Raw genomic sequence first — 56383 nt, 5'->3', positions numbered from 1 at the left:
CCGTCGCCGAAGTCCCACGCGTAGGTCAGCTGGTCACCGTCGAAGTCGTACGAACCGCTGCCGTCGAAGGAGACCGTGCGGGTTTCGGGGTTCGTCTCGGAAGTGGCGACCGCGACCGGCGCCTTGTTCCCGGTGGTGTAGCTGAGCCGTCGCAGCAGGCCGGTGTAGATGTCCGCGTAGACGATGTCGCCGTTGGCCGCGGCCTGGAACTTGACGGGCCCGCCGATACCGGTGAACTTCGGCGGCGTTTCCTGCGGGCGGACGACCCGGCCCTGCGTGTCGTACTTGGCCGTCCACAGCTTCTGGGTGGCGTAGTCGCCGAAGAAGTACGCGCCCCGGTATTCCTCCGGGTACGACTCTCCGTTGTAGACGATGCCGCCGGTGACGCTGTTGCCGTTGTCGGGGCCCTGGCCGTGCGGGACCACCAGCATCGGCGGGGTGTTCACGGCCGAAGCGCACTGCGGCATCGCGGAGAAACCGTCGGTCGGCTGGTTTCCCTCGAAGCACGGCCAACCGTGGTTCGCGCCCTTCTGGACGAAGTTGACTTCTTCCCAGGTGCCCCAGCCGACGTCGCCGACCACCGGCAGACCGGTGGTCGCGTCGAGGCTGAACCGGAACGGGCTGCGGAAACCGCTGGCGAACACCTTGGAGCGCATCGAGGTCGGGCTCGCGGCGAGGTAGTACGGGTTGTCCGGCACACCGGCGCCGTCGGTGGTGATGTGGAAGATCTTGCCGAAGATCTTGTCGACGTCGTACACGTTGAACGCGAACGGGTCCGCCGCGCCCTGGAAGCGGGCGCTGTCGCCGGTCGAGACCCACACCGTGCCGTCGGGGGCGGCCACGACACCGGTGATGCCGTGGACGTCGGTGTTGCCGGGGCCTTCGATCAGGATCTTCTCGCCGGTCAAACCGGTCGGCTCCGTGGTGCCGGACACCGTCCAGCTCGACGCCCGCAGGAGGAAGCCGCCACCGGCCTGGCTCACCGCGCGCGCTGTGTAGATCTTGCGCGAGGTGGCGAAGTCGGGCGCGATCGCGATACCGGTCAGGCCCAGGTCGCCGGAGGTCCGGACGTCGGTCAGGTTCGCGATCTCCCGGATCTGCCCGGTGGTGGACACCCAGGCGACCTTGCCCGCCTTCCCCGTGGTCAGGATCGAGCCGTCGGGCAGGTAGGCGAAGTCGGTCAGGTCGTACGGAGCCTGCCCGCTCTGCTGGTCGCGCAGGACGAAGCCGGACGGCAACAGCGGCGCCGCGGACGCCGAAGTGGTCGTCAACGGCACCAGCAAGGTCGCCAGCAGCACCGTCACGACGGCGTGACAGAGCGCACGGAATCTCGAAGGCATGCAAGGGCCCCTTTCCCCAGTCGAACGTCTCATCGACGGAGCCCACGTGGGCATTTCACACTTTCGAGTGGCTTGACCGAACTGTGATCACCACCGTCGGTCGATCACCTGGCCCGTGGTCCGGTTCCAGGTGACGTAGCCGCCCTGGAAGCTGTTCTGCCGTCCGATGTGGATGCCGAACTCGTCCGTCGTCGGGTAACGCAGGTACGACCGCTCCCAGCCGAGCGCGGCCCAGCGCTGCCGGATCGCCCCATAGACGGCGTGCGAGTCGGTGGCCATCGTCCAGTAGATCGAGCCGGCCTTCGTGAAGTGGTTGTACCGGCCGACGCCGTCGGGGGTGCTCGTCTCGTCGGTGGCCGGGTACCCCATCGGTCCGCGCTCCCAGTCCAGCGCCTCCCACCGGACGCGGATACGGCCCCAGATCGCGCGCGCGTCCGTCTGCGGGGTGTAGTAGATCGACGCCTTCTTGCTGAAGTGGTTGTAGCGGGCGACGCCGTCCGGGGTGCCCATCTCGTCGGTGGCCGGGTATCCCATCGGCCCGAGCTCCCAGCCGAGCGCCGCCCACTTGACCCGGATCCGCCCGTACACCGCGTGCGCGCCGGTCGACGGGGTCCAGTAGATCGACGACCGCATCGGGCCAGGCCGGTGCGGGAAGTGGTTGTACCGGCCGACGCCGTCCGGCGTGGCGGTCTCGTCGGTCGCGGGCGGCCCGAACATCCGGTGCCCGCCCAGCGCGAGGTACCTCGCCAGGATCTGGCCCTCCATCTGCTTCACACCGGTCTCGGCGCTCCAGTAGAGCCTGCCGTTCGTGTACGGCCGGTAGCGCACGGGCCCGTCGGTGACCTCCGGCCCGATGGGCACGCCGAGCCGTTGCCGCAGCGCGGGTTCCGCCTGGTAGCGCCGGTCGATCGGGGTGAGGTAGTTCGCGGTCAGGGTCAGGTCGCCCGCTGGGGCGGTGACGGTCACCGTGCGCGTGGTCCGCCCGTCGGACCAGTTCGCGAATGTCGAAACGCCGTCCGCGGCGACCTCCTCCGCCACGACCTCGAACGTCGCGCCCTCGGTCACCATCGCGGTGTTGACCCCGCCCTCCGCCGGGATGCTCAGCGCCGCGGGGACGGTGGAGGTCAGGGTCAACCGGTGCTCGCGTGGCATCGCGACGTAGGTCCTGCTCGCCGTCACCCCGGCGCGGTCGGTCACCGTCGCGGTGATCTCGACGCGGGAGTCCTGGTGATCGGTGAAGGGCACGGTGAAAACCGGCCCGCCGCCCGGCGAACCGGGATGCGCGTGGCAGGTCGCCTCCTCCGGGCAATGGCGGATCAGCGTGGTCCACGCGACCGGCAGCGCACCGTCCTCGGCGTCGGTGGCCATCACCTCGGCGACGACCGGTTCCCCGACGGCGAACGTCCGCGAACCGGGATCCGTCATCGCGAGTTCCGGCGAATGGTTGCCCGGCACCACGACGACGTCGGCGCTCGCGGACGCGCCGAGCCGATCGGTGACGGTGAGGCGCGCTGTCGCCCGTTCGACCTCGGCGCCGTAGGAATGGGTCACGCGGACACCGGTCCGGCTCGTGCCGTCGCCGAAATCCCAGTGGTACGTCAGCGGATCGCCGTCGAAATCGTAGGAACCGGCGCCGTCGAAGGTCACCGTCCTCGTCGACGGCTCGGCACTCGACGCCGCCACCGCGACCGGATCCGCGTTCGTCCCCGGATAGCTGAGCCGACGCAGGTTCCCGGTGTGGATGTCGGCGAAGACGATGTCGCCGTTGGCCGCGGCCGCGAACTTGACCGGCCCGCCGACGCCGGTGAACTTCGGCGGCCGCTCGGGCGCGCGGACGAGCCTGCCCTGGCTGTCGTACGTCATCGTCCAGATCTTCTGCGTGACGTAATCCCCGAAGAAGAACGCGCCTCGGTATTCGTCCGGATAGGACGATCCACTGTAGACGATCCCCGCGGTGACGCTGTTCCCTTCGTCGGCACCGGAACCGTGGTGGTACGCGGTGACCGGCGGCGTGTTGACCACTCCCGCGCAACCCGCGAGGCCGGAATACCCCGGTGTCGGGGCGTTTCCTTCCCAGCAGGGCCAGGCGTGGTTCGCCCCCGGCCGCACGACGTCCACCTCTTCCCAGGTGTTCCAGCCGACGTCACCGACGACCGGCAGGCCGAGCCGCGGATCGAGGGAGAACCGGAACGGACTGCGGTAGCCGCTGGAGAAGACCTTGGAACGAGTGGCGTCCGGCGCGGCGGCTGAGTAGTACGGGTTGCCGGGGACGCCGGCGCCGTCCGGGGTGACGTGCAGGATCTTGCCGTAGAGCTGATCGAGGTCGAGCGAGCGCAGCGCACCGGGATCCACCCGGGTGAAGTCGGCGGCGTCGCCGATGGAGATCCACAAAGTCCCGTCGGGTGCCGCGACGAGCCCGCTGATGCCGTGGACGTCGTGGAACCCGGGAAGGTCGACGAGCACTCGTTCGTTCGCGAGACCCGTGGGGACGTCCGTGCCGGTCACCGTCCAGCGCGCCACCCGCATGGTGAACGCGCCGCCGCCCGTGTCGAACGACCACGTGAGGTAGATCTGGCGCGAGGTGGCGAAATCCGGCGCGACGGCCAGTCCGACGAGACCGAGGTCCCCGTCGTCGTGGACGGGAAGGTTCGCGATCGTCCGCGCCGGACCGGCGGCGGGCACCCAGGCGAGCTTGCCGCTCTTGCCGGTGCTGAGTACCGAACCGTCCGGCAGATAAGCGAAATCGGTCAGGTCGAACGCGGCTTGACCGCTCGGCTGGTCACGCAGGACGAAGCCGGAAGGCAGGGAGGGCGCCGCGGTCGCTTCCGGCGCGCCCACCCAGCCCGGGAGAAGAAGGATTGAAACCGACAGTGCGACAAGTACGCGAGTGAGTGCCCTGCTCGGCTTCATCGGCGCTTCCCCATTTCCGGCGTGTCATGACACGTCGCCGGAGGCGGGTAAGTCATTGCCCTCAGGGGCTTTCGTTTATGTCAAAGCAATCGAACCGAAATGATCGTCACGCGGTGGAGCGGTCAGGCCACGACCTGTACGACGCCACCCTTCTGCAGCATCGTGAAGTACTTCTGCGAAGCCGCGGCGGACAGGTGGATGCAGCCGTGCGAGTACACCGAGAGGCTGCCGGTGTGGAACGCGATACCCGGCAGGAAGAACACGGAGTTCGGCATCGGCGCGTCGAAGGCCTTCGAGTGGTAGTTCTTGACCTTCGCCGAAACGTGGAAGACACCCGTCGGCGTCGCGTACCCCTTCTTGCCGGGCAGCTGCTTGACCGGGCCGTAGATGACCTTGCCGTCCTGCAGCAGCCACGTCTTCAGCGCGGAGAGGTCCACGCAGGCACTCACACCCGGCGAGGCCAGCGCGGCCTTGCAGGGAATGTCGGCGGCGTTCGGGGCGGGCTTGGGCGCCGGCTTCGGCGTGGGTTTCGGCGTGGGTTTCGGCGTGGGTTTCGGCGTCGGCTTGGGCTTCGAAGACGTCGGCTTCGGCGTGGAACTGGAGCTGCTCGGCGTCGGCGTCGGCGAAGACGTGGCAGGCACGGACGTGGTCGTGGTCGTGGTCGTGGTCCCGCCCGCCGGGTCGCCCTGAGCGACGGCCCCGCCGCCGGGCGCGCCGCCGCCCGTGCCGCCGGAGCACGCGGTCAACGCCAGCGCGGTGGCCAGTGCGGTCACCCCAACCAGGAACTTCTTCACGACCCGTACCCCCGTTTGCCCGTGGTCCGTCTGACATGGGTAAAGACGGAGCTCACCCGTCCGGGGTTGTTGATCGGAAGGTCACGATCGCGTCTCAGGGCACGCGGCCGACGACCCGCGCGTACATCCGGCCCGGATTGGCGCCTTCGTCCAGATATCCGGGCAGCGGCGGCAGCTCCCGCGCGAACCCGGCCAGCCTGCCGAACAGTTCGTTCGCGTCCACGGGACGCCGTTCCGGGTCCTTCTCCAAGAGGTCCGCGAGCAGGTCGTTCAGTCCACGCGGGACACCGTCCACGTCGGCCGGACTCTCCTTGACCTGTTTCTCGAACACCGCGTACGCCGTGGGCCCGGTGAACAGCTGCCTGCCGGTCAGCATTTCGTGCAGTACGCAGCCCAGCGCGTACAGGTCGCTGCGCGGTCCGGCGATTCCCCGCTGGATCTGCTCGGGCGCCATGTACGCGGGGGTGCCCAGGATCTGCCCGGCGCGGGTGAACTGGGCGACGTCGGTCTCGCGCAGCATCGCGAGGCCGAAGTCGAGCACCTTCACGCTGCCGTCGGGGCACAGCATCAGGTTGGTGGGTTTGAGATCGCGGTGGCAGATGGACAACGCGTGCGCGGCGGACAGCACGGCGCAGGCCTGCGCGGCGATCGCGGCCGCCCACGGCACCGGCAGCGGGCCGTGTTCGGCGGCGAGATCGGCGACGGTCACGCCTTCGATGAACTGCATGACCTGGTACAACCGCTCGTCGTAGGTGCCGAAGTCGTACAGCGTCGGCGCGCCCGCGTGTTCCAGGGTCGCGAGGATCCGCGCCTCGCGGATGAACCGCTGTTCGAGTTCGGCGTCGGGACCACCGGGAAGGCCGAGGAACTTCACCGCCACGCGGCGGCCGAGGTGCCGGTCGTGGCCGGCGTAGACCGCGCCCATCCCACCCCTGCCGAGCGGCAGCTCGTCGAGTTCGTAACGGTCCGCGATCAGCACCTAGTTCTCCGGCTTGAGCTGGCCCTCAGTCAGTCCCGTCAAGCCTAGCCTCACCAGCTCCAGGCCCGATTCCGCCGCCTCGCGCAGGGCGGCCTCGAAGGCGGCGAGCCGGGTGAACGCCTCCCCGTGGGCGCGCTGCGCTTCGATCGGCAGGCGCGGGATCCGGGTGCGCTTGAGGTCGATCCTGGTCGAGGAGGTCGGGGCGATCTGCCCCGCCGCGCGCAGGCAGCCGGCGAGGAACGCGGCGTCCAGCCGTTCGGGATCGGTGCGGTACTTCGACATCGTCGGCTCGGCCGCGACCGTCTCTCCACTGTGGACATGAGCGGGCGCGGAGGGCGACGCGACGACGTCGCCTTCTTCCACCGATTCCGGCACGGTGAGCACGCCGGACTTCAGCAGCTCGCCGATCGTGACGAACGAGGGCTTCTCGTCGGAGACCGCCAGCGACGGCAGCTCCGGCCGGATTCCCTCGAAATACCTTCGGACTTCCAAGAAGGCTTCACCCGCGTGTTCGTCCCGATCCTGATACCGCGCGGGGGAAAGGTCGATCTCCTCGTCGAGCAGATCGATGATCCGCACCGCGCCCGGCACCTCGGCGCCGCACAGGTGCTCCCGCCACTGTTCCTCCACAGTGGACGGATCGGCCAGCAGGAGCACCCTGGACGGCGGCCGCTCCCCGGGCTCCGGCCGCCGCAGCAGCCAGAGATCCGCCCCGCCGACCGTGACCACGGCACGCAAAGCCCCGGCCCGCAACAAATTCCCGCGGATCCGCCGTCCGGTGCGGCGTCCGGCGGCGGCGGGCGGCATGCGGATCGCGACCAGCCCGCCGGGTTTCACATGCGCGAGACAGTGCTGCACCCAGGCCAGTTCCGGCTCGCCGCGCGGCGGCTGGCCGTACACCCAGCGTGGGTCGCCGACGAGTTCGTCGTAGCCCCATTCCCGTTCGTTGAACGGCGGATCGCAGACGACGGTGTCCGCGAGAACCCCCTCGTAGGAGTCCATCGACAGGGCGTCCGCCCCGTACATCTCCATGTCCGCGCCCGCGAGCAGCAGCCGGTGCGCCGCGATGCACGAGGTCGCCGGATCGTCGACCTGGCCGAGCAGCCGGGTTCCGCCGGAGGCGAGCAGCAGCGTCCCGAGGCCGCACGCGGGGTCGAGCACCACGCCGGGTGCGGGACCGATGAGCCGGGACATCAACGCGGCCACCGGCCCCGCGGTGACGGACAGCTGCCGGGAGTGCGCCTCGACGTAGCGATCGCACAGGAACTCGTAGGCCTCGCGCGCGCCTCGCTCGGCGGCGAACCGGTCCAGCAGTTCGAGCAGCTCGGCGTCGTCGTAACGCGGCGAAAAGGTCCACGCATGCCGCCGCGAAAGGTACGACCCCACCCTGCCGACCCGGTCGCCGAGCGCCAGGTCGTCGCCGAGGTTCCGCAGCCGCTGCCAGATCCGGTCCCCGAGCGAGATCTCGACCGGCTTCCCCCGCTCACGCAGCCACTTTTCAACGGCGACCAGGGAAAAGAAGGGGCTCGACGCCGTCCCGCCGACAGGCGGCGGAAAATCGCCGTAACGTCGACGCCAGTTGCTGACGGCGGCGCGGCCGACGCCGGCGATCCGCGCGATGTCCGCCGCGGTTACGGTGGCTTGCTCCTCCATCGCCGCATCGTAACCGACAGCCGACTATTCCAACCCTTTGTTTGTGAACTCAGTACACAACTGCTTTACTGGGCTCCATGAGGTACACCCTTCGGTACGCCGCCGACTCGGACGTCGGGCGGCGGCGCCAGGTCAACCAGGACTCGGTCTACGCCAGCACCAGGATGCTGGCCGTCGCCGACGGCATCGGCGGCCAGCCGCACGGCGAGGTGGCCAGCGCCGAGGCGGTGGGTGTCCTGTCCCGGCTCGACAAGGACCTCCGCGGCTTCGACCTCGCGGACGTCGACCTGGTCGAGGTGCTCTCCGGCGGCCTTCGCGCCATCGACGACCGGCTCGCCGCGACGGCCGAGCAGGAGCCCGAGACGCGGGGCATGGGCACCACTCTGACGACAGTGCTGTTCGACGGCTCCCACTTCACCGCCGCCCACATCGGCGACTCGAAGGGCTACCTCCTCCGCGGCGGCACGCTTCAGCGCTTCACCCGCGATCACACGCTCGCGCAGGCCCTCGCGGACGACGGGCGCATCGACCCGTCGGAGGTCGAGGGACACCCTCGCGGCTCGCTGTTGATGAAGGCGCTCTTGAGCACCGGCAGCGGCGAAGCGGACATCTGGACCTTCGACGCCGCGCCCGGAGACCGTCTCCTGCTGTGCTCGGACGGGTTAACGGCAACGGTTGTCGAAACCGTTATCAAGGACGTCCTGGGGGCCTTCCAAGATCCCACCGAGACCGTCCCGAGGCTGATCGACCTGGCCAACGAAGGCGGCGGGCCGGACAACATCACCTGCGTCGTGGCCGACGTCGTCGACACCACCGTCCCCGCGGCCACTTGAGCCGCAAACGCAGGTCAGACCCGCCTTCGCGGGGGCGAAAGGGCATCCGGTAAAGTTCCCCACGGAGGATTGGCCGAGCGGCCTAAGGCGCACGCTTGGAAAGCGTGTTGGGTTCACGCCCTCGCAGGTTCGAATCCTGTATCCTCCGCCGTCAGCAAGGCCCCGGACGTTCCGACGTCCGGGGCCTTGTTGATTACTTAGCAGGACCTTCACTTAACAGAGTCAGTTGATCACGCTAAGTTTAATAGTGGTCGTTCCAGCCCCCCGACGTCCCAAGGGAGTCCGCCAAAATGGCCGGAGTCGAAGAGATCCGCGCTGGTATCGCGCTCGCGAACGAGAAGGCATCCGCGAGCATCGCCGCACTTCAGCAGGCAGCGCAGTCTCTCGAAGAAGCCCAGCTTTCGCTTTCCCAGGCCACCCAGGGCAGCACCCAGCACGAGGTGAGCCAGGCACACGGGCTCCTCGCCGAGGCCCTGCAGGGCATCACCGGGATGCAGAGCACCATCCAGGCGGGCATCTCGTCGGCCGAGTCGTACTCGACCCGTCTCTGACATGTACCTCGAGGAGCTGCACCAGCTGCTGACGGCGGTCCAAACCGGCCTCGCCGACGGACGCGCCCATGCCGAGCGGGCGAGAAGCCTGCTCGAGGAGTCCAGGCGCGCCATCGTGGAACCCCAGGCCCAAGCCGTGCCCTGGGTGCCGCCGCAGCTGGCGCAGGCCGACGAGGGAATGGAAAATCTCCTGACGCGCCTTTCCGCCGCTGACGACCTGGTCAGCGGCTACCAATCCCGCCTCTGAGATCGGCGAGCCGGTATGGGCAGCAAAGCGAGTGAACAGCGCAATCGCGTCGTTACGGCGCTGGAACGGGTCCGGCACCAGATCGGGCTCGTCCTCGGCGCCGCCGCCGGCGCCCGCCAGTACGCCGAGGCGGAACTGGCCAAACTGGAGCTGGAACAGCACATAGTCCGGGTAGGGATGGACAACTCCACCTCGGAGCAGTACACCGAATGGTCGCGGCATCCCGCCGCGAACGAGGTGTTCGGCCAGCTCGGCAGCGTGCGCGGCCAGTTCTACGCGGACTGGGAAGCCGGCCCGAACGCGTTGCGCGAACTCGTCGCGCACAACGCGCCGGGGCCCGCGAGCCAGCCGCCGGGCAGCTGGCTCGGCCGCGTCGGCGGAAATCCCGGCATCACCGCGCCGGGACTGTGGCGCGTCGGCTCGGCGACCGTTTCGGGCAAGGACGTCCCGCGCACGTTCGACGTCGCGGTGCCCCTGCTCGACGAGTCGCACCTGTCCATCACGTCGGCGCCCAAGACCAGGGCCGCGGTGGACGGCATCGTACAGAACCTGCTGATGCGGATCCTGAGCACGTTCGAACCCGGCGCGGTGCGCGTCCACCTGTGGGATGTCGGGCAGCTGACCGCGATCCTTCCCGACCTGTACCCGCTGAGCCGCACGAGCGCGCTCACGCTGTACGACCCGGGACGGCTCGAAGACCTCCTCGACGAGCTGGCGGGCCACATCCGCCGCATCCACGCGACCGGGATGCAGGCGGGGCACACGTCGCTGAGGGAGATCCGGCGGGCGAGCGGCCAGCGCGTCGAACCGTTCCGCGTCGCGGTGCTGTACGGCAACGGCGAAACCCTCGAACCGGAGCGCGCCCGCGAACTGAAACGAGTCGCCACCGGGGCGCTCGCGGCCGGGATCTGCCTGATCCTGATCGACGTGCCGACCATGCTGTCGACGTCGGTCGAATCGCTGAGCCTGCACGACGAGCGGCGCGCGAAGAGCAGCATGACCGGCCCCGACCTGGTCGTCGACCTGGACCCGCCGATGCCGTCCGGGCAGGTCATCCGCGCCGCCGGGCGGATCGCCGAGGCGCTGATCGCCAAACAGGGCGGGCCCCGCGCGTTCACCGACCTCCTGCCGACCGAGCTGGGCAAGGAGAGCTCGGCGCGCGAGCTGCGGGCACCGGTCGGGTTCTTCGAGGGCGAGCCGGTGGAGGTCGTCATCGGTGACGCCAGCCCGCACGTGCTCATCGGCGGTCCGAGCGGTTCGGGTAAGACGAACTTCCTGTACTCGCTGCTCGGCAGCCTCGCGGCCAGGTACTCGCCGGACGAGCTCGCGCTGTACCTGCTGGACTTCAAGGAGGGCGTGTCGTTCGCCGGGCTCGCGCCGGGGCGGCGGGACGCCAGCTGGCTGCCGCACGCCAAGCTCATCGGGGTCAACGTCAACACCGACCGCGAGTTCGGCCTGGCGCTGCTGCGGTTCCTCGCCGACGAGCTGCGCCGCCGGTCCGCCGCGGCGAAACTGCACGAGGTCACCAACCTCGCGGACCTGCGTGAACAGGACCCCGGCGGGCACTGGCCGCGGATCGTCGCGGTGATCGACGAATTCCAGTACCTGTTCGCCGGCCGCGACGGCGTGACGGCGACCGCGACCCAGCTGCTGGAGGACATCGCGCGGCGAGGCCGGTCTCAGGGCATCCACCTGGTGCTGGCGAGCCAGGACGTCGCCGGGATCGAGGCCTTCTGGGGCAAACCGGCGGTGTTCGAGCAGTGCACGCTGCGGATCGCGATGCCGAAGGCGCGGCGCGTGCTGGCCGAGACCAACAACGCGGCCGTCTCCGCGCCGAAGTGGCACGCGGTGATCAACCACGATTCCGGGGTGGCGCACGGGAACCAGCTCGCCCACGTACCGGACGCGAGCACCAAGGACGTCTTCAACAAACTGCAGCACCGGCTCTGGGAGCAGTACGCGGAGTCGTTCAAGCGGCCCCGGCTGTTCGACGGGGCGCATTCCCCTGTGCTGGAACAGTTCCCGGCGTTCGCCGACCTGAAGCCGACGGATCGGCCGCGGGCGCTGCTCGGCCAGTCCATCGACGTCGACGAGGCCGCCTGCGGGGTCGAGCTGCCGAAGGCACCGGGACGCAACGTCGCCGTCCTCGGCGCGGCCACCGCGGAAGCACTGTCCATCATGGACTCCGCCGCTCGATCGCTGGCTCGCCAGTATCACTGCGGGTCGGTGGAGTTCGTGCTCTCGTGCCCCATCGAAGCGTCCGTCCCCGCGGTGGCCGAACTCGCCGAGCGGCTGCGCGCGGAGGGACACCAGGCCACCCTTGTCGACGATTTACCCGCCCGGGTAATCGATATCGCGGAAAATCTGTCCTCTTTGGACAAAGCACAGGTTCTGCTCCTGTACGGCGTCGACGCGTCGATCCCCGCGCTGGAGGCGAAGGCACCCGGACAGCTCAAGAGCGGTCTGGATCAGCTGCGGCTGCTGCTGAAGCAGGGCCCGACACACGGCGTTCACACCATCGGCTGGTGGCGCAGCATCGCCCGCCTGAAGGACACGCTCGGTTTCGCGGGCACGGACGACATCGGGACCTGGGCGGCGTTGGACGTCCAGGGCAACGAACTGTCGCCGTTCGCCGCCGGCCAGGTCGTGCACTGGTCACCGCGACCGGGCCGGGCGCTGTTCTTCGACCGCACCACCCACGGCGCCCCCGAGGTGATCATCCCGTTCCAGCGTCCGGAAGGGCTTCTCGATGGATGACGGCATCACCGCGGCCATGCGGTACAAGGAGATCGTCGGCCTGGCGCGCGCTTCGGCGGAGAACCTCCGCAACTGGGAGATCGGCCGCGCGGACGAACTGGAGGCACGGCTCGCCGAGGCGCACCAGGCCGTCGCGGACGCCGCCGAACGCGAGCAACGCGCCGTCGACCGGTGCACGCGCTGGTGGAAGATGGCGCAGCACAACGTCGAAGGGCTCTCGTGGCTGCCCGAAGACGAGGACCCGAAACCGGTGCCGACCGCGCGGCCCGGGTACCTGGAGAAGTACCTGGAAGAGGTCAAGCCGAGCTACCAGGAACTCGTGCAGGCGGTGCTTTCCCTAGGGTGGCGCGCCAAACGCTCCTGACTTCACCCGCGTTTCGTCCTCTGGATGCGGTACTTGCGTGTGCAACTACCGCATCCAGAGGACTAATTGCGGATCACAGCTGGCCGAGCACCTTCTCCAGGTAGTCCGCCAAGTCGTAAAACGCGTCCTGGACGGGGTTGCCCGCACTCGGCCGGAACCGCAGCACCTGCGGGTCGTGGTCGCTAGCCTGCTTCGCGAACTCCGCGTTCAGGTGGACGACGTCGTAGTCGAGCCCGCGCGGCGCCTTCGACGTCAGGATGTGGTCCAGCACCTGCGACTGCCCCTCGAAAACGTAGCTGTACCGCTCGTTCTCGGGCAGCGACGCGATGAGGTCCTTCAGCGCGCCACCGGCGGTCAGCGTCTGCACGGCGGGCGAGAACGGGTAGTCGTTGATGTCACCGGCGACCACGATGTTCGCGTTCTTGTCCGACGCGAGCAGCTTGTCGACGAAGCCGCGTAGCACGGTCGCCTGCTTGGCCCGCTGCACCTCGGAACTCCGGACCGGCGGCTGGTTGCGGCCGTGGGTCGGCTGGTCGCCGCCCTTGGAGTTGAAGTGGTTCGCGATGACGAACACGGTGCGGCCCTTGAAGACGAACTCGCCGACCAGCGGCTTGCGGCTGGCTTCCCACGCCTCGTTCCCGGGCTCGACGCGGCCGGGCGAGACGGTGAGGTGGGTCTTGCCGCGCTCCTTGACCACGCCGGCCGGAGTGGTCGCGTCGCCGCCCTTGCGGTCCACAAAGGACACCCGCGCCGGGTTGAACAGGAAGCCGACGCGGATGTTGCCGCCCGGCTGGCCGCCGTCCTTGCCGTTCTCCGGGTCGATCTGACGCCACTCGTAACGCGGGCCGCCGGCGGCGACGATCGCGTCGGCGAACTTCTGCAACGTCTGGTCGGCGGCGACGGTACCGTCGTTCGTCGGCCCGTTGTTGTCCTGGATCTCTTCCAGGTTCAGGATGTCCGGCTTCGCCAGGTTCCCGACGACGGCCTTGGCCAGCTCGCCGAACTTCTCCGCACTGTCCAAAGCGGACAGGTTCTCGACGTTGTAGGTGGCCACCGAAAGCTCACCACTGCGCTGGGCGCGGGTGCTCTCGCGCTGCAACCCGTTGTCCTTGGCGGCGCCCAGCTTCGTCGCGAACAGCGTGTAGCCGCCGAAGTTGCTGTACTCCACCGGGCCGGAGGTCTCGCCGGTGAGCACGTCGCCGGTGTTGACCTTCGGGAACGGCTGCTGGGCGAACGGGATCAGCGACGCGACCTTGAGCACGCCGGTGTTGAGCCGGGCGTAGTCCAGGTACACCGCGCCGCCGCGGACGCTCGGGTTCTGCTTCGGCTTGGTGGTCACGTAAAGCTCGTTGAACCTCGACGTCGGGCCGACGACGCGCGCGTCGGAGACGCTGACGATCTCGCTCTCGTGCGTCTCCCAGAAGTCCAGCGAGTACTTCGCGGGCTCCAGCGGCAACGGCTCGATGCTGCCGCCCGGAGCGGGGGCGACGGTGTCCGGGACCGTGTCCGGCGAGACGACGGTCGGGGCGGGCAGGGCGTTCCCGCTCGACTGGACCGTCCATTGTGCACTGGTCAGCTCGGTGAGCGACTGGTACGGCGAGGTCGCGGGAGCGTCCGGGTAGAACTCGCGGACGGTGCCCGCGGCGGTCACCGCGTCGCCGACGGCCACGGCGGGCGTGGTCGAGCCGGTGAAGACGAACAGGCCCTCGCTGGTGCGCGGGTCGGCGTCGGGCGCGGTGTCGGTGATCCAGAACCCGCGCGCCGAACCAAAACTCCGGATCGCGGTGACGACGCCGGTGACCCCGGCGACCTTCCGGTCCTTGAACGGCGAGATCCGGGTGGTGCCCTGGATGTCGTGGATCTTGGCGTCGACCGGCGGCGGGCCGGTCTCGCCCGGCGTCTCACCCTTGCCGTTGGTCGGGGTGGGCGAGCCTGAGGTGAAGTCCGCGGCGTTGTCGTCGGTGTCCGCGAGCGTCGTTCCCCTGGCGACGGAGGCGGTGTTGGACGGCGCCGGCGCCGTCGAACCCTCGCGGATGACGGCGGCGGCGCCGAAGCCGACCAGATCCTTGATCCGGGTGTCGGCCGCGCAGCCGGCGGCCGTCTTGCAGGTCAGCGCCGTGGTGCCCTGGACGAGCGCGATGGTGCCCGCGGTCGCGGACAGGGCCAGCGAACCGGTGGCGTCCGGTGACGGCAACGCGACCGTGCCGCCCGAGCCCTTCGCCTGCGCGATGAGGTACCGCGCACCCGGAGCGACACTGCCGGCCAGCGGCGTTACCTGCCAGCTGTTCCCCGACGCGGGCGCGTACTGGACGCTGAAGCCGTCGAGGCTCACGGCGGCCGTGCCGCGGTTGGCGAGTTCGACGAAGTCGTTGGTCAGCGTGGCGCCCGAATTGCCGCCACCGCCGTAGACCTCGGCGATCACGGCGTCGGCGCTGGGCGCGGCGAGCGCGGCCGGAGCGGAGACGCCGCTCACGACCAGGCCGGAGGCGACGGCCACGGTCAGGGCCCGTCTCCGGGCGGCACGTCGGGATGTGGTCACGCTGAGTCCCCTTTTCACAAGATCGGTCGAGGCATACTCCCCCGAACAAGTGAAATGAGGAAGACGACAAGACAACGATTCGTCACCGCTAGCCCGTTCGGACCCTGGTCGCGCCGAGTCACCGCGTGCGAAGATCAAGCTCCGCCGCCTGTTACACACCAGGAGGCGTCTTCATGCGCAGACTGCTTTGCGCGCTCATCGCGGCCGGTCTCGTGATCCCGGTTCCCCTGGCGGCCGCCAAACCACCGGAGAAGGCCGCGTTCGAGGTGATGACCCCGGCGAGCACGGTCGCGTCGCGCACCGACCGGCGGCCGGACGCGGGCGGGATCTTCGACCCGATCGCGCGCAAGACCTTCATCTCGTGGTCCGGCAAGGCCGCGGACACCTACGTCCAGGCCTACGACCACCGGACCGGCGTCTGGACGGCGCCGAAGAAGATCGCCGACGGCGAGTCCGATCCGCACAACTACCCCACGATGCTGCTGGCCGGCGACGGGCATCTGCTGATCTTCCGCGGCATGCACAACACGCGGACCGTGATCAGCCGCGCGCCGCTCGCCCATTCCCTCGACGGCACCTGGACCGGCGTCGAGGTCCCGGAGGGGGACGCGGCGAGCTATCCGATGCCGGTGAAGACCGTCGACGGCACGCTGTTCCTGTTCTACCGCGAGACCACGAAGGAACTGGATCCGACGGCGGACTCCGACTTCCGCCCGATGAAGTACCTCGTTTCCCGCGACCACGGGAAGACGTGGAAGAACTCCGTGCGGTTGACCGGGAAGCGGTGGGCGTTCGGCTCGCTGGGCCGGGCCGACCACATGGACGAGATCTATGTCGGGCAGCTGCGATACCTGCCGTCGAGCGGGCGGATCCAGTTCGTCTACACGCTCGCGGGCGGCGGGCCGTCGCAGCACAAGCACGACGTCTACCACCGGAACGTCTACCACCTGTCGTTCGACGTCCGCACCCTGCGCTTCTTCTCCGCCGCGGGCCACGACCTCGGCACGCAGGTCGACGACGCCGAACAGGAGCGGTATCTCAAGGTCGCCGAAACGCCGCTCGAACTCCCCGGCGGGCTCAAGTCGCCGGACTACATCCTGCAGGTCGGCACCCAGCGCGACGGCAAACCGTTCGTCACATGGTTCCAGTTCGACGCCGCGGGCTCGCCGCGCGATTTCGCGGCCGCGTGGAACGGCCGGAACTGGGAGGTGCGCGAGGTCGCGAACGGGCTCCGATTACGCGAGATCGAACAGCTCAATGGCGGCACTTGGCGCGTTTACGGAACCCGCGACGGAAAACCGGGCATTGAAACGTTCCTGCTCGAGAACGGGCGCGTCTGGCGGCCGGAAACGGTGATCACCACACCGAAACCGGTCCAGCGCGTCGAAGTGATCACCGGTTTCCGGGACCCAGCCCGCATTCTGGCGACCGGCGCGTCCAGTGCCCGTGACGTCTCCGTGGCCGACGGTGACATTTATGTCGCGGGAGTCCCGCGCAAATAGCCCATTGGTGTTCCGCTGCCTTAAATGAACCTCAAGTCCGGGTACGACCCGGCATTCCCGGAGCTACCTTTGGCGACGTGAGCGAGGACACAAATCCTCGGCTCGCGTCGCCGGAGGAGGTGTCCGATGAACTGGCTCATCGTCGGTACGACACTGGTTCTGCTGCTGACCATCGCGCTCGCCGTCGATCTGCGCGACCGGAAACGCGGCGGGCGGCAGGTGGCCCATTTCGGCGGAGCGCGGCTCGACGCCGTACTGCGCGAGGCCGACATGGCCGACCGGCACACGACCTTCTGACGCTCGCCGGGGAGGGCGAGCAGGGGGAACTGGGGGGCGCACCGCCGGTGCACGGGACCCGTCGGGGGAGGACGGAGCCCGTACACCGGCGGTGTGTCGTTTCGCCTCGTGAGTGGTAAGGACGGTTCTAACCGTCCCTGCCACTCACGAGGTGTTCGGTGGGCCCGTTCCGGCGCCCGTGCCCGCCTGAAGTACATGAAGGTCGAGTTCCCTCGGCTGACCCTGAAGGTCCGTGAAGGCCTCCTTCACTACCCTCAGGGTAGGCATGGAGGCCTTCACGGACACATGATCAGCCCCAGCCAAATCCAGTAGGCACCCAAGACGCTCTTGGCCCTAACCGTCCTTGCCACTCATGAGTCTTTTCGCGCCGGCGACCGCCGCCTTGCCCGCGCCCTTCGCGCTCGCGGCCAGGAACGTCATCCAGTCGAAGTAGTCGCGCCACAGCACGATCCGGCCGTCGCGCACTTCGAACGTGCCGCACACCCAGAACTCGGCCTCCCACGATCCACGTCGCAGGACGTCGGTGCGCTCGGTCAGCACGATCGGCCCGTCGGCGGCGATGTGGTGGGTGCGCGCCTCGAACCCGCTGCCGTAGCGGGCCATGGTGCGCAACTGCTTCTCCACCGCCGAAAGGCCGCGGGCCGGGGGGGGCAGCGGGACGTTCTGATAGACGATGTCGATCGCCACGAAGCCGAGCGCCCGATCGACGTCGAACTCTTCGAGGGCCTGAAGGAAACCGGTCACCACTGTCTTCGGATCCGTCATGCCCGCCAAGGCTGATCCGATTTTGAACCGCCGGAAGGTCACAGCCGTATCACAGGAGGAGAGGGGCCGCTTTCCCCTGACTACGGAGGTATCGATGCGACGGCGACTGCCGATGGCCCTGTTCGGGCTGGTCGTCTGGGTGCTCGCGGGCTGCTCGACGGCCACGGGCGCCGCACCGGCGACACCGGGCGCCAACCAGGCCGACATCACCTTCTCCCAGCAGATGGTGCCGCACCACCAGCAGTCGATCCAGGTCGCGAACCTGGCCTCGGAACGGTCGGCCTCGGAGTACGTGAAGGCCACCGCCGCCAAGATCGTCAAGGCCGAGTCGGCAGAGGTCCAGACGATGACCGGCTGGCTGCAATCGTGGAACGCGGCCGTTCTCCCCGCGGCGGGTCACGCCGGGCACGCGATGCCGGGGATGATCACCGAGGGACAGGTCGCCTCGCTGCAGAACCTGTCCGGCGCCGAGTTCGACAAGGTGTGGCTCCCGCTGATGGCCGAGCATCTGCGCAACGGCGTCGCGATGGCCAAGACCGTGCTGTCGTCGGGCGAGCACGCCGAGACCAAGGCGCTCGCGCGGGAGATCGTGGAGAACCAGACGGCGGCGATCGACGAGATCACCGCGCAGCTTTCCTGACCCCCTGAAGGCTCCGGAAGGCCCTCCGGTATTGTTCTCGGCGGTGGCGTGTCCGAGCGGCCTAAGGAGCACGACTCGAAATCGTGTGACGGTTAATACCCGTCCGTGGGTTCAAATCCCACCGCCACCGCAGCGAAGAGCCGGTCTCCACGGAGACCGGCTCTTCTGCGTCCGGGACTACTTGTTGAACTTGTCCTTGAGGTCCTGCACGCCGCCTTCCGCACGGTCGCGCAGGTCGTGCCCGGCCTCCTTGACCTGGCCTTCGGTCTGGTCGGCCCGGCCGGAGTTCGCGAGGTCCTGGTTGCCGGTCTTCTCGCCGAGCTTCTCCTTGGCGGCGCCGATGGCCTGTTCGGCCTTGTCCTTCGCCTTGTCGAAAACGCTCATGGCGGATGTTCCTCCTTCGACCGCGGCCGCCGTTTGCGGCCGCCTGCCTCCGGATTACCCGGGCCACGGGATCCGACACATCTGTCACCCGGTGCGGTTACCCCGTCGCCCGTGGAAGAACTCTTCGAGCAGGGCCGCGCATTCGGCCTCCAGCACGCCGCCGACGACCTCCGCGCGGTGACTGAGCCGCCGATCGCGGACGACGTCCCACAGCGACCCCACGGCCCCGGTCTTGGGTTCCCAAGCGCCGAAGACGACCTTCGCGACCCGGGCCATCACGAGCGCGCCGGCGCACATCGTGCACGGCTCCAGCGTCACCGCGAGCGTGCAGCCTTCGAGCCGCCAGCCGTCGCCATAGCTCTCGGACGCGGCCCGCAGCGCGAGGATCTCCGCGTGCGCCGTCGGGTCGCCGAGTTCTTCACGGGCGTTGCGCGCGGAAGCGAGCGGGGTCCCGTCCGGCGACAGGACGACGGCGCCGATCGGCACGTCGTCGCCCGCACCTCGCGCCGCCGCGATCGCCGCCCGGACGGCGGCGATGTCGGCGGCGGAGGCGGCGGGGCTCAGATCTCGTCCAGGATCTTGGAGAACTCGGCGGCGAACCCGCACCGCTGCGCGACCATCTGGAGCTGTTCGTCCGGATAGAGGTCGACCTCGCCGACGATCACCTGCAGTTCGGCCCCGGGGAGTCCGAGGTCGGACAGGATCTCCAGGTCGCCTTCCGGCCAGACCGCGTCGTCGTCCTCGTCCGGGGGATCGACTCTCAGCACGTCGAGGACGTCCGCGGCGATGTCGTAGTCGAGCGCCGCGGCGGCGTCGGACAACAGTAACGAGGGACCTCTGGGGCTCGGCCGGACGATCACGAAGAACTCGTCGTCGACCGCCAGCAGCCCGAACGCGGCACCTGTGGAACGCAGTTTCCCGAGCTCGGTGATCGCAGCGTCGAGTTCGGCGAGCGCCCCCGGATCAAGAGAGCTGCACCGCCACCGACCGTCCTCCCGCACCACGGCCACCGCGAACCCCGTGATCGGCTCTTGCACCGCCATGCGCACACCGTATTCCGCCCGCATTCGGAACGCACGCACGGTGCGCCCGAAGCGCCGCATGCGCCACTATCGAGACATGACCGGACCCACCGACCTGCCCACCCTCCCCGACGCGCGCTTCGCCGGATTGCTGGAGGAGGCCCGCGCGCTCCAGGCGAAAACCGTAGAGCTCCGCCGGGAGATCCACCGGAATCCGGAGATCGGGCTCCACCTGCCGAAGACCCAGTCCTCGATCAAAGCGGCCCTCGAAGGCCTGCCGCTCGAGATCATCGAGGGCAAATCGACCACCTCGCTGACCGCCGTCCTCCGCGGCGCGAAGCCGGGCCCGGCGATCCTGCTCCGCGGCGACATGGACGCGCTGCCGCTGCACGAGGACACCGGCCTCGACTTCGCCTCCGAGGACGACGGCGCGATGCACGCCTGCGGGCACGACACCCACGTCGCGATGCTGGCGTCGGCGGCACGGCTGCTCAGCGAGCACGTCGACGAGCTGGCCGGGTCGGTGGTGTTCATGTTCCAGCCCGGCGAGGAGGGCGAGCACGGCGCGCGCCACATGATCCACGAGGGTGTGCTCGATGCCTCGGGCGAGCGCGTCGAGAAGGCGTTCGGCCTGCACATCTTCACCTCGGCCGCGTCCGGCGTCGTGCAGACGCGGCCGGGGCCGATCATGGCGTCGGCCAACAGCTTCCACGTCACCGTCACTGGCAGGGGCGGGCACGGCTCGGCGCCGCACCAGGCGATCGACCCGGTGCCGGCGGCGGCCGCGATGGTGAGCGCGCTGCAGACGATGGTGACCCGCAAGGTCAGCGTGTTCGAGCCCGCGGTGGTCTCGGTCACCCGGATCGAGGCCGGGACGACGACGAACATCATCCCCGAGACGGCGTTCCTGGAGGGCACGATCCGCACGCTGTCCGAGCGGACGCAGGCGTTCGTCCGTGATGAGCTACCGAAGGTGTGCGAGGCGGTCGGCGCGGCGCACGGCGTCCGCGTGAGCGCCGAAGTCCTCCCCGGCTACCCGGTCACGGTGAACGACCCCCAGGTCGCGGCGCGGGTGCTGGATCTGGCGGCCGAGGTCCTCGGCGCCCGCAACTCCGAGGTCATGGAGAACCCGGTGATGGGCGCGGAGGACTTCTCCTACGTCCTGCAGCGGATTCCGGGCGCGTTCGCCTTCCTCGGCGCCTGCCCGCCCGGCGCCGACCTGGCCACGGTCGAGGCGAACCACTCGAACCGGGTGGTCTTCGACGAGGACGCGATGGCCAACGGCGTCGCGATGTACGCCGCTTTCGCGCTGGACGCCCTTCGGTAGCCATTACACAACAGCGTTGATTTAATGGGTGCCATGAGCGATGACACCCTGGCCGTCCTGGCCGCACAGGAGGAGCGCCTGGTCTTTCGCCGGTTCGACAACGAGACCGCGCTGAAGCTGGGTGCCCACCTGCTCGCGGCGGCACGGGACCGCGCCCTCCCGGTGACGGTCTCCGTGCGCCGCGGCGGGCAGCGGCTGTTCCACGCGGCGTTGCCGGGCACCTCGGCCGACAACGACGCGTGGATCGACCGCAAGAGCCGCGTCGTCGACCGTTACGGGCACAGTTCGTTCCTCGTCGGTGAGCAGTTCCGCGCGAAGGGCACGACGTTCGAAGCCGATTCCCGGCTCGCCCCGGATCTCTACGCCGCGCACGGCGGCGTGTTCCCGGTGATCGTCGAGGGCGTGGGCCCGGTCGGCACCGTCGGCGTCTCGGGATTGCCGCAGGCCGACGATCACGCGTTCGTCGTCGAGCAGCTGGAACTCTTCCTCGCCACGCGGTCCTGAGCGGACTCCGACCCGCCTCTGACCTGCCGAAAGAGAGCAAGGGACCTTTGCTACCACCTCCCGCTGGGGAGCGCGGCAGCAAAGGTCCCTTGCTCTCCGCGCGCGGCACAGCCGAGGCGACCGTGTGGTTTTCGGGTCATCGAACGCGCCAAATCCACACGGTCGGTCAGCATTGCTACGCGCAGTACAGGGTGTGTGGATACATCCACCCACCTCTGCCCGCTCCGACCACTCGTCCCAAGTTTCAGGACGCCCGGTCCATTTGCCCGCCGTGCTACCGTAAGGCGTCACATCATATATCAGATAGGGCATGCCAGTGACCTCCTCTTCCCGCTTCGGCGAGCGGAAGCGGCGGCTGTCCGGGGTCGTGGCCATCCCGGTGACCCCGTTCGACGCCGACGGCGCCGTGGATCCGGACGCCTACGCGAAACTGGTGGACCGGGTGATCGACGGCGGGGTCGGCGTCGTGACACCGAACGGGAACACCGGCGAGTTCTACGCGCTGGACGCGGCCGAGACCCGGCACTGCCTCGAACTGACGGTCAAGGCCGCGGCGGGCCGGGCGAGCGTGGTCGCCGGGGTCGGGCACGACGTCCGGACGGCGATCGGCGCGGCGCGGCACGCCCGTGAAGCGGGCGCGGATCTGATCATGATCCATCAGCCGGTGCACCCGTATGTCTCGGCGGAGGGCTGGGTCGAGTACCACCGCGCCATCGCGGCGGCGGTCCCGGAGCTGGGTGTCGTGCCGTACGTGCGCGACGCGCGGATCGAAGGCGAGCGGCTGGCCAGGCTCGCCGACGCCGCGGAGAACGTCATCGGGGTGAAGTACGCGGTGCCGGATCCGGTGCGATTCGCGGCGGTGGCACGGGACGCGGGGATCGATCGCTTCACGTGGATCGCCGGGCTGGCGGAGCTGTCGGCGCCGGGCTACTTCGCCGTCGGCGCGACCGGGTTCACGTCGGGCTTGGTGAACGTCGCGCCGTCGCTTTCGCTGGAGATGTTCCGGGCGCTGCGCGACGGCGACTTCCGCGGCGCGATGGCCTGCTGGGAACGCGTCCGGCCGTTCGAGGAGCTACGGGCCGCGGACGGCAACGCCAACAACGTGAGCGTGGTCAAGGAAGCGTTGGCACAGCTGGGTTTCTGCCGCGCCGACGTCCGCCCGCCGAGCCGCGCGCTGACCGGCGGAAAACAGGAGCAGGTCTCCGCGGCACTGGCCGGCTGGGGCCTTTTCTGACCGTGTCCGCGCCCACTGGGGCGGGCGCGGACACGGTGACAGGTCAGAGGTCGTGGCCATCGACGATCGCGGCGTGGCCCTGATGGGCGCCTCGGGGCGCGCGTACGGCGCGGCGGGCGGCTGCTCACCGGCGAAGCCGGCGGGACCATGAGCGCGAAGAACGATGTCTGGCCGGTGCTCCTGTCTCCGGTCGAAGCTCGCGACCGGACGGAACCGGGGGAAATTTCCCTCGATGTCTTCGACTGTACGCCAGATCGTGCCGCTTTGGTGAATTGCTTCCGCTCCGTCGCCGTGGAACACTGGAAGCAGGCCACGGAGCGACCGTGGCGTGTTGTGGTACCAGTGCCCTTTCTCGGCCGAACCAGACCCTTTCGGTGTTTGTGAACCCGTTGCTGGATTGTCCACTTTCACGAACCAGAACGGTGTGATCCCCCATGACCTCCACACAGACGAGGCAGGGCAGCGACTTCGCCGAACTGTCCAAATTGGTCAAAGACGCCGGCCTCCTCGACCGGCGGCGGAAATACTACGCGGTGAAGATCTCCTTGAACCTGCTCGCTTTCGCGGGCGGCTGGGTCGCCTTCGCGCACCTCGGGGACTCTTGGTGGCAGCTGTTCCTCGCCGCGTTCTTCGCGATGATGTTCACACAGCTGTCCTTCATCGGCCACGACGCGGGACACAAGCAGATCTTCCGCGGCCGCAAGGCGAACGACGTAACCGGTTTCGTCCACGGTGGACTGACCGGGCTTAGCTACGGCTGGTGGATCGGCACGCACACCCGCCACCACGCCAACCCCAACCACGAAGACGAGGATCCGGACGTCAACCTCGCCGCACTCATCTTCACCAAGGCGCAGGGCACCGAACGGCGTGGTTTCCTGCGCTGGATGGCGAAATACCAGGCGTTCCTGTTCTTCCCGCTGCTGTTGCTGGAAGGCCTGAACCTGCACGCGTCGAGTGTGACGGCGATCTTCCAGCGCGGCTTCAAACGGCGGAAGCTCGAGTCGGCGCTGATGCTGGCCCACGTCGCCGCGTACCTGACCGCGGTGTTCGTGGTCCTCTCGCCCGGTGTCGGCTTCGTCTTCATCGCCGTGCACCAGTGCCTCTGGGGCGTGTACATGGGCTGCTCGTTCGCCCCGAACCACAAGGGCATGCCGACACTGTCGGCCGGACACAACCTCGACTTCCTGCGCAAGCAGGTGCTCACCTCGCGCAATGTGCGCGGCGGCCCGGTCGCGGACTTCGCGCTCGGCGGCCTCAACTACCAGATCGAGCACCACCTCTTCCCGAGCATGGCGCGGCCGAACCTGAAGCACGCGCAGGTGATCGTGCGCGAGTTCTGCGCGAAGCACGGCATCGACTACGCGCAGTGCGGCTGGGCGGCGTCGTACGGCTACGTGCTCCGGCATCTGCACGAAGTCGGGGCACCCCTCCGTGCTCAACCGGCGGGTGCGCGATGACCTCCGCTTGCTCCCCCGGCGACGTCGCCGAGCCCGCCGCCGACGACCGGTGCCCGAGCTGCCCGCATCCGTTGTCCGCGCACGACGCGATCGCCCGCCGGTTCTGCACCGCGACCGCGGCCGGCGGCTTCAGCCGCGGCTGCACCTGCGCCACGAAGCCCGAAACAACCGAATAGAGGATCGCCATGAACGCCGACACCGTCCCCGTCTCCCGGTACGAAATCCGGGTCGACACCGTGAAGAAGATCGTCAACGAACACACCGACCTCGACAACGAGGCGGCGTTCGCGCTGGCCGTGCACATGGTGCGGGCGCTCGACACCGTGCCGGAGCCCGTGCGCTAGACGGTGTCCTGTAAGTCTGTTCGATGGGCTTCGTGATCCAGGTGGTTTCTGGCGGTGCGGACGGATCGGCCTCGTACCGGGTCGTACTCGGCCGCGTCCGCCCGTGCCGTCAGGGACCGCCTGAGCGCGGAGACCGCGAACAGGACTTGCAGGGCACCGCCTAGGTGTGGCCGGGGTTACTCACGCGTTAACAAGGCGTCAGCGAGGCCTCGCGAAGCGTCAGGGAGACGTTGCCGGAACGGCCGGGCCGGGTCGATCGGAGTTGTGCTGACAAGGCACTGACCGATCGACGCGGAGGTAACCGTGACGCTCAGCGAGCTCCTGCCCAGCCTCGGTTGCGAGGCCGCCGACCACCTCGAACCCGGGGTCTGGCCGCGGAGCACCCGGCTCGGCCCCGGCGGCGAACTGCTGTTCGCCGGCGCGCCGGTGTCCCACCTCGCCGCGAGGTTCGGGACACCGGCGTACCTGCTCGACGAGGACGAAGTCCGCCAGAACGCCCGCGCGTACCGGAAGGCGCTGCCGGACGCAGAGGTGGCGTACGCGAGCAAGGCGCTGTGCACCCGCGCGGTCCTGCGCTGGGTCGCCGAAGAAGGGCTTTCCCTCGACACCTGCTCGGCGGGCGAGATCGCGGTGGCCCGGTCGGTCGGCTTCCCCGCCGAGCGGATCCTGCTGCACGGCAACGCGAAAACCCCCGAAGACCTCAAGGCGGCGCTGTCCTACGGCGTCCGCCGGATCGTGGTGGATTCGCTCGACGAGATCGAGCAGCTCGGCGCGCTGGCCACCGGCGCGCAGCAGGTGCTGATCCGCGTGACACCCGACGTCGCGGCGGGCACGCACGCGGCGATCACCACCGGCACCGAAGGACAGAAGTTCGGCTTCTCGTTGCGTGAGGGCGTCCGCGACAACCTCGGCCGGGCCGTCTCCGCGGTGCTCGCGCAACCCGGGCTGCGCCTGGCCGGGCTGCACTGCCACATCGGCTCGCAGGTGTCGCGGGTGGACTTCTACGAACTGGCCGCCCGCAAGATGATCGGGGTGCTCGTCGCACTCCGCGAGACGCACGGTGTCACCCTGCGCGAACTGGATCTCGGCGGCGGGCACGCCGTGCGTTATCTGCCCGGGGACACGGGTTTCGACATCGACGGCTATGTGCGCCGTCTGCGTGTCGCGCTCGCCTACGAATGCGCGTCGCACGGCTTCCCCCTGCCGAAACTGACGATCGAACCCGGTCGCGCCATCGTCGGACCGGCGGGTATCACGGTGTACCGGGTCTGCGCGGTGAAACGCGGCTCGCGCACTTTCGTCGCCGTCGACGGCGGGATGAGCGACAACGCGCGGCCCGCGCTCTACGGGGCGGCGTACACCGCTCGCCTGATCGGCAGGCGCAGCCGCGCGGCCAGGCGGCCGATGACGGTGGTCGGACGGCACTGCGAATCGGGTGACGTCCTCGCGGACGGGCTCTCGCTCCCCGACGACGTCCACCCCGGCGATCTGCTCGCCGTCCCGTGCACCGGGGCGTACCACCACTCGCTCGCGTCGAATTACAACCTCGTCGGCAGGCCGCCGGTGGTCGGGGTCTCCCGCGGTACGGCGACGCTGCTCGTCCGCCGTGAAACCGAGGAAGACCTGCTCAAACGCGACCTCGGCTGACGTGCCGTCCGAAATCCTCACCGCCCGGCCTGTCACGCGACAGAATCCTTTGCCCGAAGGGGCGGCGAAAGAGAATCACGACAAACAACTTAACGGCGGTAGCATTCTGGACACTTATCGATACGCTGCGCGACAAGAATCGCATGCCGAAACAAAGGGAGGGACGGCATGGGTGACGAACCACGCGCGCAGATGGAGCAGCGCACGCCAAGAGGTCTGGACAATACCGATCGCACTCTGATCGCACTGCTGCAAGTCGACGGGCGGGCCTCGTTCACGGCCTTGGCCAAGGCCGTCGGGCTGTCGGAGGGCGCCGTGCGGCAGCGGGTACAGCGGCTGCTGCGGGACGAGACGATGCAGATCGTCGCGGTCACGGATCCGGCGAACGTCGGGCTCGGCCGTCAGGCGATGGTCGGGATCAAGGTCCAAGGCGATCCGCGGGCGGTCTCCGACCAGCTCTCCGGAATGCCGGACATCCACTACGTCGTCCTCACCGCGGGAGGTTACGACCTGCTCGCCGAGGTCGCCTGCCGGGACGACGAACACCTCTTGAGTGTGCTGAACGACGACATCCGGCCCATCCCGGGTGTCGTCAGCACGGAGACACTGGTCTACCTGAAACTCGCGAAACAGACCTACGCCTGGGGCAACCTCACGCGGTAGACCTTGTCCGGTCGTGAGTGTTTTGGGTCGCCGGAACGCCCCAAAACACTCACGACACTTCGAAACCCGCTAGACGCAGTGCAGGAACGCGTCGGGAGTCCGCCGCCTGGAATCAAGACCGCGGAGGACTTTCGGCAGCGTCCCGCTGTACAGGACCCCGAGCCGCTGCGTCGCCCGCGTCAGCGCGACGTACAGTTCCGCCTCACCGCTCGGGCCTTCGGCGAGGATCCGCTCCGGCTCGACCACCAGGACGGCGTCGTACTCCAGCCCTTTGGTCGCGGAGGGCGCGATCGCACCGGGCACTCCCGGCGGCCCGATGACGACCGACGTCCCCTCGCGACCCGATTCCACGCGGGTGAACTCGGCGACGGCGTCTTCGATGTCCATTTCGGACAGCCGACGCGCCCACGGCCGAACACCGCACGAACGCACCGAGTCCGGGGGAACGGCGCCTCCCGCGAAACTCGCCAGCAGTGAAGCCGCCACCGCCATGATCTCCGAGGGCGTCCGGTAGTTGACGGTCAGCTTCCGGTACACCCAGCGATCGGCGACGTACCGGGAGAGCATCGAGTCCCACGACCGCGCGCCCGACGGCGACCGCCGTTGCGCGAGATCGCCGACGACGGTGAACGAACGGCTGGGACAACGCCGCATCAGCACCCGCCAGTCCATTTCGGACAGTTCCTGTGCTTCGTCGACCACGACGTGGCCGTAGGTCCATTCCCGGTCGGCGGCGGCGCGTTCGGCCAGCTCTCGCTCGTCTCGTTCGGCGAACCGGTCCGCCAGCTCCTCCGCCATCAGCACGTCCGTCGGCCGGAGCGCGAACTCGTAGTCGTCGTGGTCCTCTTCCACCTCGACGATTTCCAGCACCCGCTCGGCGTATTCCTTCCGCGCCAGACGCTGCCGTTCCGCCGCCCGGCGTTCGGCGGTGCGGTCGACGCCGAGGAGTTCGACGGCTTCGTCAAGCAACGGCACGTCGGACACCGTCCACGCGTCCGCGTCCTCGCGGAACAGCGCCAGGCCGGCCCCGGCCGCCCGCAACCGCTCCGGTGAGGCGTAGAGGTCGGCGAGCAGCCGCTGCGGCGTCAGTGACGGCCAGAGTCGATCGAGCACCGCGCGGAGCCCCTCGCTGGCCTCCAGGTCGCGCCGGGCGTTCCGCAGCAGCTCCGGACGCGTGTGCTCGTCGTCGGACGGCAACCAGCCCGCGCCGAGCCGGTCGACCGCGCGCGTGGCGAGCGCGGCGATCACCTCCCGTTCGAAGACGGCCTTCGCCTCGTTGTGCAGCAGGCCGCTTTCCCTGGCGACCTCGCGCGCGGCGGCCGCGACCTCGGCGTCCAGCGGCACGGTGACGTCGTCGAGTTCGATGGACTCCGCCTCGACGGGGAGTTCCTGCCGGTCCGCCACCGCCGCCGCGAGCACGTCCAGGATCGCCAGTGAGCCCTTGAGCCGCTGCACCGGCGGCGGATCCTCGCGTTCGGTGCGCAGGCCGGCGACGAGGTCACCGGGCGTCGCGAAGACGGCGCTGGTCTCGCCGAGCGACGGCAGGACATGGCCGATGTGGTCGAGGAAACCGCTGCTGGGCCCGACCACGAGCACGCCGCGCCGTTCCATGCGCTCCCGTTTCGTGTACAGCAGGTACGCCACCCGATGCAGCGCCACCGCCGTCTTCCCCGTGCCCGGACCGCCTTCCACGACGACGACACCCGCGTGCTCCAGCCGGATGATCTCGTCCTGCTCGGCCTGGATCGTCGCGACGATGTCCCGCATCCCTTCGCCGCGCGGCGCGTTGACCGCGGCCAGCAGTGCGGCGTCGCCGCGTTCCCCCGTCGATTCCGGACGGCCGAAGACCTCGTCGGTGAAGTCGAGGACGTCACGGCCGAGGGTGCGGAATTGACGGCGCCGAGCCATTCCTTCCGGGGACGCCCCCGTCGCGCAGTAAAACGCGCGGGACGCCGGCGCCCGCCAATCGAGCACCAAGGGTTCGTAGTCGTTCTCTTCGTCGAAAAGACCGATCCGGCCGACGTACGAACGTTCTCCCGAAAGGGCGTCCAACCGGCCGAAACAAAGACCCTCGTCGGCGATCTTCAGCCTGGCCATCTCGCGCGCCTTGGCGCCGGCCGAGACCTCACGGTCGGAAAGCGCGAAGCCTTCTCCCCGCAGCGCAGCGGCATACGCCTCCTTCACCCGCGCGCGTTCGGCGTCCAGCCGCCGGTAGAGCGACGCGACGTACTGCCGTTCGGATCGCAATTCCTCGTCGTACCCCTGATTTGACAAGTTCCCCTCACAGCGGTTAGACTGGCAACACATTCGGCGCGTCGATCGGTAATTCTGATTCGGGCGCCGATTTTTTATTGTCCACCGCTTGTCAAGAGGGACCCGGTATTCCCCGGGAAACGATCGTGCGCGATAATGGGGACGAACATCCGCCATTACCGCGCACGATCCGCTCAGCCGAGCATGAACTCGCGGGGGTCCAGCGCCCGCCCGACCACCCGGACGTCGCCGAGCCAGCCGTGGAACGCCTGCTCGACGATCGAGTCGTAGGCGTAGGCGCCGATCAGCCACGAGCCACCGGGGTTCGCGATCCCCGCGGCCGGCGTCTTCGGGTTCCGCAGCACCGGGCAGCCGTCGACGTAGAGCGTCGTCCGCCTGCCGTCGTTGACCGCCGCGACGTGGATCCACTCCTCCAGCGTCAGTTCGTGCCCCCAGCAGGTCGAGATCCCGTTCTGGTTCACCGGGAACACCGCCCACTGGAACGCCGCACCGTCCGAAAGGGACAGTGTGGCCGAAGGCTCGCCGGGATCGTCGCCGGTCTTGCCTGCCTTACCGCCGGCGCCCTGCCTGCCGAAGATCGCGGCCCAGGCGTGCTTCCCGTCCTTGAAATCCGCGGGCAGCTTGACGAACGCCTCGACGGTGTAGCCGCGCGCGAACGTCTCCGCGTTCATCGGCGCGGAGTCCGCCGTGCGCAGATACCCGCCGCGAGCCGGTTTCTTGCCGCCCTCGAACCGCAGGCTCGACCTCGACGGCTGCCGTCCGGAGAACTCGCCGGAGAATCGCAACGCCTCGGGCGCGCTGTCGGGCAGGGTCACCCGGACCAGGTCGTTGCCCCGGCCCGAAAGGTCACGAATACCGTCTACGGGCGCGCCGTCCCGGCCTTCGAACCGCCAATAGGCCACGGTCCCGCGGATCAGTTGCCGTTCGGCCGGCCGCGCGGGCGGCACCGGAACCGGCGCGAACCCGGCGAACCTCGTCTCGAAGTCGATCTCCAGGCTGAAGTAGTCCGCCGGACCGGTGCGTTCGATCTCCCGCCGTTGCAGCTCGTTCAGCCGCGGCGCCTGGTCCGCCAGCCACGGCGAGACGGTGCGGACGTCGATCACGTTCCGCGCCAGGTCGAACCGGTAGAGCCGGATCATCGCGCTGCCGCCGTAGTAGCGGTCCTGGTAGTTCGTGATGTGCAGATGGACGTCGTGGCCCGCGTGGTTCCGCCTGACCGCGCGTCCCGGCGGCCAGAAGTGCCCGTTGAGTGTCAGGAAGATCTGGTCGTTCCCGGCGATCAGCTCGTCCCACACCTTCTGCCCGAACTCCGAGAACCGCGCCTGTCCGGCCTCGTCGGCCCATACCAATTCATGGATGGTCAGGATGGCCGGGAGCCGCGGATTCCGCGCGAGCACCGAGCGTGCCCATTCCAGCCCGCCCGCCGACGGCCGCCAGTCGAGCGCGAGCAGCAGCCACTCACGTCCGCCCGCACGGAAGACGTGGTGGCTGTTGTAGCCGTCCGGGCTCGCGCCGCGGAAGGTCCGCGAACCCCGCTGCCGGTGCGGCCCGAACGCGTCCAGGTACGGCGTGCGGCCGCGCTGGTCGTCGGTGGAGGACTTGATGTCGTGGTTGCCCGCCAGCGTGCTGTACGGGAAGCGGCGCCGGTCCAGGTGCTGGAACGAGCGGCTGATCTGCTCGAACTCGCCGGGCCGCCCGTTCTCGGTGAGGTCGCCGAGATGCGCCAGGAAGACGATGTTCTCGTCGCCGCCGGTGACGTACCGCAGGGTGGCGTCCAACGGCGCGGGGTCACCGCGGTCGGCGTCGAAGAGGTACTGGGTGTCGGGCAGCACCGCGAGGGTGAAGCGGCCGTCTTCGAAGTCCGGGCCGTGATGGCCGAAGGTCGCCGAAGCCGCGGGTGCACCTAGCGCGGGTAACGCGGAGACCGCCGCGCCGGCGCCGAGCAGGCCCGCGCCGCGCAGGAAGGTCCGTCTGGATGAGTCGTTCACGGCCGCAACCTACGGTCGCGGAGGCAACGCGTCCGCCAACCGCGGATGAACACTTGCCCCGCTCGGTAGCTTCGTCCCATGGGGAACGTCAAACGCTGGCCCGTGCTCGCCGGGGTCGGTGTGGTGGTGGCCGCGGCAGGCTGGTGGATCGTGGACGAGATGCCGTCGGTGGACGACGCCGTCGCGAGGGAGGCGCTGCCCGGAATCGACGAGCATCTGCGCGCGTTCGCCGGTTCCCGGGACGCGGGAATCCGCTGGGTGTGCACGCAGAAGGTGATCGAGACCAGGCCGGACGGCGACCTCGTCAAGATCGGCCTGGTAGCGAGCTGCGACGAGGTCGCGAAAGAGGGCGACGGTCTCGTCACGCACGGCGGATTCCGGCGGCAGCCGATGGTCTACCGCGTGGAGCGGACGCCCGGCGGATACCGCGTGCTCGACCGGCGGGTCGCGAAGGACGGGGCGGGCTACTCGCCTTCGGTCAAGGAGATGTTCTCGTGGGTCGGCGCCCGCCGGGTGCTCGGCGGCGCGAGCCCGGACGACCCGAAGTCCGTGTCCGCCGCCGCGTTCGGCCTGCCCGAAAGCACCCCGGTGCGCACGGGCCGGTGATCAGTCGCCGTTGCGGTCGATCTTCTTCGGCACCACGAACCACATGACGACGAACAGCACCACCGTCACCACTCCGAGGATCGTCATCGCGATCGGGCCGAAGACGACCTTGGCGATGAGCGCGACGGTCGTCGTGATGGCGGCCGCGAGACAGCCGAGCCCGACCAGGACGGAACGGTTGCCGACGGTGAGGATCCGCTCACGGTTCCCGGTGCGGAACAGCAGCCGGTGCCACGCGGCGGGCGCCGTCAGCAGCACCGTCGAACAGACCGTGAGCAGGACCGCCGTCAGGTGGACGGATTTCTCGAACCCGCTCGCACCGTGGAACTCGTCGGTGAACACCACCGTGAGCAGGAAACCGAAGAGGATCTGGACACCGGCCTGCGCGACCCGCAGCTCCTGCAGGAGCTCACTGACGTTGCGGGTCAGGCGTTCGTTCTTCGTCTCGCCGGTGTGCTCGACCATTCAGCGGCTCCAGGACCATCGGTTGACGCCTGACCTTTTCGTGCCAGCCGAGCGACGTCACTGACACGACCACAACGGCGAGGCCCAGCCACTGAGTACCCGACAAATCGGCGTTCAAGCACAATACGCCGATGACCGCGGCCGTGACGGGGAACGCCAGCTCGGCCAGCGTCGCCCTGGCCGCGGGCGTCGACCGCAGGCCCACGTAATACAGGCTCAGCGCCAGCAGGCCGGGGACCAGCGCGAGCAGAGCGAGTCCGAGCGCGTTGTCCCAGCCGACCGCGAACTGACCGCCCTGGTACGCCACGATCCCCGCCGCGACCGGGAGCCCGACCGTGAAGCGCAGCGTGGTGACCTCCTTCGGCGCCAGTTCGGTGGAGAGCAGTCGTCCGAGCACCGTGCCCGCCGCCCACAACGCGGCCGCGCCGATCGCCAGCAGCGCCGCCTTCGCCGCGGCGACCTGGATGTTCAGCGGATCCTTGAAGGCCAGCAGCCAGGCACCGAGCAGCGCCGGGATCGCGAACAAGGCGTACCCCGGACGGACCCGCTCACGGAGCACGAAATACGCCGCCAGCACGGCGAACACCGGCTGGAGCTTCTGCAGCACCAACGGCGTCACGGGGTCGCCCAGTTTGAAGGCCGCGGTGAACATCGCCGTCGCGAGCGCGGAAGACCCGCCGCCGATGGCGAGCACGGCCAGCCATTCCCGCGGGCCGGTCCGGCGCAGCGCCCGGACGGCGCCGGGAATGAAGGGGCTCAGCACGAGCACCACCAGCAAGTGCTCCCAGAAGACGACCGTGGCCGCCGGAAGCGCCTCGGCGAGCGGGAGGCGCAAAAGCCCGTCGGTACCCCAAAGAGCGGCGGCGACCGCGACCAGCCAGGTGCGATCCGGAGGATTTGTACTCACTTACCCTGCCCATAGTTCGAGAATGATCGCCCGACCGAGTGACCACTCTGGCGTGTCCGATTCATGCGGACTAGGCAAGGGGCATGCGCCCCGTCCCCGCACTCTCGCTTGTCCTGTCCGCGGCCGCACTGGCCCTGACCGCCGGCGCCGGACCGGCCACCGCCGTCCCCGGCTCCCGCGTCCACGTGATCACCGCCAAGAGCGGTCTCACGAGCTACAAACCCGAACTGGTGCCGCCCGGCGCCCGCGCGCACGTCTTCGGGTTGACGTCCAAGCATCTCGGCACCTCGACCGCGATCCTCGTGACCGGCCTGCTGCCGAACCGTGAATACGGTGCCCACGCCCACACGAAGCCGTGCGGCGCCACCGGCGACCTCGCCGGACCGCACTACCAGAACGTCGAAGACCCGGTGAAGCCGTCGGTGGACCCGGCCTACGCCAACCCCCGCAACGAGATCTGGCTCGACCTCACCACCGACGCCACCGGCCGCGGCGCCGCCGTGTCCAAAGTGGACTGGACGTTCACCGACCGGCGCGCGAACTCCATCGTGATCCACGAAACGCATACGCACACCCACCCGGGCCACGCCGGGACCGCGGGGGCCCGGCTGGCCTGCGTGACCGTCGGCTTCTAGAACCCCCAGGTCCGTTCGGGCCGGATCCTGATCCGGACGTGGTACTCCCGGTCGAATTTCGGGACGTCGTAGTCGATCGCCGGATAGTGCTTCTCGTACTTTTCGAGGAAGCCCGGCTGCTCCGACGCGAGACCGTCCGGCAGGATCTCGGCCTTGCCGCCGATCACCAGGATCGAGCCCCCGTGCTCGTCGCTGTTGAAGTGGAGGCTCACCTCGGGGTTGGCCTCGATGTGCCGGGTCTTCGCCGTGTCCGGCTGGCTGAAGACGATGAAGTCGTCACCGTCGAGCACGAACCACACCGGGCGGGGCGAAGGGCGTCCCTTCGGGCTGATCGTGGTCAGCCAGGCGACGTTCTCCTTCGCCCGCTCGGCGAGCCGTGGGTCGGGTCGGTAGCTCATGAACCGACCAACCACGACCCGGCGGCATTTCTTCCTCGTCCGCTCAGCGGGACGCGACGAGTTTCGCGTACCGCGTCCCGGCGCCGAGCAGCACCAGGCCGGCGATGAGGAAGGCGGCGACCCTGGCCAGGCCGTCCAGCGCGGCGAGGTCGAACAGCACCAGCTTCAGCACCGCCGCGCCGACCAGCACGAAGCCGATCACCCGCAGGTTGACCGCGGAGATGCCGCGGACGAGCAGCACGAGCGCGGCGACCGTCCAGGACACCGTGATCACCACGTGGCCGACCAGGAACCCCGAGCGGCCGGGAACGGCCAGCATCGCGCCGCACAGCACCATCGCGCCCGCGCCGTAGAGCCCGCAGACCCCGGCGAAGAGCCACGGCACCACGTTCTCCGCCGCGGCCTTGAACAGCCCGAGCCGGTGCGCGACCCACGGAAGCGTGATCGAGACGGCCAGGATGGCGAGGGCCACCAGGAAGGCGGCGGCGAGGTCGGCGTCCGGACGGTTCCGGATCAGGAAGAAGAGCGTCGGCGGGACGTCGAAGACCAGCGCGATCATGCCGCCGATGACAGTGAAGCCCAGCCCGCCGAAGAGCGCCACGTGCTTCTTCGTCCACAGCGCGACCAGTGCCAGCAAGACCCCTTCGCCGATGAGGATCGCCGAACGGGCACTGCCGTCGAACAGCGTCATCGTCGTCTGGAGAGCCGCGACCAGCCCGGCGGCGCCCGCGAGGTCACCCGTCCAGCCGTCGAGCCACTGTCCGGCCGCCCACACCGCGAGCAGCACCAGCGCGACCGAAGCCGTGACGAGCACGGCCGGGGTCTTCGGCAGGAACAACGCGGCGAGCAGCGAAGGCGCGGGGGCGACGGCGAGCAGGGCGAGCGCGGCGGCGTCCCCCGGCCGCTTGGCGGTGACGATCAGGGCCAGCGCGAGTCCCACGCCTCCCGCGGCCAGCGCGGCGGCGGTGTTGGCCGTGCTGCCGCCGAGACCGGCGAACGCCGTGCTGAAGACCGACGCGACCAGCGGCGGGATCCCGGCCGCGACCGCGACCGACGGCCACGACTGGCGCAGCTGCACCGGCGTCGAAGCGACCTGGACCACGAGCAGGAACGCGACCAGCTGCGGGGTGAAACCCTGCGTGATGATCGGCGCGCAGACCACGCAGCCGAGCACGACGGCCGTCGCGAGCAGCGACGACTTCCACCGCACGGCCAGCAGCAACCCGCCGACCGCGATCAGGAGCCCGATCGCGAGACCGGCGTAGGACGGCAGGTACTCGTACATCGTCGTCGCGGCGATGGCGTCGAGGTACAGCGCGCCGATCCCGGTCGCGGCGAGCGCGAACGCGCCCGTGCGGCCGGCCGGCGTGCGGTGCAGGCGAAGCCCGATCCCGACCAGCGCCGCGCCGAGCACGGCACCGCCGATCACCCGCGGCAACGGGCCGAACCAGCCACGCTGGATCGCGAGCACGAGGAACAGCACGATGCCGAGCAACGTGACCGCGCCGCCGATCCAGGCCAGCAGTCTGCTGCCGGCGCCTTCCTTGCCCAGCTTCTCGGCGAGCGACACCTTCGGGGCAGGCTGGTACGGGCGGTAGGGCTGCTGATACTGCTGGCGGTACTGCTGCTGCCATTGCGCGTACTGGGCCTGCTGGTACTGAGCCTGCTGGTATTGCTGCTGGTAGTGGGCGTACTGCGGGTGCTGCTGGTACGGAGGGTGAGGGTACGGCTGCTGCGGGGCCTGCTGGGCCTGGGGCTGCTCGGCTTGCGGCTGCGGTTTCTGCTGGGCCTCGGGCTGCTCGGCTTGCGGCTGCTGCGCCTCTTCGGCCTGCTTTTGGGGCGCCTGCTCAGGCGCCTCTTCGTGCTGCGGCCCCGCCGCGGACTGGACGGTCCGCAGCTCCGTGCCGACCCGCGCGAGGCGGGCCCCAAGGTCGTCGATCTCCCCGGCGAGCCTGAGGAGCACATCCCCATCGGTGGTCATGGCGATCAGCATGCGGCCTGAGGACCCCGGATGGATCCGTAGCACTACTCAATCGTGATGACGATGTGGTCGCGACCTGCGAGATCATCGCGATCGGGCCCACACCCGGAGGGCTCGCAGAAGGTCGATGTACCGGAAGCCCGGCCAGTTGGCGTCGCAGAAGTACAGCTGGGAATCCTTCGCCTGCCAAAGCAGGAATCCGGACAGCCGGACCTCGCCGCTGGTCCGGATGATCAGGTCCGGATCGGGACTGCCCACTGTGTACAGATGCGCGGAAAGGGCGTCCACGGAAACGGACTCCGCGATCTCCACCAGGGGCTTGCCGTCCGCGGCCCCTTCGAGCACGAGATCGCGTACGGCGTCGACGATCTCCTCGCGGCTTCCGTACCCGATGGCGAGAGTCAGCTCAGGCCCCGTCGCACCGCGAGTGTCCTCTTCGGCCTGCTTCAGCACTTCGGCCGTGGACGACGGCAGCATGTCGAGACGCCCCACGGGAACGACACGCCAGTTCGCACCCGGCGCGGTGAGCCGGTCACGGACGACGTCCTCGATCACCTGCATCAAGAAGGCCATCTCCGGCGACGCGCGCTTCGTCAGGTTGTCGACCGAAGCGAGGTACACCGTCACGTGCCCGATACCGAGGCCTTCGCACCACGTCATCAACCGGGCGATGTGACGGGCGCCGTGCCGATGCCCCTCACGGACGTCCTCGAACCCCATCGCACGGGCCCAGCGACGATTGCCGTCGATGATCACGCCGACGTGCCGCGGCAGCGGGCCTCGGCGGAGGCGGGCGCGGAGCCGTCGGGCGTAGAGGTCGTCGAGTCTGGTCCGGACGCTCATGGAGGCGAAGCTACCGAAATCGGGGGTCGGCGCGCTGAACGCTCATGAGCTACGCTGGACGCGGAGTGTGACGCCGTGGGCATCACACGAGTCGCAGGGCCAGGTGCACCCGGGGAATACCGGGACCCTGGCCTTACGCATATCCGGGATCAGGCACGTGTGTCGACCTCCAGCTCGATCGCACACGTGGCCAGTTGGTCGGCGTAGTCGGGGAATCCTTGTCTTCGAGCGCGGACAGCCCCGGCGACGATGTCCGGAATCCACAACAGCGGCTCGTCCGCGCCACGAACGTGCCGACCCGGGCGTCAAGTTGGGCTGTGCGGCCTTCAGCGACCAAAAGGCCGACGTCGAGTAGGTGCAACTCCATCACCAGTCGCTGCATACACAGGGAACGGCCACGTTCCTGGCGTCGCACCGGCACCGGAGTACCCACCGCCACCAGGTGCAGTTCCTCGAAGTCGGCGACCTGTTTGACGACCCCTCGCTTCTGAGCATCGGCCAAGACGTTCCAGTGCAGCTTCCCCGTGCGTTCGGCCCTCATGTCCAGCATGGCCTTGCGCAGTTCGGCATGCCGTTCGACGGGCAGGACCGCGGCCGCGAGTACGTAGAAACCACCGTCGTCGTCTTCCCTGAACGATTCGTCGGCGAAGGCCTGCAGCACGGACATCCGCCGAGCCTAGGGATTCCCGCCCGGCTCGATAGGTACGGTCCGGCGCCCGGATTCGCGTTGCCGCAAGACCGCGCGGATCGTGTGAACACTCGGCCACCGTGTGGATTTTGGGACATCTGACGTCCCAAAATCCACACAGTCACGGCACGGGCTCACCGACGGCCTGTCGAGCTCTACTCCGAAGGCGTTCGCACAGTGCACTTCGACGACCTCCACTTTCCCGGGCTGACCGTGTGGAGAGACGAAGACGTGGCAGTCGAGAACGAGAAGTACCGCTTCCACCGTCTGCGCATCGAGCTGAGATCGCCGAAACACACGGGCGTGGTCGTCGCCGGCCGCTTGACCTATATCGACGGGACCTACCCCGACGGGCAGATGAAGTGGACCGTTATCGCCCCTCGCGGCGAGGAGATCGGCCACGGTGACCAGCCCACCTGCGAGTGACAGACACCACAGGCGACAATGGAGACGTGACAGCCACCCTGCGCAAGCCCAGCCTGAAGATCGGCCCCTACGAGGTCGATCCGCCGGTCGTGCTCGCTCCCATGGCGGGCATCACGAACGTCGCGTTCCGGCAGCTGTGCCAGGAGTACGGCGCCGGCATCTACGTCTGCGAGATGATCACCGCCCGCGCGGTGGTCGAGCGCCACCCCGGCACGATGCACATGATGACCTTCGGCGAGAACGAAAAGCCCAGGTCCATGCAGCTTTACGGGGTCGACCCCAAGACCATGGCCGAGGCCGTCCGCATCATCACCGGCGAGGGGCTCGCCGACCACATCGACAGCAACTTCGGCTGCCCGGTGGCGAAGGTGACGCGCAAGGGCGGCGGCGCGGCGTTGCCGTTCAAGCGCAAGCTGTTCGCGGACATCGTGCGTGAGTCGGCGAAGGCCGCGGCCGAGGCGGGGGTGCCGTTCACGGTCAAGTTCCGGGTGGGCATCGACGACGACCACCTCACTTACCTCGACGCCGGGCGGATCGCCGAGGCGGAGGGCGCGGCGGCGGTCAGCCTGCACGCGCGCACCGCCGCGCAGCGTTACTCCGGACAGGCCGACTGGACGAAGATCGCGGCCCTCAAGGAAGCGGTCACCAGCATTCCGGTGCTCGGCAACGGCGACATCTTCTCCGCCGAGGACGCGTTGCGCATGGTCGACGAGACCGGCTGCGACGGTGTCGTGGTCGGCCGCGGTTGCCTGGGCAGGCCGTGGCTGTTCGGCGAACTGGAAGCCGCCTTCGCCGGGCGCCCGCAGCCGACGCCGCCGAACCTCGGTGAGGTCGCGAAGGTGCTGCGCCGCCACACGGAACTGCTCGTCGAGCACGACGGCCACGACAAGGCCATGCGCGACATCCGCAAGCACATGGCTTGGTACTTCATGGGTTTCCCGGTCGGCTCCGAGCTTCGCCGCGGCTTCGCGATGTTGTCCAGCATGGACCAGCTCGACGATCTCATCGCCAAGCTCGACCACGACGCGCCCTTCCCCAGCGCGGCCACCGGGCCGCGCGGGCGGCAGGGTTCGCCGGGCAAGGTCACGCTGCCGCACGGCTGGCTCGACGACCCGGACGACGACTGCGTCCCCGAGGCCGAGGACATGCACTCGGGGGGCTGAAACGAAAAACGCTCCCGCCGGTCGGACCGGCGGGAGCGTTTTCTTTCACGACTCAGGTGCCCCTGGTCTTGTAGGCGAACTTCCACTGGCCGGTGTCGACCTCGAAACACCGCATGGTGATCGTGTAGTACCGGGCCATGTTGCTCTGCTCGATCTGGCAACTGTTCAGGCTGGAATACGGCCCGAGCTGACAGCCAGGATTCCCGTCACAGACCCCGGCGACCGAGACCGGTGCCTCTTCGGCCACCGCGACATTCGCCGCGGTGATACCGATGCCGCCCGCGAGCGCGACTGAAGCGGCGCCGACGGCGAGCCGGCGCCTCCAATTGTTCGACATGTGTTACCCCAGTTTCCCCAGTGCGGCCGGGCATCGACCGCCGCGTTATTAGACGATCAAGGAACCCTCCTCGTCAATCCCTTGCCGCCTGCCGGAAACCGGAGGCCCGTAAAGTCGGCGTCGTGATCGAGCAGCTGAGCATCCCCACCGCGGCCGGTTCCTTCGACGCCATCGCGGCGGGCCCCGAAGACGGCCGCCCTGTCCTGCTGCTGCACGGGTTTCCCGAAGCCGCGGTGGAATGGGAGCACCAGGTCGCGACGCTCGGCGTGCTCGGCTATCGCGCGGTGGCCCCGGATCAGCGCGGCTACTCCCCGGACGTCCGGCCGGAACAGGCGTCCGAGTACGGGATCGACGACCTCGTCGGCGACGTCATCGCGATCGCGGATCGCTTGGGGTGGAAAGAATTCGATCTTGTCGGACACGACTGGGGCGGCGCTGTCGCGTGGTGGACGGCCGACGCGCATCCGGGCAGGCTCCGGAGTCTCGCCGTGATTTCGACGCCGCATCCGGCGGCGCTGGCGGAGGCCATGAAGACCGACGAGGACCAGCATCTCCGGTCGGCGTACATGACCGAATGGCGGCAGACCCGGGTCACCGAACGGCGGATGCTCGAGAACAACGCCGACGCGCTGCGCCGCATGTTCGACTGGAAGGTGTCGCCGAGCAAGGTCGACGAGTACGTCCGGCGTCTGTCCGAACCGGGCGCGCTGACCGCCGCGCTCAACTGGTACCGCGCCGGCCGCCCCGGTGGGAAGATCGGCCCGATCGAGGTGCCGACGCTCTACATCTGGAGCACCGAGGACGCCGCCTTCGGCTCGACGGCCGCGCTCGACACCGCGAACCGGGTCACCGGCCCGTACCGCTTCGAGATGATCGAGGACGTCTCGCATTGGGTGGTGGAAGAGGCGCCCGAGGCCGTCACTTCTTTGCTCGTGGAGCACCTTTCGTCCCACTAACAGGGGTAACTCTGGTCGCGGTACCGGTTACAGCGAGCCTGCTGGTTCAGTGGGGCCGGTGAACAACATGACCGAAGTGGACACCGAACGCATCGTCTACGTCACCGAGGACGGTGAGCCGACCGGCGAAACAGCGCCCAAACTGGCCGCCCACCACGAGAACACCCGGCTGCATCTGGCCTTCTCCTGCTATCTGTTGCGCAGCAGCGACCAGGCCCTGCTGATCACCAGCCGCGCCGCCACCAAGAAGGTGTGGCCGAGGGTGTGGACCAACAGTGTCTGCGGGCATCCCGCACCGGGTGAACCGATCGAGGAGGCCGTCCGGCGCCGGGCCGCCTTCGAACTCGGCTTGTCCCGGCTGAACGGGCTCAGGTGTGTCCTCCCTTCCTATCGCTACTCGACGCCACCGTTCGAAGGCGTGGTCGAGAACGAGTTCTGCCCGGTCTTCGTCGCCTGGGTCGACGAAGATCCGGAACCGCATCCGGACGAGGTCGGCGACTGGCGCTGGCTGAGCTGGAATGATTACGCACTGTTGCTGAATGACGATGTGACTGACGTGAGTTACTGGGCGAAAGATCAGTTTTCGCAGCTCAAAGACGCGGAGCCGTTTTCGTCCTTACAGAACGGCACTCCGGTGCGTGACAATGACGCCGAGCCGTCGTCCTCTTGAGCGATATTCGCTTTGGCCCGTACTCATACCTCAAGAGATCCCTCCTATACGACGAAAACCAATTCGTGGCGGAGGTGAGCGTGGCAGCCGACGACGAGGCCGCGCTCCCATCGGGCGCGCCGACCACCGATCTGCTCACTTTGCATGAGTCGATCGCGCGAGTCCTCGCTACACAGGGTGATTGGCGCCGCGCGTACCACCACCTCAAATCCGCTTTGGACCTCGCCAGGGCAGGCAGCCTGCGGGACACCCTGACGTCCAGTTACAACCGCCGCTACCTCGATCAGTGGCTCCACGGCCCAGCCGTCGACCACCGCGGCCCGCCCGGCGTCGCCATCGCCTTGGTCGACCTCGACCTGTTCAAGGACGTCAACGACACTTTCGGGCATCTGGTCGGCGACCGCGTGCTCCGCGAGGTGGCCGACCTCCTGCAGCAGGGGCTCCCGCCGGAGGCGTTCTGCGCCCGCTACGGCGGCGAGGAGTTCGCGCTCGTCATCCCCGACGTCGACGCCGCCCGCGCCGTGCGCATCGCCGACACCGCCCGTATCCGGGTGGCCCGCCATCCGTGGCGCCGGATCCGTCCCGGCCTCGCCGTGACGATCAGCGTGGGACTCGCGCACGAAAGCCGCGCGGAACCGGATATCGCGGCGGAACCGGAACGGCAGTTGCGCAGCGCCGACGCTTTGTTGTATATGGCGAAACGGGCCGGGCGAAACAAAGTGGCCTATCAGGACGAAGAATCATCACGGACGATTCCGCAGCCGCTGAACGCGGCCGAGTCGGCCGGCGCCTAGCCACTCACTGGCCACTCGCCGCCACTCACACAGTAAGCGTCGCACTCTGCGTAGTGGTTTCGCACCTTTTAACGCAGCTTTAACCACGACCGCTCACCCGATCGCATGGACCGTTCGGCGCTTCTCGGTACCTTGAGTGAAGAAAATTCCGGGATGGTTGTCGTCACGAACCCGAGGTGTCCGTACGATAACGAAAGAGCTTCGACGAGTCGTGAAAGGAGACCGAGTGCCCGACGAGCACCACAACCCGGGGACCGGTCGCCACAGTCACACCGACAGAAGCGCCGGTGAGCGCGGCCGCAGGGCACGGCGACGCTCGATGGACACCCACGGCGGGATCAGCGTTTCCGACGTCGTCGCACGTCACACCGGTGAACGCCCGGTCTTCGATCCCACCGCCGAGGCGCCCGCTCCACGCCGACTCCGGCAGAGCGAACCGGCGTCCGAGCCTCCGAGACCCGGTGCTCGCGCCGCCCGGACGGAGCCGCCCGCGCCGCGTCGTCCGGCTGCTCCCGTCGAAAACCCGGCGCCCGCGCCTCGCGCGGCCAAACCCGCCACGCCGCGGGCACAGATGCCACCGCGGAACCCGCAACCGGCCGAGACCCCGCGTCCGCCTCGTGCGCGCCAGCCGCGCCGCACCTCACAGGCCGCGCCCAGCCCCGAAGCGCCGACTCAGCGCCGTCCGCCGTTGGTGAACCCGGGCGCGCAGCAGCAGCCCGCGGCACCGCCGTCCCCGCGTCGTCCCCGCCGCCCGGTGCAGCGGCCGGTGCAGCAGGTGCCGGTCCCGCCGAGGTCCGAGATGGACCGGCTCACGATGACCGACGAGCTCGAGGCGATCGACGACGCGACGATCACCAAGCGCAAGATCGACCACACGCTGGCCCGGTTCTCCGCCGCGCACGACGAACTCGAGGCCGAAGAGGCCAAGAAACGCGAGCGCCGCGAACGGCTCGCCGCCCGCCCCGCCGCGCTGCTGGAGCAGACCCGCACGGCACTGCAGCGGGTGGTCACGACCACCGATTCCGCACCCGCGGAAGCCGCCGAGGAATCGGCGCCGCAGACCCGTCTGCAGGAGAAGAAGGAACGCAAGACCAGGCAGACGGCCAAGGCGGGCCGGATCGCCGCCGCCGTGGTCGCCGCGCTCGTGTTCCTCTCCATCGGTTCGGCGTGGGGCGCCCAGACCTGGTTCGACGCGAAGTTCAACACCGTCGCTTCGCTCGACGAAGACTCGGCCGACATCCAGGACGCCGCCGGCCAGACCGGCGACGAGAACTTCCTGATGGTCGGTTCCGACAGTCGTGACGGCGCGGCCGCCGAAGACGGCGTCGGCGACGCCGACGGCACCCCGGGCGCCCGTTCGGACACGGTCATGATCGCGCACGTCCCCGCCGACCGGCAGCGGGTCGTCATGGTGTCCTTCCCGCGCGACCTCGAGATCAGCCGTCCCGAATGCAAGCGCTGGGACCCGGCGACGTCGTCGTACTCGGAAGAGTCCGCGCCGGCGCAGAAGATCGCGAAGCTGAACACCGCCTACGCGGTCGGCGGCCCGCAGTGCGTCACGAAGGTCATCCAGCAGATCACCGGCATGAAGATGAACCACTTCGTCGGGATCGACTTCAACGGCTTCAAATCCATGGTCGACGCCGTGCAGGGCGTCACCGTGTACAACGAGAAGCCGGTCGACGACACCACGCTCGGCATGATCATCCCGCAGGCGGGCGAGGTGCGGATCTCCGGCGACCAGGCGCTGAACTACGTCCGGGCGCGGCACGTCAAGGGCGACCCTACGTCGGACTACGGCCGGATCAAACGGCAGCAGGCCTTCCTCGGCGCGTTGCTGAAGACCGTGATGTCGAAGGAAGTCATCCTGGACACCGGCAAGCTCAGCGGGTTCATCGACGCGTTCGCCAAGGCCACCTTCGGCGAGAACCTCGGCATCAAGCAGATGATGACGTTGGCGAAGTCGATGCGCGGGATGGGATCGGACAAGGTCAAGTTCCTGACCGTGCCCACCACCGAAGAGGCGAACAAACGCGGCAACGAGGTGCTGGTCCAGAGCAAGGCGAAGGCCGTCTTCGACGCGCTGATCAACAACACCCCGCTGGAAGAGAAGGCGCCGGCGCCTCCCGCCGGCGAAACGGCGTCCACTCCGACCAGCTCCGCCAAGTCCGGCGGCGCCAAGAAGAGCAGCAGCTCAGGCTGAGGATCATTCGTTAGTCCGGGTTCACGTCGGGTTCACTCTGGGATGCGGCTTTTGACCCCAGTTCCGGCGTAGGGTTGGGCCATGCGTGAGGCTTACCATGTCGAACTCGAACAGCTCGCCGAGAACCTAGCGAGCATGTCACTCCAGGTCGCCGACGCGATGGAGCGGGCGACCCGGGCGTTGCTCGAGGTCGATCTCGGACTCGCCGAGCAGGTGATCAGCGACGACGCGAAGGTCGACGACGCGCGCGCCGAATGCGAGGAGCAGGCGTACGCGCTGCTGGCCCTGCAGGCACCCGTCGCGACCGACCTGCGGACCGTCCTCGCCGCGATCCACGCGGCGGAGAGCCTGGAGCGGATGGGCGATCTGGCCCTGCACGTGGCCAAGGCCGCGCGCCGCCGTCACCCGGATCCCGTGCTGCCCGACGAGGTGAAGGCCGACTTCGCCAAGATGGGCGAGGTCGGGGTGAACCTGGCCCGCCAGGTCGAGCAGGTCATCAAGTCCAAGGACGTCGAGGCCGCCCGCACGATCGAGTCGGACGACGACGAGGTCGACGAGATCCACAAGCACCTGTTCACGGTCATCATGGACCGGAACTGGGACCACGGCGTCGCCGCGGCGGTGGACGTCACGCTGCTGGGCCGCTTCTACGAGCGCTTCGCCGACCACGCCGTCTCGGTCGCGCGCCGGATGATCTTCGTGGTGACCGGCAAGATGCCCGGCTACGGACCCGACGAGCTGTAGGCACTTCGCTCTGGAGCCAAGGGGCCCTTCACCGCATCTCACGCGGTGAAGGGCCCCTTCGTCACGTCAGCGCCGGGCCTCACGTGGGTCGTGAGTGGCGATTCGGGTTCTAACCCGAATCGCCACTCACGACCACCCGACTCAGCCGAAGCGGCCCGAGATGTAGTCCTCGGTCGCCTTCTCGTCCGGGTTCGAGAAGATCTTCTCGGTGTCGTTCAGCTCCACCAGGCGCCCCGGCTGGCCGACGCCCGCCAGGTTGAAGAACGCGGTCTGGTCCGACACCCGCGCCGCCTGCTGCATGTTGTGCGTCACGATGACGATCGTGTACTCCTTCTTGAGCTCACCGATCAGGTCCTCGATGGCGAGCGTCGAGATCGGGTCGAGCGCGGAGCACGGCTCGTCCATCAGCAGCACGTCGGGCCGCACGGCGATCGCCCGCGCGATGCAGAGCCGCTGCTGCTGACCACCGGAGAGGCCGCCGCCCGGCTTGTTCAGCCGGTCCTTGACCTCGTTCCACAGGTTCGCGCCGCGCAGGGCGCGCTCGGCGACCTCGTCGAGCTCCTTCTTGCCCTTGGTGCCGCCCAGGCGCAGCCCGGCCACGACGTTGTCGCGGATGGACATCGTCGGGAACGGGTTGGGCCGCTGGAACACCATGCCGATCGTGCGGCGGACCTGCACCGGGTCGACCCCGGCGCCGTAGATGTCCTCGCCGTCGAGCAGCACCTCACCCTCGACGCGGGCGCCGGGGATGACCTCGTGCATGCGGTTCAGCGTGCGCAGGACGGTCGACTTGCCGCAGCCCGACGGGCCGATGAACGCGGTGACGTTCCGCGGCGGCACCGAGAGGGTGACGCCGTCCACGGCGTGGAATTTGCCGTAGTAGATGTCCACGTCTTTGACGTCGATTCGTTTGGCCATCTCAAACAGCTCACTTCTTCTTCGGGGCGACAAGACGGGCAAAGAGCATGGCGAGGAGGTTCACGATCGCGATGATCAGTACCAGGGTGAGCGCCGCACCCCAGATCCTGTCGAACGCGACGGTACCTTCGTCGAACGGGTTGCTGACCCGTTCGTTGTTCATCAGAAGCGGCAAAGCGGCCTGCTCGCCACCGAAGATGTCCCAGTTCACGTAGGCCGAGTAGCCCACGAGGACCAGCAGCGGCGCGGTCTCGCCCATGACCCGGGCGAGCGCCATCATGATGCCGCCGATGATGCCGGACAGCGCGGTCGGCAGGACGATCTTCATGATCGTCTTCCACTTCGGCACGCCGAGCGCGTAGGAGGCTTCGCGCAGGTCGTCCGGGACGATCCGCAGCATCTCCTCCGAGGAGCGCACGACCACCGGGATCATCAGCAGCACCAGGGCCAGCGACACGGCGAAACCGCTGCGCGGGAGGCCGAAGGTGGTGATCCACAGGGCGTAGACGAACAGCGCCGCGACGATCGAGGGGACACCGGAGAGGATGTCCACCATGAACGTGGTGATCTTCGCGAGTTTGCCGCGGCCGTATTCGACCAGGTAGATCGCGACCAGCATGCCGATCGGCACCGCGATGATCGCGCAGACCAGGCCCTGCAGCACCGAGCCGATGACGGCGTGGGCCACGCCGCCGCCGACCTCGTCCGACAAAACCGAGCCGAAGTCCTCGGTCCACCAGTTGCTGTAGGGGATCCGCTTGACACCGTTGATGACCACGGTGGCGAGCAGCCACACCAGCGGCACGACGGCGATCAGGAACGACAGCCAGATCAGCGCCGTGGCGAAGCCGTTCTTGACCTTCCTGGCCATGCTGACCTGCTGGAAGGCGGGGGTGGTGGCGGGGGTCTTCTCGAGCGTGGTGGACATGCTCAGTCCCCCTTCTTGGCGATGACGGATCGCGCGATGAAGTTGACGACGAGCGTCAGCAGGAACAGCACGAGACCCGCCGCGATGTACGCGCCCGCCGAGATCTCGTTGTTGAGTTCCGCGTAGTCCGCCGCGATCTTCGAGGCGAACGTGGCGCCGCCGTCGAAGAGGCTCCAGGTGAACTCGCGGCCGACCGCGCCGGTCAGGATGATCGCGAGCGCGATCGTCTCGCCGAGCGCGCGGCCGAGGCCGAGCATCGAAGCGCCGATGTAGCCCGCCTTGCCGAACGGGAGCACCGTGGTGCGGATGACCTCCCAGCGGGTGGCGCCCAGCGCCAGCGCGCCCTCGATATGCGGGGTCGGGGTCCGCTCGAACACCTCACGGGACAGCGAGGTGATGATCGGCAGGATCATCACGGCCAGCACGATGCCCGCGGTGAAGATGGTGCCGCGCAGGTCCGGCGAGACGTTGCCCGCCGCGAAGAGCGGGATCCACGAGAAGGTGTCGTTGACCCACTGGGAGAAGGGCTCGATCGCGGGCGCGAAGACCATCAGGCCCCACAGGCCGTAGATGATCGAGGGGACCGCGGCGAGCAGGTCGATCACGTACGCGAACGGCCGCGCCAGCCGCTTCGGCGCGTACTGGGTGAGGAAGAGGGCGATCCCGAGCGAGATCGGCATCGCGATGATCAGCGCCAGCAGGGACGAGTACACCGTGACCAGCAGCAGGCCCATGATCCCGAAGCGCATGTCGTCCGGGGTGGTCTGCCAGACCTGGCTGGTCAGGAAGTTCACGTTGTCGGCCTGCAGCGCCGGAATGGCCTGCACCAGCAGGAACAACCCGATCAGGCCGATCAGCGAGACGACGAAGACGCCGGCTCCGGTGGTCAGGATCTGGAAGATGCGGTCACCGGGTCGCACCGTCCTGGAATTGGGGCTCGCGAGTCGCACCGAGGACTTCTCGGGCGGTGACGCGGCAGATTGCTCCGAAATCGGGTCCTCCGTGAAGGTCTCGCGGACGCCAGAACGCCCACCGGGGTCGCCGGTGGGCGTTCTGGGCGAAGACGAATCGCTCATCGACTACTTCGTTTACTGATCAACCTAGAGGTCGTCGACAGGTCAGGCGATGGCCTTGACGGCGGTCAGGACCTTGTCCTGCAGGCTCTGCGGGATCGGCACGTAGCCCTTCTCCGAGAGCGGCTTCTGACCGTCGGTGGCGGCGACGTTCAGGAACGCCTTGACGGCCTTGGCGACCTCGGCGTCCGCGTACTTGGAGCAGACGATCTCGTAGGTCGCGAGGATGACCGGGTAGGCGCCGGGCACGTTGCTGGAGTAGATCGCGTCCAGGTCGAGGGCCAGGTCGTTCGAGCCCTCCTTCTTGAACTTCGCCGCGTCGAGGGACTTGGCGACGTTCGCCGCGTTGAGCTCGACACCGCCGGAGCCGCTGTCGATGAGGGCGGTGCTGATGCCGTCCTTCGCGAACGCGGACTCGACGTAGGTGATGGCGCCGTCGGCGGACTTCACGGCGTTGGCGACACCGTTGGACTTCTCCGCGCCGTTGCCGACACCGCCGTTGAACTTCTTGCCGTCACCCTGGGTCCAGGCGCCCTTGGACGCGACCTTCAGGTACTTCTGGAAGTTGTCGGTGGTGCCCGACTCGTCGGTACGCGAGATGACCTGGATCGGCTTGTCCGGCAGGTTGAGGCTCTCGTTGCCCTTGACCGCCTTGATGGCCGGGTCGTTCCACTTGGTGATGCCACCGTTGAAGATCTTGGCGGTGACCTCGGGGGTCAGGGTCAGCTTGTCGACCCCGGAAAGCTTGTAGGCGACGGCGACCGGGCCGACGACGAGCGGGAGGTTCCACGCGTCGGAGGCGCACCGGGCCTTGGCCTTCTCGGCCTCTTCGGCCTTGAGCGGCGAGTCCGAACCGGCGAAGTCCACCTGGTTCGCGTTGAACTGCTTGATGCCGGCGCCCGAACCGCTGGGGTTGTAGTTCACCTTCTGGCCGGAGCACTTGGCGGCGTAAGCCTGCACGAAGATGTCGATCGCGTTCTTCTGCGCGGACGAGCCCTCGGCCGAAAGCGGGCTCTTGCCGCCGCATTCGACATTGGCCGCGCCACTCGGAGCGGCGGCGGCGCCCGTGCTGTCGGGCTTGGTCGCCGCCGGGTCGGATCCACAGGCGCCGAGCACGAGGGCGGCGGTGGCCACGATGCCGATCGCGCCCGCGGGCCGCATGATCTTCACTGCATTTCCTCCACTGGGAGACTTTCGCCGGATCGGTGGAACGGGAGCGTTCCTTCCGGACCCGGACACTAAGCACCGACAGTGGACAGGCGGCCGTCTAAGGGTGAACGACAGGTGAACAAGGCGGCCGATGTGAGCAGCGCGACTACTCCGAAAGTGGCCCGTGTCCCAGCCGTGACCTGCGCGTCTGCTCTCCGTGACCGGTCAAGTGCCGCACGTGTGAAGGCGGTTACCGAGCGTATTGAACGTCGACCTCGTATCGGGTGAAGCCGAGCTTCGAATAGACCGCGAGCGCCGGCGCGTTGTCACCTTCGACGTACAAGATCACTTGGCCCAGCCCGCGATCACGGAGGTACCGCAGCCCGGCGAGCGTGAGTGCCTTCCCGAGACCGCCGCCCTGGGCGTCCGGATCGATGCCGACGACATAGACCTCGCCCGCGGGCTCGCCGCCGAACCGGCCGGGGACGGCGTCGTGGACCTTCGTCCAGTGGAAGCCGATGACCTTCCCGTCCTCTTCCGCGAGGAAGAAGCCCTCGGGGTCGAACCAGGCTTCCTTCTCGGTCGCCCGGACCTCGTCGACGGTCAGGGCGCCCTGCTCGGGGTGCCAGTCGAAGGCGCGCGCGTTGACGCGGACCATCGCTTCCTCGTCCTGACCGGGGACGAACGTCCGCAGCGTGACGCCTTCGCGCGTCACGGGTTCCGGCCAATCGGCCGTCTCGACGTCCGCGTGCAGGATCAGCAGTTCCCGCGCGCGCTCGAAGCCCTCGGTCCCGGCTATGTGGACGGCGGCGGGGTGGTCGCCGTGCGCCCAGACGCGCAGCGGCTTCCCGTCGACGTGGTCGACGAGCGCCCTGGTGGCCGCCCGGCCGTGACCGGACCGGCGGTGCGCGGGATGGACGAACAGTTCGGCGACCTGGTTGCCGTGCGAGTCGCCTTCGGTGTCCAGATGCGCGTACACGACCAGCTCACCGTCGACGTGCCCCAGCAGGTGCTGTCCACCGGGGAAACCGGAGTCCAGCGGATCGCCGTCGGCCTCGCGCACGGCGAGGAGGAAGTCGTGGATCTCTTCCGTGTCCGGTTCACCGGTCCAAGCCAGATCGAGCATGAAATCGACCCTACCCGGGAACCCGGCACCCGCCTGGACGTCTTGTCAGACAGGAAAGGGGACTCAGTGCGCGGAAAGCTCGCTCGGCTCGTAGACGCTCGCGTCCGGGGCGATGGCCTGCTTGGCGGCCCCCTTCGAAGGCCGCTCGAACTTGTAGCCGACGTTGCGCACGGTCCCGATCATCTGCTCGTGCTCCGGCCCCAGCTTCGCGCGCAGGCGCCGGACGTGGACGTCGACCGTGCGCGTGCCGCCGAAGAAGTCGTAACCCCAGACCTCCTGCAGCAGCTGAGCACGGGTGAACACCCGGCCGGCGTGCTGGGCGAGGTACTTGAGGAGCTCGAACTCCTTGTACGTCAGTTCGAGGGTGCGCTTGCGGAGCTTCGCGGTGTAGGTCGCCTCGTCGATGACCAGCTCGCCGACCCGGAGTTCGGCGTCGACCTGCGCGGCGCCGCCGTCGCGGGTGGTGACCAGCCGCAGCCGGGCGTCGACCTCGGCGGGACCTGCCGTCGGGAGAAGGATGTCGTCGGTACGCCATTCCGCACTGACCGCGACCAGCCCGCCTTCGCCGACGACGGCGATGACCGGCGTGGAGGTTTCGTCCTCACCGGCGCCCTTGAGCAGGCGGCAGAGGCTCTTCGCGGAGGCGAGATCGCTCCGGGCGTCGAGGACGATGACGTCGCGGTGGCCGGCGTCGAGCAGCGCGGTCACTTCCGGAGCACGGACGCGTACGGTGTGGGGCAGCAGATCCAGAGCGGGCAATACCGTGGTGGCATCTGCTTCCGCGGTCAGTACCAGAAGGTCCAGGCTCATCGCCGCACCGCCTTCAGTCGTGGTCGCCTCGAACGTGGCTACAGCCGGTGCTTGGTGAGAATAGCGGGTGAACAGCCGAGGACCTACCCCGTGCTGGATCGATCACACCTGGCCAAAGAGGTTTACGAAGGAGATTCGACGCGATGGTGAGCAGGCCCGTGGCGCAGCACGACCGACCGTCTTCCGGCCGGTCCGCCAAGCGAGGGAAGCGCCGTGGCCGGGGCTGGCTCATCGCCCTCGCGGTGCTGGTGGTGCTGCTGGTCGGGGCCGATTTCGGGGCCGCGGCGTTCGCCGAGCACACGATCTCCCAGAAGGCACGCCAGCAGCTGGGACTGGCCAACGATCCGGCGGTCACGGTGCACGGTTTCCCGTTCCTGACCCAGGCCCTTTCCGGTGACTACAGTCACATCACGATCAACGCCCAGGGCGTCGCCGTTCCGCCGAGGCTGCGGGACGTGGACTTCAACGCCGACATGAGCGACGTCACGGCCCCGCTGTCGGACCTGACGTCCGGCAACACGAAGTCGATCGTCATCGGCACGCTCAAGGGCGAGGTGACGATCAAGGCCGCGGACATCGCGCGGCAGGCGCCGCTGGACAAGATCGAGAACCTGAAAATCGAGCCCGTCACCGAGGACTACGTCCGCAACGGCGACAGCGGTCAGGGCGAGACGAAGCCGACCGCGACGAACGAGAACGGCGAACCGGTCGACACCGCCAGCACCGGGATCCGGGTTTCGGGCAACGTCCAGATCGCCGGGCAGAAGGTGGAGATCTTCTGCTTCGCGATGATCGAACTGGACGGGCAGAAGATCCGTCTCGAACCGAAGCGGCTCCAGTTCGGGAATGACAAGGAGACCACCGTCGTTCCCCAGGCAGTACAGGACGCGCTGCTGCCGAACTTCAACGCGACCATCGACACCGGCGCGATGCCGTTCTCGGTGACCCCGACGTCGGTGCGCGTGAACAGCGGCTCGGTGACCATCAAGGGTGAAGGCAAGAACGTCGCCTTCAGCGGAGCGAAGCCCCAGGGGTGATCTGCGAATGACAGGAGTGTGGGTGCTGCTGGGCGTCCTCGTGCTCGGCGGGGTCGCCGGCGCGCTGTTGCAAGCGCGCAACGGCCGCATCCGCGCGGCGAAGTCCAGTGCGCCCACCCTGCCCGGTCGCGTCTCGGACGCCCTCGCGCCCGAAGGTGTCACCCTGGTCCAGATCTCCACGACGTTCTGCGCGCCGTGCCGCCACACCCGCGCGATCCTGTCCGCGCTCGCGGAGAAGACCGACGACCTGACCCACGTCGATCTGGACGTCACCGAAACCCCCGAAGTCGCCCAGGCGCTGTCGGTGCTGCGAACCCCGACGACCTTGGCCTTGACCGCGGACGGCCGGGAGGTCTTCCGCGTCGGCGGCGTTCCCCGAGGTCAGGAGCTTCTCGAAGCCCTGGAGCCCCATCTGATCCCGGATTCCGGGAAGCGTCCCAAGGTGTGAACACGGTTCCCAACCTGAGGGAGCTCTGCGTACCCTCGTGCCCGTGAACCGGCTGCCCCGAACTTTGCTGACCCAGCGCCGCGCAGTGGACCTGTGCCGCGTTCGCAGCAGCCTGTGTCCCGGCGTTCGCTGAACCACGCCTGCGCGTGCCCGTCCGGCACGCACCTCTTTCCCTCTCGTTCGCAGGAGGAACCATGTCCGCAGGACCGGCCGTCGACCCCCGTGGTCCGCGTTTCGCCGCCATCCTGACGACGATCGTGCTCGCGGTCGTGCTCATCACCCAGTGGTGGCCACTGCTCGCGGCGCAGGCGGTGGTGTTCGCAATCGGCGCCTTCATCGGCCTGAAGCCGGCGCCGTACTCCCTGATCTATCGCTACCTCGTCGCGCCGCGGCTCGGCCCCACGACCGAACGCGAGGACGCCGCCCCGCTGCGGTTCGCGCAGGCCGTCGGGTTCGTGTTCGCCGTCGTCGGCACCGTCGGGTTCGCCACCGGCCTGACCGCGCTCGGTTTCGTCGCGACGGCGTTCGCGCTGTTCGCGGCCTTCCTCAACGCGGCGTTCGACTTCTGTCTCGGCTGCGAGATGTACCTGCTCGTCAAACGTTTCAGTCCCAGCCCTCGCGCGTCCTAACCCAGAAAGAGAGTCAGCTCCATGAGCCGTGAAGACGTCCTGGTCACCACCCAGTGGGCCGAGGAGAACCTGGACACCCCGGGTGTCGTGTTCATCGAGGTCGACGAGGACACGACCGCGTACGACAACGGACACATCCGCGGGGCGGTGAAGTTCGACTGGCGCAAGGACCTGCAGGACGGTGTCCGCCGCGACTTCGTCAACAAGGAGGGCTTCGAGAAGCTGCTGTCCGAGAAGGGCATCTCGAACGACGACCGCGTGATCCTCTACGGCGGCAACAACAACTGGTTCGCCGCGTACGCGTACTGGTACTTCAAGCTCTACGGCCACGACAAGGTGCAGCTGCTCGACGGCGGCCGCAAGAAGTGGGAGCTCGACGGCCGCGAGCTGAACTCGGACGAGGTAAAGCGCGAGCCGGCCGAGTACAAGGCCAAGGAGCAGGACCTCTCGATCCGCGCGTTCCGCGACGAGGTCGTGGCCGAGATCGGCAAGAGCAACTACGTCGACGTGCGCTCGCCCGACGAGTTCTCCGGCAAGCTGCTCGCCCCGGCACACCTGCCGCAGGAGCAGTCGCAGGTCCCGGGCCACATCCCGGGCGCGCTGAACGTCCCGTGGGCGAAGGTCGCCAACGAGGACGGCACCTTCAAAACCGAGGAAGAGATCAAGGAGCTGTACTCCGACGAGGGCCTCGACGAGTCGAAGGCCACGATCGCGTACTGCCGGATCGGTGAGCGCTCGTCCATCGCGTGGTTCGCGCTGCACGAGCTCCTCGGCTACGACCAGGTGAAGAACTACGACGGTTCGTGGACGGAATACGGCTCGCTCGTCGGCGTGCCGGTCGAGTTGGGAGCTAAGTGATGGCTGACGACAGCTGCGGCGCACCGGCCCAGGAGGCCACGCCCGCCGATTACGACACCCGCGGCCAGGTCGTGCTGGCCGGCAAGGTGACCGGTTCGGAGGGTCCCGTCGGCGGCGCCTTCGTGCGGTTGCTGGACGGCGGCGGCGACTTCACCGGCGAGGTGGTCTCGTCGGCCGACGGCGATTTCCGCTTCTACGCGGCCCCCGGTGACTGGACGGTGCGCGCGCTGCACCGCTCCGGCAACGGCGAGGCCTCCGTCACCGCGCAGGGACCCGGCGTGCACCAACTCGCCATCTCTGTGTCATAGGTCGCGCGCTGACGGAAAACGTGCCGAAGGGGCGTCGTTCCGCATTCACCTCACGGTGAGTGCGGAGGGCGCCCCTTCATCGCGTTTCCGTGGGCCTCCGGCCCAAAAGAGGCGCGCGACGTGAAGTCTCCGTCGGGCGCGGAGCGCCCTTTGGGAGACCGTGTGGGCACTACCACCACCCCTTCGCGGGGCCGTGCCGGTCGGCAGCGACTAAAGTGCGTGGCGTGGAGATCCTGTTTACGACCCTGCTGGTGCTCGCCGGCGTCGCGATCACCTGGTTCGCCGTGTACGTCGTCTACCGGCTTTACGCGGACCAGCGCTGACCGATGACGGCTAGTGGCGACGAGGCCATCCAGGCCGCGGAGAAGCGCGCGGAAAGCACGCGCGACCGGAACCTTCCGCAGTTCGACGACATGCCCATCCCGGGCGACACCGCGAACCTGCGCGAAGGAGCGAACCTCAACGACGCCTGCCTGGCGCTCCTGCCGCTCGTCGGTGTCTGGCGCGGCGAGGGCGAGGTCGACTATCCGACCATCGACGGCCCGTACCGGTTCGGCATGCAGCTGACCATCGCGCACGACGGCCGCCCGTTCCTCACGCACGAGGCACGAGCCTGGCTGCTCGACGACGACGGCAAGGTCATCCGTCCCGCCGCGCGCGAATCCGGGTTCTGGCGTCCGCAGGCCGACGACACGATCGAGCTGCTGCTGACCCACAACACCGGCATCGTGGAACTCTTCTACGGCAAGCCGCGCGGCAAGGCCTCGGTCCCGGCCTGGGAGCTCGGCACCGACGCGGTCGTCCGCACTTCGACCGCCAAGGACGTCACGGCTTCGCAGCGGCTCTACGGCATCGTCAACGGCGAGCTCGGCTACGTCGAGGAGCGCGCGATGATGGGTCAGGACCTGCAGCCGCACACGTCGGCGCTGCTGCGTCGCGTGGTGGGCTGACCCCGTTCCCATGCGGTGGCGTGCCTACGGCGAGCACGCCGCCCTGCTCGACTGCGCCTCCCTCGCCGAGTCGATGGCGGCGCACGCGACGGTCACGTCCGCGCGTCCGCCCGGGATCGCCGAACTCGTGCCCGGCGCCCGCAGCCTGCTCGTGGTGGAAATCCCGGGTTCGGCCGCCCTCGCGGCCGTCCGCGAACTGCTCGCGGACGCCGACCTCGAACATCCGCCGGAAGGCCGATCCCGCGAGATCACGCTCGACGTGACCTATGACGGCGAAGACCTCGAACTCGTCGCGCGGGACGCCGGAGTGTCCGCTGAGGACGTCGTCCGGCTGCACACCGGCGCCGTCTACACCGTGGCCTTCACCGGTTTCGCGCCCGGATTCGGTTACCTGACAGGGCTTCCCGAGCCGCTGCGGCAGCCACGGCTGTCGGCCCCGCGCACTCGCGTGCCGCCGGGCTCGGTCGGCATCGCGGGCGAGTTCACCGGTGTGTACCCCCGTGTCTCGCCCGGTGGCTGGCGGTTGATCGGCCATACCCGGACCGTCCTGTTCGATCCGCGCGCCGACCCGCCCGCGTTGCTGGCGCCCGGCGACCGCGTGCGGTTCCGGAGTGCCGGATGAGGGCCTTGGAAGTGGTCGAGACCGGTCCGCTCGCGCTGGTACAGGACCTCGGCAGGCCCGGTTTCGCGCATCTCGGTGTCCCGCCGTCCGGCGCGCTCGACGTCCCGGCGCTGCAGCTGGCCAACCGGCTCGTCGGCAACGACGAAGCCGCCGCGGGAGTCGAGTGCCTGTTCGGCGGGCTACGGCTGCGCGCCACGACGTCCTGCACCATCGCGGTGACCGGCCCCGCCGTCGCCGTGGAGGTCGACGGGCGCCCAGTCGGCTCGCACGCGCCGGTTTGGCTGGCGGCGGGGCAGGTCTTGGCGATCGGTGCTCCCGCCTCCGGACTGCGGTGCTACCTGGCGGTTTCCGGCGGGATCACGGTCGACGCGGAACTCGGCAGCCGGTCGCGGGACGTCCTGTCGGAGATAGGGCCGGCGCCGCTGAAAGCGGGCGACGTCCTCCCGCTCGGCACGCCGTCCGTCCCCGGAGGTGCCGACGTCGTGCTCCCCACGGTGGCACCGGCCGAGCTCGTCGTGCCGATCGACCCGGGGCCGCGGGCGTACTGGTTCGAGAACCCGGCGTCCGGGCTCGCGAAGACCTGGACGGTGACGGCGGAATCGAACCGCGTCGGACTCCGGCTCGACGGGCACGCGTTGACTCGCGCGGCCGAATACGCGGAGCGGGAACTGCCGAGCGAAGGCCTGCTGACCG

At 68.7% G+C, this 56383-nt stretch carries 58 protein-coding genes and 2 tRNA genes (2 of these 60 only partly in view); 35 read left to right on the top strand and 25 right to left on the bottom strand.

Annotated features, from left to right (window positions below):
* The 5 genes from AC0685_RS04690 to AC0685_RS04670 form a co-directional block, all read right to left on the bottom strand.
* Window positions 1–1340: the 5' portion of a PQQ-dependent sugar dehydrogenase gene (locus tag AC0685_RS04690; RefSeq protein ID WP_478224292.1), read on the bottom strand. It extends 1486 nt beyond the left edge of the window; only the first 1340 of its 2826 coding nucleotides appear in the window; the start codon lies at window positions 1338–1340; its stop codon lies beyond the left edge, outside the window.
* Between the two features lie 87 nt (window positions 1341–1427).
* Window positions 1428–4250, bottom strand: a complete 2823-nt coding sequence (locus AC0685_RS04685; RefSeq protein WP_478224291.1) for a PQQ-dependent sugar dehydrogenase — start codon at window positions 4248–4250, stop codon at window positions 1428–1430.
* A 122-nt stretch (window positions 4251–4372) separates the two neighbouring features.
* Entirely contained in the window at window positions 4373–5044 is a 672-nt protein-coding gene (locus tag AC0685_RS04680) for a L,D-transpeptidase (protein ID WP_478224290.1), read from the bottom strand.
* 94 nt (window positions 5045–5138) lie between these two features.
* Window positions 5139–6023: a serine/threonine-protein kinase gene (locus AC0685_RS04675; protein WP_478224289.1), complete on the bottom strand. Its 885-nt coding sequence runs from the start codon at window positions 6021–6023 to the stop codon at window positions 5139–5141.
* Window positions 6024–7676 carry an N-6 DNA methylase gene (locus AC0685_RS04670; RefSeq protein WP_478224288.1) on the bottom strand — a complete coding sequence of 551 codons (1653 nt, stop codon included), beginning with the start codon at window positions 7674–7676 and terminating at the stop codon, window positions 6024–6026.
* Window positions 7677–7753: 77 nt separating this feature from the next.
* Between AC0685_RS04670 and AC0685_RS04665 the strand changes: the two genes are divergently transcribed.
* The 6 genes from AC0685_RS04665 (at window position 7754) to AC0685_RS04640 (ending at window position 12428) form a co-directional block, all read left to right on the top strand.
* Window positions 7754–8509 (top strand): PP2C family protein-serine/threonine phosphatase, encoded by a 756-nt coding sequence (locus AC0685_RS04665; RefSeq protein ID WP_478224287.1) that lies wholly within the window; start codon window positions 7754–7756, stop codon window positions 8507–8509.
* A 63-nt stretch (window positions 8510–8572) separates the two neighbouring features.
* Window positions 8573–8657 (top strand) — tRNA-Ser (locus AC0685_RS04660).
* 142 nt (window positions 8658–8799) lie between these two features.
* On the top strand, window positions 8800–9060 hold the full coding sequence (locus AC0685_RS04655) for a hypothetical protein (RefSeq protein ID WP_005167132.1): 261 nt from the start codon (window positions 8800–8802) through the stop codon (window positions 9058–9060).
* 1 nt (window position 9061) lies between these two features.
* Window positions 9062–9307, top strand: a complete 246-nt coding sequence (locus AC0685_RS04650; RefSeq protein ID WP_016337967.1) for a hypothetical protein — start codon at window positions 9062–9064, stop codon at window positions 9305–9307.
* 15 nt (window positions 9308–9322) lie between these two features.
* On the top strand, window positions 9323–12064 hold the full coding sequence (locus AC0685_RS04645) for an FtsK/SpoIIIE domain-containing protein (RefSeq protein WP_478224286.1): 2742 nt from the start codon (window positions 9323–9325) through the stop codon (window positions 12062–12064).
* A complete protein-coding gene (locus tag AC0685_RS04640) occupies window positions 12057–12428 on the top strand; it encodes a hypothetical protein (protein WP_340686313.1) in 372 nt (123 codons plus the stop codon). Before AC0685_RS04645 ends, AC0685_RS04640 begins: the two co-directional genes overlap by 8 nt.
* A 73-nt stretch (window positions 12429–12501) precedes the next feature.
* On the opposite strand, the gene AC0685_RS04635 is transcribed toward AC0685_RS04640, so the two are convergent.
* Complete coding sequence (locus tag AC0685_RS04635) at window positions 12502–14967, bottom strand: endonuclease/exonuclease/phosphatase family protein (protein WP_478224285.1); 2466 nt, start codon at window positions 14965–14967, stop codon at window positions 12502–12504.
* A gap of 173 nt (window positions 14968–15140) precedes the next feature.
* On the opposite strand from AC0685_RS04635, the gene AC0685_RS04630 reads away from it, so the two are divergent.
* Both AC0685_RS04630 and AC0685_RS04625 read left to right on the top strand, forming a co-directional pair.
* Window positions 15141–16469 carry a BNR-4 repeat-containing protein gene (locus AC0685_RS04630; protein WP_478224284.1) on the top strand — a complete coding sequence of 443 codons (1329 nt, stop codon included), beginning with the start codon at window positions 15141–15143 and terminating at the stop codon, window positions 16467–16469.
* Between the two features lie 126 nt (window positions 16470–16595).
* Window positions 16596–16766, top strand: coding sequence for a hypothetical protein (locus AC0685_RS04625; protein ID WP_478224283.1), 171 nt, complete (start codon window positions 16596–16598; stop codon window positions 16764–16766).
* A gap of 333 nt (window positions 16767–17099) precedes the next feature.
* Here the strand turns inward: AC0685_RS04625 and AC0685_RS04620 are convergent, their stop codons facing one another.
* A complete protein-coding gene (locus AC0685_RS04620) occupies window positions 17100–17531 on the bottom strand; it encodes a limonene-1,2-epoxide hydrolase family protein (RefSeq protein ID WP_478224282.1) in 432 nt (143 codons plus the stop codon).
* Between the two features lie 94 nt (window positions 17532–17625).
* Here AC0685_RS04620 and AC0685_RS04615 point away from each other — a divergent pair, with 94 nt between their 5' ends.
* Window positions 17626–18171 carry a DUF305 domain-containing protein gene (locus AC0685_RS04615; RefSeq protein WP_478224281.1) on the top strand — a complete coding sequence of 182 codons (546 nt, stop codon included), beginning with the start codon at window positions 17626–17628 and terminating at the stop codon, window positions 18169–18171.
* 42 nt (window positions 18172–18213) lie between these two features.
* Window positions 18214–18301: transfer RNA gene (locus AC0685_RS04610), tRNA-Ser, on the top strand.
* Window positions 18302–18348: 47 nt separating this feature from the next.
* Here AC0685_RS04610 and AC0685_RS04605 read toward each other — a convergent pair.
* The 3 genes from AC0685_RS04605 to AC0685_RS04595 all read right to left on the bottom strand — a co-directional run bounded on the left by AC0685_RS04605 (window position 18349) and on the right by AC0685_RS04595 (window position 19598).
* On the bottom strand, window positions 18349–18555 hold the full coding sequence (locus AC0685_RS04605) for a CsbD family protein (RefSeq protein ID WP_037320359.1): 207 nt from the start codon (window positions 18553–18555) through the stop codon (window positions 18349–18351).
* Window positions 18556–18639: 84 nt separating this feature from the next.
* Window positions 18640–19092: a nucleoside deaminase gene (locus tag AC0685_RS04600; protein WP_478224464.1), complete on the bottom strand. Its 453-nt coding sequence runs from the start codon at window positions 19090–19092 to the stop codon at window positions 18640–18642.
* A 23-nt stretch (window positions 19093–19115) separates the two neighbouring features.
* The gene (locus AC0685_RS04595) at window positions 19116–19598 is read right to left on the bottom strand and encodes a tRNA adenosine deaminase-associated protein (protein WP_199745611.1); all 483 of its coding nucleotides are present in this window, start codon (window positions 19596–19598) and stop codon (window positions 19116–19118) included.
* Between the two features lie 76 nt (window positions 19599–19674).
* Between AC0685_RS04595 and AC0685_RS04590 the strand changes: the two genes are divergently transcribed.
* The 8 genes from AC0685_RS04590 (at window position 19675) to AC0685_RS04555 (ending at window position 26756) form a co-directional block, all read left to right on the top strand.
* Window positions 19675–20904 carry a M20 metallopeptidase family protein gene (locus AC0685_RS04590; protein WP_478224280.1) on the top strand — a complete coding sequence of 410 codons (1230 nt, stop codon included), beginning with the start codon at window positions 19675–19677 and terminating at the stop codon, window positions 20902–20904.
* A 33-nt stretch (window positions 20905–20937) separates the two neighbouring features.
* Window positions 20938–21408, top strand: a complete 471-nt coding sequence (locus AC0685_RS04585) for a heme-degrading domain-containing protein (RefSeq protein WP_478224279.1) — start codon at window positions 20938–20940, stop codon at window positions 21406–21408.
* A 310-nt stretch (window positions 21409–21718) separates the two neighbouring features.
* Window positions 21719–22642, top strand: a complete 924-nt coding sequence (locus tag AC0685_RS04580) for a dihydrodipicolinate synthase family protein (RefSeq protein WP_478224278.1) — start codon at window positions 21719–21721, stop codon at window positions 22640–22642.
* A gap of 434 nt (window positions 22643–23076) precedes the next feature.
* Window positions 23077–24102: a fatty acid desaturase family protein gene (locus AC0685_RS04575; protein WP_478224277.1), complete on the top strand. Its 1026-nt coding sequence runs from the start codon at window positions 23077–23079 to the stop codon at window positions 24100–24102.
* Window positions 24099–24278 (top strand): RGCVC family protein, encoded by a 180-nt coding sequence (locus tag AC0685_RS04570; protein WP_478224276.1) that lies wholly within the window; start codon window positions 24099–24101, stop codon window positions 24276–24278. The genes AC0685_RS04575 and AC0685_RS04570 overlap by 4 nt, the downstream gene beginning before the upstream one ends.
* 9 nt (window positions 24279–24287) lie before the next feature.
* Window positions 24288–24446, top strand: a complete 159-nt coding sequence (locus AC0685_RS04565; protein ID WP_167551730.1) for a DUF6307 family protein — start codon at window positions 24288–24290, stop codon at window positions 24444–24446.
* A gap of 303 nt (window positions 24447–24749) precedes the next feature.
* Window positions 24750–26093 carry a diaminopimelate decarboxylase gene (lysA, locus tag AC0685_RS04560; protein WP_478224275.1) on the top strand — a complete coding sequence of 448 codons (1344 nt, stop codon included), beginning with the start codon at window positions 24750–24752 and terminating at the stop codon, window positions 26091–26093.
* Window positions 26094–26261: 168 nt separating this feature from the next.
* Entirely contained in the window at window positions 26262–26756 is a 495-nt protein-coding gene (locus tag AC0685_RS04555; protein ID WP_016337981.1) for an Lrp/AsnC family transcriptional regulator, read from the top strand.
* A 69-nt stretch (window positions 26757–26825) separates the two neighbouring features.
* Here the strand turns inward: AC0685_RS04555 and helR are convergent, their stop codons facing one another.
* Both helR and AC0685_RS04545 read right to left on the bottom strand, forming a co-directional pair.
* Window positions 26826–29030: an RNA polymerase recycling motor ATPase HelR gene (helR, locus tag AC0685_RS04550; protein ID WP_478224274.1), complete on the bottom strand. Its 2205-nt coding sequence runs from the start codon at window positions 29028–29030 to the stop codon at window positions 26826–26828.
* A 173-nt stretch (window positions 29031–29203) separates the two neighbouring features.
* A complete protein-coding gene (locus AC0685_RS04545; protein WP_478224273.1) occupies window positions 29204–31018 on the bottom strand; it encodes a LamG-like jellyroll fold domain-containing protein in 1815 nt (604 codons plus the stop codon).
* A 78-nt stretch (window positions 31019–31096) separates the two neighbouring features.
* Between AC0685_RS04545 and AC0685_RS04540 the strand changes: the two genes are divergently transcribed.
* Window positions 31097–31624: a hypothetical protein gene (locus tag AC0685_RS04540; RefSeq protein WP_478224272.1), complete on the top strand. Its 528-nt coding sequence runs from the start codon at window positions 31097–31099 to the stop codon at window positions 31622–31624.
* Here AC0685_RS04540 and AC0685_RS04535 read toward each other — a convergent pair whose 3' ends face one another.
* Together AC0685_RS04535 and AC0685_RS04530 are read right to left on the bottom strand one after the other, a co-directional pair.
* The gene (locus AC0685_RS04535) at window positions 31625–32089 is read right to left on the bottom strand and encodes a DUF6328 family protein (protein ID WP_478224271.1); all 465 of its coding nucleotides are present in this window, start codon (window positions 32087–32089) and stop codon (window positions 31625–31627) included. It abuts the gene before it with no gap.
* The gene (locus AC0685_RS04530) at window positions 32034–32996 is read right to left on the bottom strand and encodes a DMT family transporter (RefSeq protein WP_478224270.1); all 963 of its coding nucleotides are present in this window, start codon (window positions 32994–32996) and stop codon (window positions 32034–32036) included. Before AC0685_RS04530 ends, AC0685_RS04535 begins: the two co-directional genes overlap by 56 nt.
* An 83-nt stretch (window positions 32997–33079) precedes the next feature.
* On the opposite strand from AC0685_RS04530, the gene AC0685_RS04525 reads away from it, so the two are divergent.
* On the top strand, window positions 33080–33631 hold the full coding sequence (locus tag AC0685_RS04525) for a superoxide dismutase (RefSeq protein WP_478224269.1): 552 nt from the start codon (window positions 33080–33082) through the stop codon (window positions 33629–33631).
* Here the strand turns inward: AC0685_RS04525 and AC0685_RS04520 are convergent.
* The 4 genes from AC0685_RS04520 to AC0685_RS04505 all read right to left on the bottom strand — a co-directional run bounded on the left by AC0685_RS04520 (window position 33628) and on the right by AC0685_RS04505 (window position 37520).
* Window positions 33628–34029: a TIGR03667 family PPOX class F420-dependent oxidoreductase gene (locus AC0685_RS04520; protein WP_478224268.1), complete on the bottom strand. Its 402-nt coding sequence runs from the start codon at window positions 34027–34029 to the stop codon at window positions 33628–33630. The genes AC0685_RS04525 and AC0685_RS04520 overlap by 4 nt on opposite strands.
* 43 nt (window positions 34030–34072) lie before the next feature.
* Complete coding sequence (locus AC0685_RS04515) at window positions 34073–36022, bottom strand: DUF2339 domain-containing protein (protein WP_478224267.1); 1950 nt, start codon at window positions 36020–36022, stop codon at window positions 34073–34075.
* A 72-nt stretch (window positions 36023–36094) separates the two neighbouring features.
* Entirely contained in the window at window positions 36095–36853 is a 759-nt protein-coding gene (uppS, locus tag AC0685_RS04510; RefSeq protein WP_478224266.1) for a polyprenyl diphosphate synthase, read from the bottom strand.
* Window positions 36854–36986: 133 nt separating this feature from the next.
* Entirely contained in the window at window positions 36987–37520 is a 534-nt protein-coding gene (locus tag AC0685_RS04505; protein ID WP_478224265.1) for a hypothetical protein, read from the bottom strand.
* Window positions 37521–37718: 198 nt separating this feature from the next.
* On the opposite strand from AC0685_RS04505, the gene AC0685_RS04500 reads away from it, so the two are divergent.
* Window positions 37719–37967, top strand: coding sequence for a hypothetical protein (locus AC0685_RS04500; RefSeq protein WP_478224264.1), 249 nt, complete (start codon window positions 37719–37721; stop codon window positions 37965–37967).
* Between the two features lie 26 nt (window positions 37968–37993).
* The gene (gene dusB / locus AC0685_RS04495) at window positions 37994–39130 is read left to right on the top strand and encodes a tRNA dihydrouridine synthase DusB (RefSeq protein WP_478224263.1); all 1137 of its coding nucleotides are present in this window, start codon (window positions 37994–37996) and stop codon (window positions 39128–39130) included.
* Window positions 39131–39182: 52 nt separating this feature from the next.
* Here the strand turns inward: dusB and AC0685_RS04490 are convergent, their stop codons facing one another.
* Window positions 39183–39467: a hypothetical protein gene (locus tag AC0685_RS04490; protein ID WP_478224262.1), complete on the bottom strand. Its 285-nt coding sequence runs from the start codon at window positions 39465–39467 to the stop codon at window positions 39183–39185.
* 122 nt (window positions 39468–39589) lie between these two features.
* Between AC0685_RS04490 and AC0685_RS04485 the strand changes: the two genes are divergently transcribed.
* The 5 genes from AC0685_RS04485 to phoU all read left to right on the top strand — a co-directional run bounded on the left by AC0685_RS04485 (window position 39590) and on the right by phoU (window position 44834).
* Window positions 39590–40423, top strand: coding sequence for an alpha/beta fold hydrolase (locus AC0685_RS04485; RefSeq protein ID WP_478224261.1), 834 nt, complete (start codon window positions 39590–39592; stop codon window positions 40421–40423).
* 67 nt (window positions 40424–40490) lie between these two features.
* Complete coding sequence (gene idi / locus AC0685_RS04480) at window positions 40491–41093, top strand: isopentenyl-diphosphate Delta-isomerase (protein WP_478224260.1); 603 nt, start codon at window positions 40491–40493, stop codon at window positions 41091–41093.
* 65 nt (window positions 41094–41158) lie between these two features.
* Window positions 41159–41887 (top strand): GGDEF domain-containing protein, encoded by a 729-nt coding sequence (locus AC0685_RS04475; RefSeq protein WP_478224259.1) that lies wholly within the window; start codon window positions 41159–41161, stop codon window positions 41885–41887.
* Between the two features lie 799 nt (window positions 41888–42686).
* Window positions 42687–44090 (top strand): LCP family protein, encoded by a 1404-nt coding sequence (locus AC0685_RS04470; protein ID WP_478224463.1) that lies wholly within the window; start codon window positions 42687–42689, stop codon window positions 44088–44090.
* An 81-nt stretch (window positions 44091–44171) separates the two neighbouring features.
* Window positions 44172–44834, top strand: coding sequence for a phosphate signaling complex protein PhoU (gene phoU / locus AC0685_RS04465; protein WP_034312635.1), 663 nt, complete (start codon window positions 44172–44174; stop codon window positions 44832–44834).
* 141 nt (window positions 44835–44975) lie between these two features.
* Here the strand turns inward: phoU and pstB are convergent, their stop codons facing one another.
* The 6 genes from pstB to AC0685_RS04435 form a co-directional block, all read right to left on the bottom strand.
* On the bottom strand, window positions 44976–45752 hold the full coding sequence (pstB, locus tag AC0685_RS04460; RefSeq protein WP_005152681.1) for a phosphate ABC transporter ATP-binding protein PstB: 777 nt from the start codon (window positions 45750–45752) through the stop codon (window positions 44976–44978).
* A 10-nt stretch (window positions 45753–45762) separates the two neighbouring features.
* Window positions 45763–46680 (bottom strand): phosphate ABC transporter permease PstA, encoded by a 918-nt coding sequence (gene pstA, locus AC0685_RS04455; protein ID WP_478224258.1) that lies wholly within the window; start codon window positions 46678–46680, stop codon window positions 45763–45765.
* Between the two features lie 2 nt (window positions 46681–46682).
* Entirely contained in the window at window positions 46683–47600 is a 918-nt protein-coding gene (pstC, locus tag AC0685_RS04450; RefSeq protein WP_016338002.1) for a phosphate ABC transporter permease subunit PstC, read from the bottom strand.
* A gap of 198 nt (window positions 47601–47798) precedes the next feature.
* Window positions 47799–48923 (bottom strand): phosphate ABC transporter substrate-binding protein PstS, encoded by a 1125-nt coding sequence (pstS, locus tag AC0685_RS04445; protein WP_478224257.1) that lies wholly within the window; start codon window positions 48921–48923, stop codon window positions 47799–47801.
* Window positions 48924–49152: 229 nt separating this feature from the next.
* Entirely contained in the window at window positions 49153–50028 is an 876-nt protein-coding gene (gene mshD, locus AC0685_RS04440; RefSeq protein WP_478224256.1) for a mycothiol synthase, read from the bottom strand.
* 63 nt (window positions 50029–50091) lie between these two features.
* Window positions 50092–50838: a winged helix-turn-helix transcriptional regulator gene (locus AC0685_RS04435; protein ID WP_340686284.1), complete on the bottom strand. Its 747-nt coding sequence runs from the start codon at window positions 50836–50838 to the stop codon at window positions 50092–50094.
* A gap of 143 nt (window positions 50839–50981) precedes the next feature.
* On the opposite strand from AC0685_RS04435, the gene AC0685_RS04430 reads away from it, so the two are divergent.
* The 8 genes from AC0685_RS04430 to AC0685_RS04395 all read left to right on the top strand — a co-directional run.
* The gene (locus AC0685_RS04430) at window positions 50982–51875 is read left to right on the top strand and encodes an LmeA family phospholipid-binding protein (RefSeq protein ID WP_478224255.1); all 894 of its coding nucleotides are present in this window, start codon (window positions 50982–50984) and stop codon (window positions 51873–51875) included.
* Window positions 51876–51882: 7 nt separating this feature from the next.
* Entirely contained in the window at window positions 51883–52323 is a 441-nt protein-coding gene (locus tag AC0685_RS04425; RefSeq protein ID WP_478224254.1) for a TlpA family protein disulfide reductase, read from the top strand.
* A 194-nt stretch (window positions 52324–52517) separates the two neighbouring features.
* Complete coding sequence (locus AC0685_RS04420; protein ID WP_478224253.1) at window positions 52518–52952, top strand: DUF4395 domain-containing protein; 435 nt, start codon at window positions 52518–52520, stop codon at window positions 52950–52952.
* A gap of 21 nt (window positions 52953–52973) precedes the next feature.
* Complete coding sequence (locus AC0685_RS04415; protein ID WP_478224252.1) at window positions 52974–53810, top strand: sulfurtransferase; 837 nt, start codon at window positions 52974–52976, stop codon at window positions 53808–53810.
* Window positions 53810–54118: a DUF1416 domain-containing protein gene (locus AC0685_RS04410; protein WP_478224251.1), complete on the top strand. Its 309-nt coding sequence runs from the start codon at window positions 53810–53812 to the stop codon at window positions 54116–54118. The genes AC0685_RS04415 and AC0685_RS04410 overlap by 1 nt, the downstream gene beginning before the upstream one ends.
* Window positions 54119–54444: 326 nt before the next feature.
* Complete coding sequence (locus AC0685_RS04405) at window positions 54445–55068, top strand: heme-binding beta-barrel domain-containing protein (RefSeq protein ID WP_478224250.1); 624 nt, start codon at window positions 54445–54447, stop codon at window positions 55066–55068.
* 10 nt (window positions 55069–55078) lie between these two features.
* Window positions 55079–55690, top strand: coding sequence for a 5-oxoprolinase subunit PxpB (gene pxpB / locus AC0685_RS04400; protein WP_478224249.1), 612 nt, complete (start codon window positions 55079–55081; stop codon window positions 55688–55690).
* On the top strand, window positions 55687–56383 hold the 5' portion of the coding sequence (locus tag AC0685_RS04395) for a 5-oxoprolinase subunit C family protein (RefSeq protein ID WP_478224248.1). The gene runs 176 nt beyond the window's last position; the window shows 697 of its 873 coding nt (coding positions 1–697); the start codon lies at window positions 55687–55689; the stop codon falls past the right edge of the window. Before pxpB ends, AC0685_RS04395 begins: the two co-directional genes overlap by 4 nt.

The organism is Amycolatopsis sp. NPDC043889 (assembly GCF_056435645.1).
This window is presented reverse-complemented; position numbering and strand designations above follow the sequence as displayed.

Coding starts and splice junctions, on each gene's coding strand:
- AC0685_RS04685 (WP_478224291.1), bottom strand. CDS start 4,250: ATGAAGCCGAGCAGGGCACTCACTCGCGTACTTGTCGCACTGTCGGTT.
- AC0685_RS04670 (WP_478224288.1), bottom strand. CDS start 7,676: ATGGAGGAGCAAGCCACCGTAACCGCGGCGGACATCGCGCGGATCGCC.
- AC0685_RS04665 (WP_478224287.1), top strand. CDS start 7,754: ATGAGGTACACCCTTCGGTACGCCGCCGACTCGGACGTCGGGCGGCGG.
- AC0685_RS04655 (WP_005167132.1), top strand. CDS start 8,800: ATGGCCGGAGTCGAAGAGATCCGCGCTGGTATCGCGCTCGCGAACGAG.
- AC0685_RS04650 (WP_016337967.1), top strand. CDS start 9,062: ATGTACCTCGAGGAGCTGCACCAGCTGCTGACGGCGGTCCAAACCGGC.
- AC0685_RS04645 (WP_478224286.1), top strand. CDS start 9,323: ATGGGCAGCAAAGCGAGTGAACAGCGCAATCGCGTCGTTACGGCGCTG.
- AC0685_RS04640 (WP_340686313.1), top strand. CDS start 12,057: ATGGATGACGGCATCACCGCGGCCATGCGGTACAAGGAGATCGTCGGC.
- AC0685_RS04630 (WP_478224284.1), top strand. CDS start 15,141: ATGCGCAGACTGCTTTGCGCGCTCATCGCGGCCGGTCTCGTGATCCCG.
- AC0685_RS04625 (WP_478224283.1), top strand. CDS start 16,596: ATGAACTGGCTCATCGTCGGTACGACACTGGTTCTGCTGCTGACCATC.
- AC0685_RS04620 (WP_478224282.1), bottom strand. CDS start 17,531: ATGACGGATCCGAAGACAGTGGTGACCGGTTTCCTTCAGGCCCTCGAA.
- AC0685_RS04615 (WP_478224281.1), top strand. CDS start 17,626: ATGCGACGGCGACTGCCGATGGCCCTGTTCGGGCTGGTCGTCTGGGTG.
- AC0685_RS04605 (WP_037320359.1), bottom strand. CDS start 18,555: ATGAGCGTTTTCGACAAGGCGAAGGACAAGGCCGAACAGGCCATCGGC.
- AC0685_RS04595 (WP_199745611.1), bottom strand. CDS start 19,598: ATGGCGGTGCAAGAGCCGATCACGGGGTTCGCGGTGGCCGTGGTGCGG.
- AC0685_RS04590 (WP_478224280.1), top strand. CDS start 19,675: ATGACCGGACCCACCGACCTGCCCACCCTCCCCGACGCGCGCTTCGCC.
- AC0685_RS04585 (WP_478224279.1), top strand. CDS start 20,938: ATGAGCGATGACACCCTGGCCGTCCTGGCCGCACAGGAGGAGCGCCTG.
- AC0685_RS04580 (WP_478224278.1), top strand. CDS start 21,719: ATGCCAGTGACCTCCTCTTCCCGCTTCGGCGAGCGGAAGCGGCGGCTG.
- AC0685_RS04575 (WP_478224277.1), top strand. CDS start 23,077: ATGACCTCCACACAGACGAGGCAGGGCAGCGACTTCGCCGAACTGTCC.
- AC0685_RS04570 (WP_478224276.1), top strand. CDS start 24,099: ATGACCTCCGCTTGCTCCCCCGGCGACGTCGCCGAGCCCGCCGCCGAC.
- AC0685_RS04565 (WP_167551730.1), top strand. CDS start 24,288: ATGAACGCCGACACCGTCCCCGTCTCCCGGTACGAAATCCGGGTCGAC.
- AC0685_RS04555 (WP_016337981.1), top strand. CDS start 26,262: ATGGGTGACGAACCACGCGCGCAGATGGAGCAGCGCACGCCAAGAGGT.
- AC0685_RS04540 (WP_478224272.1), top strand. CDS start 31,097: ATGGGGAACGTCAAACGCTGGCCCGTGCTCGCCGGGGTCGGTGTGGTG.
- AC0685_RS04535 (WP_478224271.1), bottom strand. CDS start 32,089: ATGGTCGAGCACACCGGCGAGACGAAGAACGAACGCCTGACCCGCAAC.
- AC0685_RS04525 (WP_478224269.1), top strand. CDS start 33,080: ATGCGCCCCGTCCCCGCACTCTCGCTTGTCCTGTCCGCGGCCGCACTG.
- AC0685_RS04520 (WP_478224268.1), bottom strand. CDS start 34,029: ATGAGCTACCGACCCGACCCACGGCTCGCCGAGCGGGCGAAGGAGAAC.
- AC0685_RS04515 (WP_478224267.1), bottom strand. CDS start 36,022: ATGCTGATCGCCATGACCACCGATGGGGATGTGCTCCTCAGGCTCGCC.
- uppS (WP_478224266.1), bottom strand. CDS start 36,853: ATGAGCGTCCGGACCAGACTCGACGACCTCTACGCCCGACGGCTCCGC.
- AC0685_RS04505 (WP_478224265.1), bottom strand. CDS start 37,520: ATGTCCGTGCTGCAGGCCTTCGCCGACGAATCGTTCAGGGAAGACGAC.
- AC0685_RS04490 (WP_478224262.1), bottom strand. CDS start 39,467: ATGTCGAACAATTGGAGGCGCCGGCTCGCCGTCGGCGCCGCTTCAGTC.
- idi (WP_478224260.1), top strand. CDS start 40,491: ATGACCGAAGTGGACACCGAACGCATCGTCTACGTCACCGAGGACGGT.
- AC0685_RS04470 (WP_478224463.1), top strand. CDS start 42,687: ATGGACCGGCTCACGATGACCGACGAGCTCGAGGCGATCGACGACGCG.
- phoU (WP_034312635.1), top strand. CDS start 44,172: ATGCGTGAGGCTTACCATGTCGAACTCGAACAGCTCGCCGAGAACCTA.
- pstB (WP_005152681.1), bottom strand. CDS start 45,752: ATGGCCAAACGAATCGACGTCAAAGACGTGGACATCTACTACGGCAAA.
- pstA (WP_478224258.1), bottom strand. CDS start 46,680: ATGTCCACCACGCTCGAGAAGACCCCCGCCACCACCCCCGCCTTCCAG.
- mshD (WP_478224256.1), bottom strand. CDS start 50,028: ATGCTCGATCTGGCTTGGACCGGTGAACCGGACACGGAAGAGATCCAC.
- AC0685_RS04435 (WP_340686284.1), bottom strand. CDS start 50,838: ATGAGCCTGGACCTTCTGGTACTGACCGCGGAAGCAGATGCCACCACG.
- AC0685_RS04430 (WP_478224255.1), top strand. CDS start 50,982: ATGGTGAGCAGGCCCGTGGCGCAGCACGACCGACCGTCTTCCGGCCGG.
- AC0685_RS04425 (WP_478224254.1), top strand. CDS start 51,883: ATGACAGGAGTGTGGGTGCTGCTGGGCGTCCTCGTGCTCGGCGGGGTC.
- AC0685_RS04420 (WP_478224253.1), top strand. CDS start 52,518: ATGTCCGCAGGACCGGCCGTCGACCCCCGTGGTCCGCGTTTCGCCGCC.
- AC0685_RS04415 (WP_478224252.1), top strand. CDS start 52,974: ATGAGCCGTGAAGACGTCCTGGTCACCACCCAGTGGGCCGAGGAGAAC.
- AC0685_RS04410 (WP_478224251.1), top strand. CDS start 53,810: ATGGCTGACGACAGCTGCGGCGCACCGGCCCAGGAGGCCACGCCCGCC.
- AC0685_RS04405 (WP_478224250.1), top strand. CDS start 54,445: ATGACGGCTAGTGGCGACGAGGCCATCCAGGCCGCGGAGAAGCGCGCG.
- pxpB (WP_478224249.1), top strand. CDS start 55,079: ATGCGGTGGCGTGCCTACGGCGAGCACGCCGCCCTGCTCGACTGCGCC.